This window comes from Clostridia bacterium (assembly GCA_034926675.1).
Taxonomy (GTDB): domain Bacteria; phylum Bacillota; class DTU025; order DTU025; family DTU025; genus JAYFQW01.
The window spans coordinates 1-57,671 of sequence record JAYFQW010000028.1; the positions used below are offsets into that span (position 1 = coordinate 1).

General features: G+C 58.2%; 55 protein-coding genes and 1 pseudogene (1 of these 56 running past the window's edge). 46 read left to right on the forward strand and 10 right to left on the reverse strand.

What is annotated here, in order from left to right; genetic code table 11:
* The 39 genes and pseudogenes from VB144_08245 to VB144_08435 form a co-directional block, all read left to right on the forward strand.
* Positions 1-205 (forward strand): flagellin (locus VB144_08245; GenBank protein MEA4883630.1); only part of this gene is annotated, 205 nt, incomplete at its 5' end.
* A 208-nt stretch (positions 206-413) separates the two neighbouring features.
* Positions 414-1,514, forward strand: a complete 1,101-nt coding sequence (locus VB144_08250; protein MEA4883631.1) for a flagellin — start codon at positions 414-416, stop codon at positions 1,512-1,514.
* Between the two features lie 122 nt (positions 1,515-1,636).
* Complete coding sequence (locus VB144_08255; GenBank protein MEA4883632.1) at positions 1,637-2,746, forward strand: flagellin; 1,110 nt, start codon at positions 1,637-1,639, stop codon at positions 2,744-2,746.
* 162 nt (positions 2,747-2,908) lie between these two features.
* A complete protein-coding gene (locus tag VB144_08260) occupies positions 2,909-3,739 on the forward strand; it encodes a flagellin (GenBank protein ID MEA4883633.1) in 831 nt (276 codons plus the stop codon).
* 135 nt (positions 3,740-3,874) lie between these two features.
* On the forward strand, positions 3,875-4,105 hold the full coding sequence (csrA, locus tag VB144_08265; GenBank protein MEA4883634.1) for a carbon storage regulator CsrA: 231 nt from the start codon (positions 3,875-3,877) through the stop codon (positions 4,103-4,105).
* Between the two features lie 138 nt (positions 4,106-4,243).
* A complete protein-coding gene (locus tag VB144_08270; protein ID MEA4883635.1) occupies positions 4,244-4,663 on the forward strand; it encodes a flagellar protein FlaG in 420 nt (139 codons plus the stop codon).
* 21 nt (positions 4,664-4,684) lie between these two features.
* On the forward strand, positions 4,685-7,144 hold the full coding sequence (gene fliD / locus VB144_08275; protein MEA4883636.1) for a flagellar filament capping protein FliD: 2,460 nt from the start codon (positions 4,685-4,687) through the stop codon (positions 7,142-7,144).
* Positions 7,145-7,177: 33 nt separating this feature from the next.
* Positions 7,178-7,651 (forward strand): flagellar export chaperone FliS, encoded by a 474-nt coding sequence (gene fliS / locus VB144_08280; GenBank protein ID MEA4883637.1) that lies wholly within the window; start codon positions 7,178-7,180, stop codon positions 7,649-7,651.
* Position 7,652: 1 nt separating this feature from the next.
* Entirely contained in the window at positions 7,653-8,162 is a 510-nt protein-coding gene (locus tag VB144_08285) for a flagellar protein FlgN (GenBank protein MEA4883638.1), read from the forward strand.
* A 372-nt stretch (positions 8,163-8,534) separates the two neighbouring features.
* Positions 8,535-10,232, forward strand: coding sequence for a sigma-54 dependent transcriptional regulator (locus VB144_08290; protein ID MEA4883639.1), 1,698 nt, complete (start codon positions 8,535-8,537; stop codon positions 10,230-10,232).
* A gap of 67 nt (positions 10,233-10,299) precedes the next feature.
* On the forward strand, positions 10,300-12,177 hold the full coding sequence (locus VB144_08295; GenBank protein MEA4883640.1) for an ATP-binding protein: 1,878 nt from the start codon (positions 10,300-10,302) through the stop codon (positions 12,175-12,177).
* A gap of 171 nt (positions 12,178-12,348) precedes the next feature.
* Positions 12,349-12,765 (forward strand): flagellar basal body rod protein FlgB, encoded by a 417-nt coding sequence (gene flgB, locus VB144_08300; GenBank protein MEA4883641.1) that lies wholly within the window; start codon positions 12,349-12,351, stop codon positions 12,763-12,765.
* 3 nt (positions 12,766-12,768) lie between these two features.
* Positions 12,769-13,164, forward strand: a complete 396-nt coding sequence (gene flgC, locus VB144_08305; protein MEA4883642.1) for a flagellar basal body rod protein FlgC — start codon at positions 12,769-12,771, stop codon at positions 13,162-13,164.
* Positions 13,165-13,197: 33 nt separating this feature from the next.
* Positions 13,198-13,533 (forward strand): flagellar hook-basal body complex protein FliE, encoded by a 336-nt coding sequence (fliE, locus tag VB144_08310; protein ID MEA4883643.1) that lies wholly within the window; start codon positions 13,198-13,200, stop codon positions 13,531-13,533.
* A 20-nt stretch (positions 13,534-13,553) separates the two neighbouring features.
* Positions 13,554-15,200: a flagellar basal-body MS-ring/collar protein FliF gene (gene fliF, locus VB144_08315; GenBank protein MEA4883644.1), complete on the forward strand. Its 1,647-nt coding sequence runs from the start codon at positions 13,554-13,556 to the stop codon at positions 15,198-15,200.
* A 20-nt stretch (positions 15,201-15,220) separates the two neighbouring features.
* On the forward strand, positions 15,221-16,234 hold the full coding sequence (gene fliG, locus VB144_08320) for a flagellar motor switch protein FliG (GenBank protein ID MEA4883645.1): 1,014 nt from the start codon (positions 15,221-15,223) through the stop codon (positions 16,232-16,234).
* Between the two features lies 1 nt (position 16,235).
* Positions 16,236-16,928, forward strand: a complete 693-nt coding sequence (locus VB144_08325; GenBank protein MEA4883646.1) for a FliH/SctL family protein — start codon at positions 16,236-16,238, stop codon at positions 16,926-16,928.
* Positions 16,918-18,261: a flagellar protein export ATPase FliI gene (gene fliI / locus VB144_08330; GenBank protein ID MEA4883647.1), complete on the forward strand. Its 1,344-nt coding sequence runs from the start codon at positions 16,918-16,920 to the stop codon at positions 18,259-18,261. Before VB144_08325 ends, fliI begins: the two co-directional genes overlap by 11 nt.
* 11 nt (positions 18,262-18,272) lie before the next feature.
* On the forward strand, positions 18,273-18,734 hold the full coding sequence (gene fliJ, locus VB144_08335) for a flagellar export protein FliJ (protein ID MEA4883648.1): 462 nt from the start codon (positions 18,273-18,275) through the stop codon (positions 18,732-18,734).
* A gap of 94 nt (positions 18,735-18,828) precedes the next feature.
* Positions 18,829-21,675, forward strand: a complete 2,847-nt coding sequence (locus VB144_08340) for a flagellar hook-length control protein FliK (protein ID MEA4883649.1) — start codon at positions 18,829-18,831, stop codon at positions 21,673-21,675.
* Positions 21,676-21,696: 21 nt separating this feature from the next.
* Entirely contained in the window at positions 21,697-22,101 is a 405-nt protein-coding gene (locus VB144_08345) for a flagellar hook capping FlgD N-terminal domain-containing protein (protein ID MEA4883650.1), read from the forward strand.
* Between the two features lie 11 nt (positions 22,102-22,112).
* Positions 22,113-22,514 carry a TIGR02530 family flagellar biosynthesis protein gene (locus VB144_08350; protein ID MEA4883651.1) on the forward strand — a complete coding sequence of 134 codons (402 nt, stop codon included), beginning with the start codon at positions 22,113-22,115 and terminating at the stop codon, positions 22,512-22,514.
* A 119-nt stretch (positions 22,515-22,633) separates the two neighbouring features.
* Positions 22,634-23,869: a flagellar hook protein FlgE gene (locus VB144_08355; protein ID MEA4883652.1), complete on the forward strand. Its 1,236-nt coding sequence runs from the start codon at positions 22,634-22,636 to the stop codon at positions 23,867-23,869.
* 110 nt (positions 23,870-23,979) lie between these two features.
* Positions 23,980-24,201: a flagellar FlbD family protein gene (locus VB144_08360; protein ID MEA4883653.1), complete on the forward strand. Its 222-nt coding sequence runs from the start codon at positions 23,980-23,982 to the stop codon at positions 24,199-24,201.
* 4 nt (positions 24,202-24,205) lie between these two features.
* A complete protein-coding gene (locus tag VB144_08365; GenBank protein ID MEA4883654.1) occupies positions 24,206-25,054 on the forward strand; it encodes a motility protein A in 849 nt (282 codons plus the stop codon).
* Positions 25,055-25,102: 48 nt separating this feature from the next.
* Entirely contained in the window at positions 25,103-25,849 is a 747-nt protein-coding gene (locus VB144_08370) for a flagellar motor protein MotB (GenBank protein ID MEA4883655.1), read from the forward strand.
* Positions 25,850-25,887: 38 nt separating this feature from the next.
* Positions 25,888-26,376: a flagellar basal body-associated FliL family protein gene (locus tag VB144_08375; GenBank protein MEA4883656.1), complete on the forward strand. Its 489-nt coding sequence runs from the start codon at positions 25,888-25,890 to the stop codon at positions 26,374-26,376.
* A 16-nt stretch (positions 26,377-26,392) separates the two neighbouring features.
* Positions 26,393-27,412 (forward strand): flagellar motor switch protein FliM, encoded by a 1,020-nt coding sequence (fliM, locus tag VB144_08380; GenBank protein ID MEA4883657.1) that lies wholly within the window; start codon positions 26,393-26,395, stop codon positions 27,410-27,412.
* A gap of 179 nt (positions 27,413-27,591) precedes the next feature.
* Positions 27,592-27,900: pseudogene (gene fliN / locus VB144_08385) on the forward strand (flagellar motor switch protein FliN).
* Between the two features lie 4 nt (positions 27,901-27,904).
* Positions 27,905-28,282, forward strand: a complete 378-nt coding sequence (locus VB144_08390; GenBank protein ID MEA4883658.1) for a flagellar biosynthetic protein FliO — start codon at positions 27,905-27,907, stop codon at positions 28,280-28,282.
* A gap of 83 nt (positions 28,283-28,365) precedes the next feature.
* Positions 28,366-29,067, forward strand: coding sequence for a flagellar type III secretion system pore protein FliP (gene fliP / locus VB144_08395; protein MEA4883659.1), 702 nt, complete (start codon positions 28,366-28,368; stop codon positions 29,065-29,067).
* A gap of 20 nt (positions 29,068-29,087) precedes the next feature.
* Positions 29,088-29,357 carry a flagellar biosynthesis protein FliQ gene (gene fliQ / locus VB144_08400; protein ID MEA4883660.1) on the forward strand — a complete coding sequence of 90 codons (270 nt, stop codon included), beginning with the start codon at positions 29,088-29,090 and terminating at the stop codon, positions 29,355-29,357.
* 12 nt (positions 29,358-29,369) lie between these two features.
* Positions 29,370-30,152, forward strand: coding sequence for a flagellar biosynthetic protein FliR (gene fliR, locus VB144_08405; GenBank protein MEA4883661.1), 783 nt, complete (start codon positions 29,370-29,372; stop codon positions 30,150-30,152).
* A 68-nt stretch (positions 30,153-30,220) separates the two neighbouring features.
* Entirely contained in the window at positions 30,221-31,378 is a 1,158-nt protein-coding gene (flhB, locus tag VB144_08410; protein ID MEA4883662.1) for a flagellar biosynthesis protein FlhB, read from the forward strand.
* On the forward strand, positions 31,366-33,486 hold the full coding sequence (gene flhA / locus VB144_08415; protein ID MEA4883663.1) for a flagellar biosynthesis protein FlhA: 2,121 nt from the start codon (positions 31,366-31,368) through the stop codon (positions 33,484-33,486). The genes flhB and flhA overlap by 13 nt, the downstream gene beginning before the upstream one ends.
* Positions 33,476-34,702: a flagellar biosynthesis protein FlhF gene (flhF, locus tag VB144_08420; protein MEA4883664.1), complete on the forward strand. Its 1,227-nt coding sequence runs from the start codon at positions 33,476-33,478 to the stop codon at positions 34,700-34,702. The genes flhA and flhF overlap by 11 nt, the downstream gene beginning before the upstream one ends.
* A gap of 53 nt (positions 34,703-34,755) precedes the next feature.
* Positions 34,756-35,667: a MinD/ParA family protein gene (locus VB144_08425; GenBank protein MEA4883665.1), complete on the forward strand. Its 912-nt coding sequence runs from the start codon at positions 34,756-34,758 to the stop codon at positions 35,665-35,667.
* 15 nt (positions 35,668-35,682) lie between these two features.
* Positions 35,683-36,360 (forward strand): PilZ domain-containing protein, encoded by a 678-nt coding sequence (locus VB144_08430; GenBank protein ID MEA4883666.1) that lies wholly within the window; start codon positions 35,683-35,685, stop codon positions 36,358-36,360.
* Positions 36,361-36,366: 6 nt separating this feature from the next.
* Entirely contained in the window at positions 36,367-37,140 is a 774-nt protein-coding gene (locus VB144_08435) for a FliA/WhiG family RNA polymerase sigma factor (protein ID MEA4883667.1), read from the forward strand.
* 79 nt (positions 37,141-37,219) lie between these two features.
* On the opposite strand, the gene VB144_08440 is transcribed toward VB144_08435, so the two are convergent.
* The 8 genes from VB144_08440 to VB144_08475 all read right to left on the reverse strand — a co-directional run bounded on the left by VB144_08440 (position 37,220) and on the right by VB144_08475 (position 46,949).
* A complete protein-coding gene (locus VB144_08440) occupies positions 37,220-38,128 on the reverse strand; it encodes a carbohydrate ABC transporter permease (protein ID MEA4883668.1) in 909 nt (302 codons plus the stop codon).
* Positions 38,129-38,187: 59 nt separating this feature from the next.
* Positions 38,188-39,120, reverse strand: a complete 933-nt coding sequence (locus VB144_08445) for a sugar ABC transporter permease (GenBank protein ID MEA4883669.1) — start codon at positions 39,118-39,120, stop codon at positions 38,188-38,190.
* An 81-nt stretch (positions 39,121-39,201) separates the two neighbouring features.
* Positions 39,202-40,464 carry an extracellular solute-binding protein gene (locus tag VB144_08450; GenBank protein ID MEA4883670.1) on the reverse strand — a complete coding sequence of 421 codons (1,263 nt, stop codon included), beginning with the start codon at positions 40,462-40,464 and terminating at the stop codon, positions 39,202-39,204.
* Between the two features lie 420 nt (positions 40,465-40,884).
* Positions 40,885-41,982, reverse strand: a complete 1,098-nt coding sequence (locus VB144_08455) for a uroporphyrinogen decarboxylase family protein (protein ID MEA4883671.1) — start codon at positions 41,980-41,982, stop codon at positions 40,885-40,887.
* Between the two features lie 204 nt (positions 41,983-42,186).
* Positions 42,187-43,395 carry a maltose ABC transporter substrate-binding protein gene (locus VB144_08460; protein MEA4883672.1) on the reverse strand — a complete coding sequence of 403 codons (1,209 nt, stop codon included), beginning with the start codon at positions 43,393-43,395 and terminating at the stop codon, positions 42,187-42,189.
* Positions 43,396-43,492: 97 nt separating this feature from the next.
* Complete coding sequence (locus tag VB144_08465; GenBank protein MEA4883673.1) at positions 43,493-44,365, reverse strand: sugar ABC transporter permease; 873 nt, start codon at positions 44,363-44,365, stop codon at positions 43,493-43,495.
* A 1-nt stretch (position 44,366) separates the two neighbouring features.
* Entirely contained in the window at positions 44,367-45,662 is a 1,296-nt protein-coding gene (locus VB144_08470; GenBank protein ID MEA4883674.1) for a sugar ABC transporter permease, read from the reverse strand.
* Between the two features lie 156 nt (positions 45,663-45,818).
* The gene (locus tag VB144_08475; GenBank protein ID MEA4883675.1) at positions 45,819-46,949 is read right to left on the reverse strand and encodes a uroporphyrinogen decarboxylase family protein; all 1,131 of its coding nucleotides are present in this window, start codon (positions 46,947-46,949) and stop codon (positions 45,819-45,821) included.
* Positions 46,950-47,296: 347 nt separating this feature from the next.
* Here VB144_08475 and VB144_08480 point away from each other — a divergent pair, with 347 nt between their 5' ends.
* The 7 genes from VB144_08480 to VB144_08510 all read left to right on the forward strand — a co-directional run bounded on the left by VB144_08480 (position 47,297) and on the right by VB144_08510 (position 56,222).
* The gene (locus VB144_08480) at positions 47,297-48,040 is read left to right on the forward strand and encodes an amidohydrolase family protein (GenBank protein ID MEA4883676.1); all 744 of its coding nucleotides are present in this window, start codon (positions 47,297-47,299) and stop codon (positions 48,038-48,040) included.
* Between the two features lie 795 nt (positions 48,041-48,835).
* On the forward strand, positions 48,836-50,686 hold the full coding sequence (locus VB144_08485) for a sigma 54-interacting transcriptional regulator (protein MEA4883677.1): 1,851 nt from the start codon (positions 48,836-48,838) through the stop codon (positions 50,684-50,686).
* A 342-nt stretch (positions 50,687-51,028) separates the two neighbouring features.
* Positions 51,029-52,420: a pyridoxal-phosphate dependent enzyme gene (locus VB144_08490; GenBank protein ID MEA4883678.1), complete on the forward strand. Its 1,392-nt coding sequence runs from the start codon at positions 51,029-51,031 to the stop codon at positions 52,418-52,420.
* A 28-nt stretch (positions 52,421-52,448) separates the two neighbouring features.
* The gene (locus tag VB144_08495) at positions 52,449-53,657 is read left to right on the forward strand and encodes a YgeY family selenium metabolism-linked hydrolase (GenBank protein MEA4883679.1); all 1,209 of its coding nucleotides are present in this window, start codon (positions 52,449-52,451) and stop codon (positions 53,655-53,657) included.
* A 40-nt stretch (positions 53,658-53,697) separates the two neighbouring features.
* The gene (locus tag VB144_08500; protein MEA4883680.1) at positions 53,698-54,684 is read left to right on the forward strand and encodes an ornithine carbamoyltransferase; all 987 of its coding nucleotides are present in this window, start codon (positions 53,698-53,700) and stop codon (positions 54,682-54,684) included.
* Positions 54,685-54,756: 72 nt separating this feature from the next.
* Positions 54,757-55,305 (forward strand): hypothetical protein, encoded by a 549-nt coding sequence (locus VB144_08505; protein ID MEA4883681.1) that lies wholly within the window; start codon positions 54,757-54,759, stop codon positions 55,303-55,305.
* Complete coding sequence (locus VB144_08510) at positions 55,305-56,222, forward strand: ABC transporter permease (GenBank protein MEA4883682.1); 918 nt, start codon at positions 55,305-55,307, stop codon at positions 56,220-56,222. Before VB144_08505 ends, VB144_08510 begins: the two co-directional genes overlap by 1 nt.
* Before the next feature lie 14 nt (positions 56,223-56,236).
* Here VB144_08510 and VB144_08515 read toward each other — a convergent pair whose 3' ends face one another.
* Entirely contained in the window at positions 56,237-56,983 is a 747-nt protein-coding gene (locus VB144_08515) for a vitamin B12 dependent-methionine synthase activation domain-containing protein (GenBank protein MEA4883683.1), read from the reverse strand.
* A gap of 15 nt (positions 56,984-56,998) precedes the next feature.
* A protein-coding gene (locus tag VB144_08520; GenBank protein MEA4883684.1) for an ASKHA domain-containing protein crosses the window boundary here: on the reverse strand, positions 56,999-57,671 show its end. It continues 1,313 nt past the right edge of the window; 673 of the gene's 1,986 nt are visible here — the last part of the coding sequence; the start codon falls outside the window, past its right edge; the stop codon is at positions 56,999-57,001.

Genomic DNA, 57,671 nt, shown 5'->3' on the forward strand with positions numbered 1-57,671 from the left:
GATCCAGAACAGGCTTGATCACACCATTGCCAACCTGGCCACATCGAGTGAGAACCTGACGGCGGCCGAGAGCCGCATCCGTGACGTCGACATCGCAGTGGAGATGATGAGCTTCACGAAGTACCAGATCCTGAGCCAGGCCTCCACCGCGATGCTCGCTCAGGCTAACCAGAAACCCCAGGCTGTGCTGCAACTGCTCAGGTAGTGTGCGAGTTGCGCGCAGAGGCCAGTCCGCAGGGCTAAGGCTCTTCCCGGTGTGACGCAGGCGGTCTGGTCGCTTCCAGCGGACTGGCGTTCCTCTAACTAATCCATGGCATCTGCCGATACTGTAACCAATGAACGGTTCAACCCAGGAAGCATAGAGCCGGCCCCCAAGGATGCGGGGCGCATGGGCACAAGGAGGTAGTACAGAAATGAGGATCAACCACAACCTCTCCGCGCTGAACGCGTGGAAGAACCTGGTCACCAATGACGACGGCCAGAACAAGACCCTGGAGAAGCTGTCGAGCGGACTGAGGATCGGCAGAGCGGCTGATGATGCAGCCGGGCTATCCATCTCGGAGAAGATGAGGGGCCAGATCAAAGGGCTGAACCAGGCATCGCGAAACGCCCAGGACGGGATATCGCTCCTGCAGACCGCTGAGGGCGCCCTCGGAGAGACCCATTCGATCCTTCAGAGGATGAGAGAGCTGGCGGTGCAGTCTGCATCCGACACCGTGACTGATAAGGACCGCGTGGAGATTCAGAAGGAAGTCGACGCGCTGGCGGTGGAGATCACTCGCATCGCCGATACCACGGAGTTCAACACTCAGAAGCTGCTGAACGGCGACTATTCTAGCAAGATAATCCATATCGGCGCGAACGCGTCTCAGAGCCTCACAGTGAACATCTCCGCGACGGCGTCCACCAACCTCTCAGTTGGAGGCGCGGTAGCCGCCCAGGATCTCTTTGATCACCAGGTCACAGGGTCGATGACGATGTCGATGACTGGGACTAGGAACCAGACTGACACGACCAGGATCAGAGTGACCGTGGATGGGACTGCAACCAACAAGACACTCGCAGAGTATGACGCATCCACCGGCACATGGACCGACAAAGAGACTGTGGCCGTGGGCAACAACTTTGCTGCCTGGGAGGGCGTCACCATCAGCACTCTGGCCCACACGGCCAATTCCGTGACCGAGTCCTACATCATGGGTTCGGCGAGCGGCATCCATGTGGAAAGCCAGTGGGGTGCAAACCAGTCGATTTCGGTCATCAACACCGCGATCAACACGGTATCGAGCGAGCGCTCCAAGCTCGGCGCGATCCAGAACAGGCTTGACCACACCATCGCTAACCTGGCCACATCGAGTGAGAACCTGACGGCTGCCGAGAGCCGCATCCGAGACGTCGACATCGCAGTCGAGATGATGAGCTTCACAAAGTATCAGATCCTGAGCCAGGCCTCCACTGCGATGCTCGCTCAGGCGAACCAGAAGCCCCAGGCCGTGCTGCAGCTGCTGAGATAGCTGGCAAGCAGCGTGTGAGCGGGTTTCCTTGATGCAACTGCGACGGCTAGGGGAATCCTGATTAATCGCAGAGCGATCCTCCCGCAAGGACGCGGGGGTAAGAACACAGGGAGGTAAATGCAATGAGGATCAACCACAACCTATCCGCGCTGAACGCGTGGAAGAACCTGGTCACGAATGACGATGGCCAGAACAAGACCCTGGAGAAGCTGTCGAGCGGGTTGAGGATTGGACGCGCGGCCGACGATGCAGCTGGGCTGTCCATCTCGGAGAAGATGAGGGGCCAGATCAAAGGGTTGAACCAGGCGTCCCGGAATGCCCAGGACGGCATCTCCCTCCTGCAGACGGCAGAAGGCGCCCTCGGCGAGACTCATTCCATCCTTCAGAGGATGAGAGAGCTGGCTGTGCAGTCCGCATCCGACACCGTGACGGATGCTGACAGAATCCAGATCCAAAAGGAAGTGGATGCACTCACAGTCGAGATCACCCGCATCGGCAACAACACCGAGTTCAACACGCAGACGCTGATGGACGGGAGCTTCTCGAACAAGGTGATCCACATCGGGGCGAACGAGGACCAGAAGCTTACCGTGGGCATCGCTGACATGCGAGCGGCCTCAGCGCAGCTCGCGGTGACCGGCGGCACCACGTTCGACAGCTTCTCCGGAACCCGCACTGCAGGCGTCGGGGCCATGAGCCTCTCTGGGAAGTACAACCATACTACCGACGCTGGCACTTTCACATTCGCCTTTGTGGCGAACGGTGGAAACGTGGATGTCACAGTCACTGATAGTGGTGGTGGGAACAGCTCAGCGCAGACGATTACTGCTGGGACTGGCAGCTTCGCCTGGAGGGGAGTCACGTTCTCCTTCTCAGGCGTATCAGCGGCATCCACTTTCAGTGCGGTGTCCATCGACAACGATTCCTTCGGCATCAACGTCTCCACGCAGAGCACCGCTAATGCTGCGATCACCACCATAAACACTGCGATCAACAATGTGTCCGGCGAGCGTTCCAAGCTTGGCGCGATCCAGAACAGGCTTGATCACACCATCGCCAACCTGGCCACGTCGAGCGAGAACCTGACAGCGGCCGAGTCGCGTATCCGCGACGTCGACATTGCCGTCGAGATGATGAGCTTCACTAAGTATCAGATCCTGAGCCAGGCCTCCACGGCAATGCTTGCGCAGGCGAACCAGAAGCCCCAGGCGGTGCTGCAGCTGCTCAGGTAACCCTGGTATCGACCGTGCGACCTGCCTGGTGCGATCCTAGTGAATCGACTGGGGGCGGGCCGGCCCCGTCCCCGCGCGAACAACTCACAGCGTGATCCGGATTTCCGGGGCTCAGCCCACCCGCACGGATGTGGGAACAAGGGCACAAGGAGGTAGCCGAAAATGAGAATCAACCACAACATCTCCGCGCTGAACGCATGGAAGAACCTGGTTACAAATGACGAGGGCCAGAACAAGACCTTAGAGAAGCTGTCGAGCGGTGTTAGGATCGGGCGGGCAGCCGACGACGCGGCGGGGCTATCCATCTCAGAGAAGATGCGCGGCCAGATCAAGGGGCTGAACCAGGCGTCAAGGAATGCTCAGGATGGCATCTCCCTCCTGCAGACGGCTGAAGGCGCTCTCGGAGAGACCCACTCAATCCTTCAGAGAATGAGGGAACTGGCGGTTCAGTCGGCTTCCGATACCGTGACAGATGCTGATCGGGGCGAGATCCAAAAGGAAGCCGATGCACTGAGAGTGGAGATCGACCGGATCTCGACTGACACTGAGTTCAACACACAGAAACTGCTCAATGGGACGTTCTCTGCGAAGATCGTTCATATCGGCGCGAACGCAGGCCAGAGCCTGTCGGTGACCATTTCCAATATGAACGCCACATCGCTCAGCGTCAATGGCGCCACTGCCACGGATGGCATCGACATGAACGACCAGGTTGCAGCTAACACCGCGATCACTACTATCAACACCGCGATCAACACCGTGTCCAGCGAGCGCTCGAAGCTCGGCGCAATTCAGAACAGGCTTGACCACACCATCGCGAACCTGGCCACGTCGAGTGAGAACCTGACAGCAGCCGAGTCGCGCATCCGCGACGTCGACATCGCAGTCGAGATGATGAGCTTCACCAAGTATCAGATTCTGAGCCAGGCCTCCACGGCAATGCTTGCACAGGCGAACCAGAAGCCACAGGCGGTTCTGCAATTGCTCAGGTAACAGGAACATCGTTTCATGCACATCACAGCGAGGGGCGGTCACAGGGCCGCCCCTCTGGCTGTGATTACTTTGGCAGGTCTTGAGAGTTGCATGTCGAATACTCGGTGAAGAGCGCGATCCACTGGAGGGATGCACATGCTCGTTCTCACACGGAAGGCGAAACAGAGCATCATGATTGGCGATGCGATTGAGATCACCATCGTAGAGGTCAAGGGAGATGCAGTGAAGATCGCTATCGACGCCCCGCGTGAGGTCCCGGTGCACCGGAAAGAGGTGTACGAGGAGATCCAACGGGAGAACAAAACCGCGTCATCGGTGTCACTTGAAGATGCTGCCGCCATCGACAGGCTGCTTGGTGGGAAGTAACCTGGCTGGGTTCGCCCAGCATGCGACCGTTGCAGCCGCGCGCCCGCGCGTCGCAGGGGATCTGCTGCCGGAAGCGCTGTGACCCTAATATCTGCGCCGGTATTGCCGATAACAATGCCAGGGAAGTCTTGCGGCCCTGTGCGGTTGGCAATATCGGCGTTTCGTCTTGCCAGGCCGGCATCGAGTCAGGCGGGACTCATCGGGTTAGGCATGGAGGCCGGCCCATACCGGGATGTCAGGGAGGTGGATAACGTGTGTCCTGAGAAAATCACAGGCATTGCTGCCATAGACTCTCAATCCACGCGTACCGGCTGGAACTGGGAGACAGTCAGGAACGTGAACGAGATCGGAACGCAGGTCAGGCGCGCCAACAACGCTCTGGCAGCCTTTGACGTGCAGGCGAAGTTCTCGGTTCACCAGGGTACCGGCCAGATCATGGTGAGGATCGAGAATACTGAAACAGGTGAGCTCATCAGAGAGATACCACCTGAGAAATTCCTTGACCTAATAGCGAAGATGCGTGAACTCACTGCAGGTGTGGTCGACAAGCACGCCTAATGCGGATGGAGGTGAGCGTCAATGACTGACCGAATGAGAATCTCGGGGCTCTCAACTGGCTACGATACGACAGCCGTCATCGACCAGCTGATGGCCATTGAGCGCAGGCCCGTGCTGCAAATGCAGCAGAAACAGAATAAGATCAAGTCCAGGGCGGACGCCTGGCGCGATATCGCCACGAGGCTTTCGGCCTTGAAGACTCGGGCGACGTCTCTCAAGTCGGCCGCGACGATAAACGCGAAATCCGCGTCCACCTCTAGCGCGTCGGTCGTGGCTGCTACTGCGTCGGCTGGCGCGGCCAACGGAGTTCACAAGGTGTGGGTGGATCGCATGGCGACGTCCACGAAGATCGTCGCCAATGGTCAGCTTGGGCGGGCGTTGGAAGTTGGCGCGAAGCTGGCTGAGGCAGGCTTCTCCACAGCCCCCACTGTCGGCGCGTTCACCGTTAGCGGCAAGGTGATACGGATAGACTCAGATACGGTCATGAGCGATGGAGTCGACAATGCCGGGTCGAACTCGATCCTTGGAAAGATCAACAACTCAGGCGCTGGCGCAATAGCATCCATGGAGAATAACCGCCTGGTCCTGAGATCTGCCTCAGGGCAGATCCGCCTGGGCAGCGGCGCCGATACTAGCAACTTCCTCACTGCTGCGAAGCTGCTTGGAGCTGGAAACAGTGCAATGGTTACGTCTGGCGTCGCCGAACATGCCACCGAGGTGGGCAAGATCGCTGCCGATGTTGCTTCTGGAGCTAAGATCACCTTCTCCTATCGGGGAAACTCGTACACCACTGACTCTGCCGACATTACCGGCGGGGCAGCGGGCGTGACCAGCGTGACTGATATGGCCTCCCAGATAGAGGCCGCGCTGAATAAGGCGATCGGCGCTGCGGGCTCAGTGAAGGTCTCGGCAAGCGATGGCCTTGGTGGAGGGGCGCAGGCAGGCGACGGCAGGTTCGTCATTACTGATTCCGCAACCGATGGAACACTTTCGTTCTCCCAGGTCACAGATGCGGGCCTCGGAAGCTTGCTGGAGTCGGGCGGCGCCACGAGCGGGGCCATGATGGCTAGCTTCGGAAACCTCGGCACTACCAAGACTACAGCGGCGCTCTCCAAGGCGCGCCTTGGCGTGGATCTCATGGATTCGGCGACAGGTGGAGTGGCAGAGGGTGACACCGAGGGCAAGCTCGCTGCGGCGCTCGAGGGAACTGAGACCGTCAAGTTCGTGTATCATGGGACAGAATACACAACCGCCGCGCTCGCTGCGGGCGACGATATGCAGGCAGTGGCCGCGGACCTTGAGGCCCGGATGAATGAGGCCGCTGGTCTCGAGGCTGGCACGATTCGGGTCAGGACTGCGGGCATCAACGGATCCAAGAACGACATGTTTGTGGTGACGGATACCGCAACTCCGGTCGGTTCGACATCGAATTCGATTACCATAGGGGATGCGCCGGGGGCCTTGAAGCTGGGCGCTGGCGACGGCGCGACGAACAAGGGAGTATTCCTAGTGAATGGCGTCGCGATCAAGTACGACAAGTACAGTGATGCAGTGAACGACATCCTGAACAGGATCAACTCCTCTACGGCGAACGTTGCGGCTGCCTACGACGCGCTGAATGATAGGATCTCTCTCACTGCCAAGTACACTGGGGAGATCGCCGTCGCCCTCGATGATGTGGGCGGCAACTTCCTTGGGGCGGCGAGGGTTCTCGGTGCAGAGCAGGATTACGGTGACAATGCGCTCTACAGAATCGACACTGTGAACGGCGGACAGCAGATGTCCTCTGCGTCCAACACGATATCGGGTGTGATCACCAACGTGAACCTCACACTCAAGGAGATCAGCAAGGACCCAGTCACGGTCACGGTATCGCAGAACGTGGACGCAGGTTACGGCGCGATCAAGTCGTTTGTCGACCAGTACAACTCGGTGATGGACATGATATCCACGCTGACCGCCTACGACAAGGATACCAGGACTGCAGGGGCTCTCCAGGGCAATAGCTCTGTTCGCGGCATACAGACAAGGCTGCGTCAGATGGTGTCAACGGCAGTTGACGGCCTGCCGGAAGGTGTGGACTCTCTTCTGGCGATCGGAATCTCCACTGGGGCGGTAGGCCAAGCGAATGGCAAGTCGAACGCACTCACTATCGATGACGCTAAGCTGAAACGTCTTCTCGAGACCGACTCCGATACAGTGGCGCAAGTGTTCAACTCCGCCAACGGCGGGATCTCCGGGCTGTTTGAGAAGTACGTGGATGAGCTTGTCAAGGGCGGCACTGGTCTGATATCGAAAACCCAGGGCCTCCTCAAGGATCAGACCAGAGACGTCGACAACCGCATCAAGGACATGGAGACCCGCCTTGCAAGGAAGCGGGAGAACCTCGTGAATCAGTTCACCCAGATGGAGAAGGTGCTCTCCTCTATGCAGCAGCAGCAGTCCTGGATGACATCACAATTCAACTCTATGGGGATATAGTGTGAGCATCGGCAGTTCGATGGCGGAAACGACATGACCAGAGGCGAGAGGCATTCATGGATCCAGGGGCCAGCAGGCCAAGAGAGACATGCGAGGGTGATGATTCGGATGATGGCGACTCCATACAACAGGTACCTTGAGACTCAGGTTCAGACGGCTCCGCCCGAGAACCTCGTCCTGATGCTATACGATGGCGCCATCAGGTTTGCTAACCAGGCCAAACTGGATCTAGCTGAGGGCAAGAGGGAGTCGGCGCACAAGAACCTCACCAGGGGCCAGGATATCCTGAGCGAACTCATGGGTTCACTCAACATGGATGCCGGCGATATCGCCGTGAACCTGTTCAAGCTATATGAGTACATGCAGTACAGGCTGGTTCAGGCGAACGTACAGAGGTCGATAGAGCCAATCGATGAGGTCGTGAGAATGCTCGGAGAGCTTCGCGAGACGTGGTTCGAGGCTATCCGTGATTACCGCGGCAAGATCGCGCGGGCGGGGGGGCAATGAGTTGACTTGTTCGACGCCAGATGTGGAACTGATAGAACGGATTCACTCGTTTCGCGAGGATGAGCTCGCACAATACACTGCAATGCTCAGGCTGTCGGGTGTGCAGCGAGAGTTGATCCAGGCTGGTGATACGGATGCTCTCGCTCGTGCTACTGAGGAGAAAGCTCGGGTCATTGCCCAGATAGATGCGATCAGCCGGAAGATAGCCGGGCTTCTGGGCCAGCTTGGGGCGGCGCGGGGGAGCGCGCACGACGTGCATCCCTGCTTGCACCCGGAGATGGGCGCGGCAGTTGCGTGTCAGCTGAACGTGAAGATTGCCAAGGTGATGGCGGAGATCCTCGTCGCTGAGCGGGAGAATCAGGCTATGCTGGAGAGGGCCATCAATGCTGTGCAGGAAGAGATCAAAGGGGTGGCCTCCGGCGGGAAGGCAGTCCGCGCCTACTGGGGGCGAGGCGCCGGAACGGCTGGCTTTGGATCTGGGGGCGCCACAGTGATCGATGAGAACCTGTAGTGGTCTCAGGGGGCAACGTAGCATGGTCGCCAGTACGGAATTCGTACAGGTTCGTCGGTCAACCAGTACGGAATTCGTACGACTCTGGGCCTAATTCGCCGCCAATCAGACTCCAGGGAGAGAACATCGGCCCAGATGATGTAAATTAGTCCCCCCAAATCTGCCTTTCAGCGCTCTTGTGCACGAATCCTCCGGTCTTCTGGGATCACACACCGGTTTTGCCTTCAGCGACGTACGGAATCCGTACAGGTGTCCCTTGTTCCCCGTACGAAATCCGTACTGGGTCTCTGGAAGTTGGATGTGCTGCAGGAATCCACATTTCATTGAAGAATTCCAACTAATATAGACAAGACTCGGATAGGGGACTGGCTGATGGCAGAAGAGACGAACCGCAGCGGTCCAGTTGCGGTGGGCCGCGTGCTGATTGTTGACGATGAGGTTAACATGCAGGTGGTTCTATCTGGCGCATTCGAGGATGCTGGACATGCAGTCCAGACGGCCTCAAACGGGACGGAAGCTACGGAACGATTGAGGGAATCCGATTTCGACCTGATAATCTTGGATCTCCGCCTTCCGGACATGTCGGGGATTGATGTGTTCAGAATCGCACGCGGGCTGCGCCCCGGGATTGTGGTGATCATGGTCACCGCTTACTCTTCAGTCGAGACTGCCATTCAAGCTCTCAAAATGGGCGCATATGATTACGTGATCAAGCCGTTCAACGTTGAAAAACTCCTGATGATGGCTGCGAATGCCATAGCAGGCCGGCATCATGCGGGCAAGCCAGATCGGAGCTTGGCATCGTCTGCAGTGGCAACGGCCGGGCATGAGGAGTTTGAAGGCGTTATCGGGGCATCTCCGCAGATGCGGAAGGTCATGGAGATGGTTCGGGACCTAGCGCCCACAAATGCTACAGTGCTGATATATGGTGAGAGCGGAACAGGAAAGGAACTGCTCGCCGACTACATACACAAGATGAGCCTTCGCGCGGGCCGTCCACTTGTCAAGGTGAACTGCGCCGCGATTCCGGAGTCGCTTCTCGAATCTGAGATGTTCGGCCATGAGAAGGGCGCCTTCACGCACGCGGTGTCGCGTCGATTCGGGCGGTTCGAGGTTGCGAACTCCGGCACGATATTCCTTGACGAGATAGGGGAGATGTCCCCTGCTATGCAGGCCAAGCTCCTCCGCGTCCTGCAGGAGAAGGAGTTCGAGCGAGTGGGCGGCACTGAGACAGTGAAAGTGGATGTCCGCGTGATCGCAGCCACCAATCGCAACCTCCGACAGGCCATTGCTGAGGGCGCTTTTCGCGAAGACCTGTACTACAGGCTTTCCGTAGTTCCGCTGTTCATGCCACCCCTCAGACAGCGAATGCAAGACATACCCATGCTGGTATCTCGGTTCATCGACAAGTACAATCGCGAATTCGGAAGGACCGCAAGAGGGCTGTCGCCAGAGGCCGCCCAGGCTGTTGCGGCTTACGCCTGGCCTGGCAACATCCGAGAGTTGGAGAATGCAATAGAGCGGGCAGTGCTCCTCTCCCGTGGCGACCTGCTCACCCCGGAGTACCTTCACCTGGGGCAAGATCCCGGTGACGCCATGTGCGGCCTGCGCACGATTGCATCCTCGGCGAATGGCGCAGGCGTTACGCCGGTTCAGGCTGGGCGGTCGATGGCCTCAGGCGTTCTCTTGCACTCTAGTTTGGCGTCAACCGCTGCCGGATCCGAATTCGTGGCAGCCAGCACCCGCTCCTCTGCAGTTGCGTCTGAATCCGGATTTGCGTCCGTGTCCTCATTTGCTCCTTCGCGGGCCTCTTGGCTCGCATACACACACGCATCCGCAGCCCCGCTCGCCCCTGGCTCGAATGGCCCAAACGAGCTCGCCGCTATCAGCCCGGGAGTCGAGTCGGAGGCAGCGTCTGCTGCTGGAGACGCGTTTTCGCTAGATGAGATGGAGCGGCGCCACATCAGGGCGGTGCTTGAGCAGACTGGCGAGAACAGGACGCAGGCTGCGAAGATACTCGGAATCACCAGGCGGACTCTTCTGAACAAGATCAACAAATATGGGCTCTGAGTGATACGATTCCACCGGTCTGTGCAGGTCAAATGGTCCATGCTATCAGGAGGTTTCGCAGGTGGCAATGAGGATGGGGCCCAGAGTATCGTTGGTTCCGGGTGTTGTTGCCTTGGCCACGAGCTTGATCGGCGCGACAGTGCAACTATGGTTCGTGCGCAACGTTGGATTGTGGGCAATTGTCGCCTACATTGGCTTGGCAGGCATCGAGATTGCGGCTATTGCACACTACATCGCTGTCGACCGCAGATACATCGTGAAGCAACAAGCAGTGGCAGAGCAGGCTCAGAGGCTTGAGATCGTCGCCAAAGAGCTTGTCGAGCACGAGGCGCTTATGAGGGACGACCTGGTGCGGGCTCAGCGTGATCTGAACGAGAGGATCGTGCGTCTATCTGGATTGCTTGAAGCTACCCGGCAGCTTGTGGCTACGCGCAACCTTCAGGACGCGCTGCAGCGCATTGTGGACATGACCCAAGCTATCGCGGGATCAGACGGCGCCATGCTTGAGTTGCGTGATGGAGAGCAGACGATCAGGTTGTCGTCAGGGTCATTCACCGAGGCTTCTGCTTCATTCGAACTCACTTCGAAAATCAGGTCGGCGGGCGTCGAGGTGGGCCGGCTTTCGGTGCAATTCGCCAACGTTGGGCATGGAGCTGCAGACACCACTCACGTCCTGTCGATCATATCGGCTTTCGCCGGAGTTGCAGTAGAGAATGCCCGCCTCTACCAGGATCTCCGCACCGCCAACAACTCGCTGGACCTATCTCGGAAATACGCGGAGAAGCTCGTTGAAGAGGTGCCAGTGGGCATTGTAGCCCTTGACCACGATTACCGCATTACAACCTGGAACAAGGCGCTTACTGGCATCTCGCAGATGCCGACCTCATCTGCCATGGGCAAGCATATCTCGGATCTCCTAGGCCCTCAAGCAGACGCGGTTGTACGCTCTCTTGCCAAGGATTCGGAGAAGTCGCAAAGTGCGGAGATGCGAACATGCACGGTTTCCCTTCCATCTGCAGGCACGTGCGGCTATCAGGGTGATCGCGGCGACGATCCTGACCTCGGTGAGCACATCCTTCGGCTTGTAGTGTCGTGCGTCCACTCTCTCGACGAAGACGGTGTGGGGATTGTGATCATGGCCGAGGACGTGACGGAGAAGGTTCGCCTTGGGGAGCAGCTCAGGTATGCAGAGAAAATGAAAGTGGTAGGAGAGTTCGCGGCAGGAATGGCCCACGAGATAAATAACCCAATCGGGATCATATCTGCCTGTGCTGAGGTCATGGGAAAGCGGCTTTCACGTATAGGCGCCGGCATGGAGCAGTTTGTGAAAACTGCGAAGATCATAGAGGACGAGGCAATCAGATGCTCATCCATTATCAAGAACCTGCTGGGGTTCGCGAGGCAGGCGGAGATGAACCCAGGCGAGGTGAGTATCCCCGAGCTTGCTCGAGAGACCGTTGATTTCCTCAGGGACCGGGCGGATGCAGCGAATGTGAATCTGACACTGGATGTGGCTGGCGACATCCCCATGGTCATTGCCGACAGGAACCAGATTGAGCAGGTTTTCCTGAACCTTGCCATGAATGCTATGGAGGCCATGAAGGAGGGAGGAAACCTCCGTGTGGCCGTTGTTGCCGATTCTGGGTCGGTGCGTATCTCATTCGCAGACACTGGACCTGGTGTGGACCAGCAGAGCATCAATAGGCTGTTTAGCCCGTTTTTCACCACCAAGCCCACTGGAACTGGGCTCGGACTGGCCCTATCCCACGGGATAGTCGAGAGGCACGGCGGCAGGATCGAAGTGGAGAACCTGCCTGATGCCGGTGCACTCTTCACTGTTGTTCTTTCACTCTCAACACAGGAATGGAACGGCGGGGGCGGGCTGGAAATCGAGAAACACTTGCATTCAGGTGAGCAAAATCTGCTCACCCCCATCAACCCCTGAAACCGTAAGCCCCGTCGAACCTAATCACTGCTCTCGCATGCAGCGGTTGTAGCTGAGCTGCGAGCAGTCCCCGACGAATCTCGCCGGGGTTTTGCTTTTTTCACGCAATGGCGCCGTTATTGCATCTAATCTCATACGGGTTTCTATTCCCTCGTATTGGGGGGCTGAAATGTGGGGATTTTCGATTCACGCACAATGAGAGTGCTCGAGTCTGCGCTGGATCTATCGTCGGCGCGCCATGCGATAATCGTCAACAACATCGCCAATGTGAACACCCCAGGCTACAAGGCTGCCGATATCGATTTCCAGAGCGCTTTTGCGCAGGCTCTGGCTGGGCATGCGCCCATAGAGGGTAGGCTCACCAGACCCGGGCACATTCCGATTCGCTCTGGCTCGGGCGATCCTGGGGAGGTGGCAACTACCCACGATGCTGAAGGGGTTACGATGAGACGCGATGGCAACAGTGTGGACATAGACGTGGAAATGGCGAGGCTCGCGGAGAATGCCACGATGTACAGCACCCTCTCCCAACTGGTATCCACCAAGTTCAGCATGATGAAGTATGTGATCAACGAAGGGAGGCGCTAACTCATGAGCCTGATGTCGAGCTTTCGGATCAGTGCATCAGGAATGGCCGCGGAGCGACTTCGCCTTGACGTGATATCGAGCAACCTTGCGAACATCAACACTACTCGCACTGCGGAAGGAGGTCCATATCGCAGGCTGATGGTGCAGTTTGAGGCGGCGCCGGGCAGCGCTGGCGTCCGGGCCGTGAACGTTGCGCAGGATGAATCGCCTCTCCCCTTGGTGTACGAGCCGGAGCATCCCGACGCCAACTCCGAAGGATACGTGGAGATGCCGAATGTGAACGCCGTGTCGGAGATGGTCGACATGATCACCGCTACTCGCGCCTATGAGGCTAACGTGGCGGCCTACAACGCGGCCAAGACCATGGCGGCGAAGGCGCTCGAGATCGGAAAGGTCTAGCAAGCAGCGCACGGCTGAGGGAGGTAACGCATGATGCCGGGAATCGGGTCACTAGGCGCCGTTGAGAGGGCGGTAAGCGGTGTAGCCGCCGGTGCTGGAACGGGAGCCGGAATCGAATCTGGCAGGCGAACTGGCCAAACCGACCTGGTCAGCACCTTCGGAAATGTGCTTGAACAGGCGCTTGATACTGTGAACGACATGCAGACAAGGGCCGACAGGCTCACGGAGAAACTCGCCACTGGCGAGGTGAGTGACATTCACCAGGTCATGATCGCAGTGGATCAGGTGAACATAGCGCTTCAGCTCACTATGCAGGTGAGAAACAAGGTCATCGAGTCGTATCAGGAGATCATGCGGATGCAGATCTGAAGGAATGCAGGTAAAGCAACATGACTCTTCCGCAGATTCCGCAGGGTGATAGAGCTCAAACCCAACGGAGCGCACGCCGTCCAAGCCTCAGCACGACGCAGAAAATCATCATCGGCGTCGTTTCGGGCGGTGTGCTCCTTGCACTCATTTTTCTCATCATGTCCAGCTCAAGCGCTGACTTCACAGTTCTCTATTCCAATCTGTCTCCTGAGGATGCCGGGCGCATTGTTGAGTATCTCAAGGAGTCGGGCGCCAAGTACAAGCTCACGTCGGGCGGCAAGACAGTGATGGTGTCTGCGAGCGGTGTATACGAGCTAAGGATGGAGCTTGCAGCCAAGGGTTACCCCCAGGGCTCCGGTTCTGGATTTGAGCTGTTCGATAAGACGAACTTTGGGGCGACGGAGTTTTCGCAGAAGGTGAATTACACCCGCGCCCTCCAGGGGGAGCTTGCACGGACCATTGGCTCGCTGAATCAGGTTGAACAGGCGAGAGTGCATATAGTGATCCCTGACGAGAGGCTTTTCGCAGAGCAACAGAAGCCAACTACGGCGTCGATTGTCCTCAAGATGAGGCCAGGCGCCTATATCCTCGATGCACAGGTAAGGGGAGTTGTCAATCTGGTCGCTGGCGCCGTTCAGGGGCTCAGCCCCGAGTTTATCACTGTGGTGGATACCGATGGGAATCTGCTATGGCGCGGAACTGGCTCTCTCGCAACTGCGACCGGATCAGGCGGTGTAGGCATAGGAAACAACGGAGCAATGACATCCGCTCAGCTCGAAGCGAAGATGGGCTTCGAGCAGGAGATGCAACGGCGCGTGGAAACGATGCTCGACCGTGTACTCGGAATCGGCAAGGCGGTCGTGCGAGTGTATGCCGACATAAGTTTCGACAGCACTCAGCGGGAAAGCGAGACCTATCAGCCTCTGGCAGGCGGACGAGGGGTCCCAGTGGCAGAGCAGATGACAGAGGAGAGACGCACGGGGGAGGCGCAGTCTGCCACTGGATATGCTGGGACCCCATCGAATGTGGAGAATTACCCCGTCATCACCCCTGTGGATGGCAGTGGCGGCTCAACATACACCAGAACCGATCGCACGGTGAACTATGAGGTCTCCAAGGTGACTGAGAAGGCAGTGATCGCTCCGGGGAAAGTGGAGCGCATCTCAGTGGCTGCGATGGTGGACGGCGTTGTCACTCAGGACCGAATGGAAGCTATTCGGCAGGTCGTGTCGGCTGCCGTTGGCCTCAAGTCAGAGCGAGGCGATCAGGTGACCGTCTCGGCGATGGAGTTCGCGAAAGCAGCGAGCGATGCCGATATGGCGGCTGCGGCAGATGAGATGGCAAAGGCAGATGGACAGGCATTCATAATGCGCCTTGTTCGGTCGATTACTCCCATAGTCCTCGGTTTTCTCCTACTGGTGTTCGGGCTGTCGATTCTGCGGATGTTCCGCAGCAAGCCCGAGGCTGTCAGAGAGCCCGTGGCGATCGGTCGCAAAGTTGGCGAAGTCATAGCGGATCAACCAGCGGCTGCAGTTTCGCCGCAGGCCGCGGCGGCCAGGGTTGAGGAGAAACGCAAGGCCGATACCAGGCAGACAGTAGAGACCCTCGCCAGAGCAAGGCCGGAGGATGTGGCCAGGATTCTCGAAACATGGATGTCGGAAGACTGACTGTCGGGGGGTAGGGAACGTTGAACGGCTCCAGCTTGTCGGCGAACGGGAGACGAAAGGCAGCAATAGTCCTGGTGTCGCTCGACTCCGAGACCGCCGCCGCAGTTCTCAAGCACATGAGAGATGACGAGATCGAACAGCTGACTCTGGAGATCGCTACACTCGGCAAGGTGACTTCAGTGCAGTCCGATTCCGCCCTGAGTGAATTCTACCAGCTCGCCCTGGCGCAGGAATACATAGCCCAGGGCGGCATCGACTACGCGAAGCAGATCCTGGAGAAGGCTCTCGGCGCGTCGAAAGCAATGGACATCATCGGTAGGCTCTCTGCCAACCTCAGGGTAACGCCGTTCGATTTCGTGAGGAACATAAACCCGGAGCAGCTCACGACTTTCATAGAAGGTGAGCACCCGCAAACCATCGCTCTCATCGTCGCACATCTGAGGCCAGACCAGGCAGCTATGGTGCTATCGGCGCTCTCAGCAGAACTGCAAGCAGATGTGGCATTGCGTGTCGCTCAGATGGAAGGCGCGCGGCCAGAGGTGATCAAGGAAGTCGAATCAGTCCTGGAGCGGAAGCTCACCACCTTTGGAACGCAGGAGTTCTCCGCCGCGGGTGGAGTGAAGTCACTTGTCGAGGTTCTCCAGAATGTGGACAGGGCAACCGAGAAGGTAATCCTCGAGAAGCTGGAGGAGGAGAATCCCGACATCGCAGAGCAGATCAAGAACCTGATGTTCGTGTTTGAAGATGTCGTGTACATTGACGACCGATACGTGCAGATGGTGATCAGGGAGGTTGATTCCAAAGACCTGGCGCTCGCTCTCAAGGTGGCCTCGGCTGAAGTCAAGGACAAGATCACCAAGAACATGTCGGAGCGCGCTGCAGCTATGCTCAAAGAGGAGCTCGAATACCTAGGCCCAGTGAGGCTACGCAATGTGGAAGAGGCTCAGACGAAGATCGTAGCCGTCATCAGGCGAATGGAAGAGGCAGGTCAGATCGTGGCCAGCCACGAGAAGGGGGACGAGGTCGTTGTGTAGCGTGATCAAGCGCGATTGGATCAGCGACAGCACTGAGGCCTCCAGCTTTGTCCTTTCCACTGATCGTCCTGAGGTCGTAGCTCTTTGCGTTGACTCAAACAGCCAAGATAGCGGCGCGGAGCTGATCGCGCAAGCCCGCGCAGAGGCAGACAGGATCATGACGGAGGCGAAGCGCAGGGCGCACAGTGTAGTCGATCAGGCAAGGACAGATGGGTTCCAGGCAGGGCTTGCGCAGGGCATGGAAGAGGTCAAGCGCAAGTATGAGGGCATCTTCACGCTGATGCAGGGTATTGCAGATCAGGTGACGGCAGAGGCCGACGCGCTAATCCGCGGAAGCGAGAAGGAGATCGTGAAGCTCGCTGTGGCCGTGGCAGAGAAGATCGTGAGACGGGCCGTGGATGCCAATCCGGGCATTATTCTTGAGATAGTGAGAGAGGCTGTTCGCAAGTGCAGCGGCGCGCGCGTGGTCGTGGTGCGGGTGTCGCCTGAGGATATGGAATCCGTGCTTGCTGTCCACGATGAGCTGATGAGAATGGCGCCTGACCTTAGGGGACTGAAGGTCGTGGAGGATCCTCGCATAGATCGGGGCGGATGCGTCGTGGAGATGGATGTCGGCTCGGTTGACGCCAGAATCGCCGAGCAGCTCAGGGGGATAGAGAGTGCGTTCGAGGAGGAGGCGGAACATGCGGTCTGATCAGGGGCCCGAAAACGCCGCGCGAGCCGTCGATTTCGAGAAGTACTACTCGCGTCTTGCAGCCATCGATACTATCAAGCAGAGCGGTCGGGTCGCTCAGGTCATCGGGCTTGTCATAGAGTCAAATGGCCCGCAGGCGCAGGTGGGAGAGATCTGCTACATCCACCCTCGGAACTCAGTGGCCCCGGTCACAGCGGAGGTTGTTGGGTTTCGCGAAGGCAGGCTTCTGCTAATGCCCCTCGGGGAGATGGCCGGGATCGAACCTGGAAGTGAGATAGTTGCTGGCGGGAAATCCCTCACGGTGCGTGTCGGCGATGGGCTTCTGGGAAGGGTCATCGACGGCCTTGGGAATCCCATCGATGGCCTCGGTCCAATCCACGGTGTGAGCGAGTACCCAGTGTCCAGCTCTCCGCCGAATCCATTGTCACGTCCGAGAATCTCGGAACCGCTTCCTCTGGGAGTCAGAGCAATCGATGGCCTCCTTACGTGCGGCTGCGGCCAGCGTATTGGCATCTTCGCCGGCAGTGGGGTGGGGAAGAGCACGATGCTTGGGATGATCGCCAGGAACACCAGGGCCGATGTGAACGTGATCGCGCTTGTGGGTGAGCGTGGCAGAGAGGTGCGAGAGTTCATCGAGGGAGATCTGGGAGATGAGGGCCTCGCTCGCTCGGTCGTGGTTGCCGCTACCTCTGATACGCCCGCGCTGGTAAGGCTGAAGGGCGCCATGGCCGCAACGGCCATAGCGGAGTACTTCCGCGACCGCGGGCTCAATGTGATGCTTATGATGGATTCGGTCACCCGGTTCGCCATGGCCCAGCGCGAAGTGGGGCTGGCCATCGGAGAGCCGCCAGCTACGAAGGGATACACCCCATCGGTATTCGCGCTTTTGCCGAAACTCCTAGAACGCTCAGGCACCAGCGAACGTGGGACCATAACTGGCCTCTACACGGTGCTCGTTGATGGCGATGACCTTACGGAGCCCATCGCAGACGCAGTCCGGAGCATTCTCGATGGGCATATCGTCCTCTCGAGGCAGCTTGCCGATAGGAACCACTACCCAGCGATTGACATTCTGAAGAGTGTCAGCAGGGTTATGGACAACATCGTATCCGAGGAGCACAAGCTATCGGCCAAGGGATTCCGCGATCTCCTCGCCACATACCGCGAATCAGAGGACCTGATCAACATCGGCGCCTATGTGCGCGGAACGAGCCCCAAGATCGACAGGGCCATCGAGGCGATCGATGGCTTCAACGAATACCTGCAGCAGGGTGTAGCGGAGCAGTCATCATTCGATGAAGCAGTTGCGGCGCTTAACGCCATCGCAAGCTAGGAGGGGTTGCTGTGGGTGGATTCAGCTTCAGACTGGAGCCCGTGCTCGAACACAAGCGGCGCCTGGAGGATCAGGCGAAGCAGGAGTTCGCTCGAGCGAAAGATGTGGAGCGCAGGGCCACCGAGGAACTCGACGGTCTGGAGAACGCGTACGGCGATGGCCAGGGGGATATGGTCTCTGTGATGCGCGATGTGATGGACCTCGACGAAGTGACCTCCTATCAACGGTACCTAACGAAACTCAGATCCGACATCGTCAACCAGACAGATCTGGTTACGCAGCTTCACACCACGTCAGAGGAGAAACGCTCAGATGCAGTGGATGGAATGAGGGCTCGAAAGGTTGTCGAGAAGCTGAAAGATAGGCAGTATGCTCAGTACGTGGTGGAGGAGAAGAGGGTCGAGCAGAAGCAGACCGACGAGTTCGCTACGACCAGGTACAGGCCCGTCGGGGTGGACAGGAAGCCAAGATAGGGCCGCTGCCATGAAGCAAGGGGCTTCGCGGGGGTGATGAGGGGCATATGAGAGCAGTCCGATCCAAGCGTGTGCGAAAGGAGGTGAAAAAGCAATGAACACCATACAGTCAACAGCAATGATACAGACAGCGATGACCATGACAGGGGTCACAGCAGGGGTTCCTGAAACTGCGGGGCCGGTTCCGATGCCGAGCGTTGCGTCATCTGCAGGCGTCCTCCCTGAGCAGGGTGGTTCATCTGTTCCTGAAGAGTCCTTCCTTCTGATTCTGCAGGAGGCCGTGTCGCGGACCGTGAGTCCTGACCAGCAGTCGGATACACAGGTGCAGACACAACCGGTGGTCTGGCCCGGACCGATTGCCATAGCGCGGAATGCGCCCGACGCAGAGGCACAAGGCACGCCGGAGCCAGCTAGTGAAGGTGCAGTCAGTGACGCGATCTCTGAGGATGGTGATGATGAGGCTGCGGAAAGCGATTCCGAAAACGAGCTGGCAGCGATTATGGCTGCAGCGCGGTGGGCCGCGGCAGGCGGCGCTTATCCGGCCGTGACCATGATGAATGGGAATGGCGCTGGCCGTCTGGACTGTGAGTCTCTCGGCACTGTGGAGAACGCGGGATCCGCCGCGGGCGTTGACCGAGTTGACGCCCATTCCACATCGGTCCGGCCCTCATCTATGGATTCGATTCCTCAGCAGGGGGCTTTTGCGCACACAGAACCGGCGGCTCAGCTTGGTGGAGCGCAGCGGATGAGCGGCGAGTCCTCATCAGGTGGGGTCGATGCAATTCGGGACGATGCGGGAACGGGCGAAATGAGCGAGGTGCGAACAGATAACGTCCATATGGCTTGCAGGGAGGCTGGCGCTGCCCGCGTGATGGGCTTCAGAGCATCGAAGGAAGACTCGATGGCGGTCGGCTATGCCAACTCAAATGCGAGCCCGCGCGCTCAGGGCGCGAACCTCAATACACCCCCTGTGCGGCACATCGATCCGTTCACCGATGGTGTTGAACCTCTGGAGATCCACATGAGGAGAGCGCCATCGAACGTATCCGAGGCGATTCCCGCAAAAGCCGGCGCGAGGCCAGGACGTCAGGGTTGCCAGGCCACAACGGTTCCGGCAGAGGCGAGTATGGGAGACGTCGCGGGTGCGGACGGTTCGCATGGTCTACAGGGATACGAACCGCGCCGTGTTGAGCCCGGTCATGCTGCGGTTCAATCCGCAATGGAAGCGCCGAGAGATGTTCGTTTGAAGCAGACCATGAGCAGACGGGCAGAATCGGTCGACGCCAGGCCTAACGGAGCCAGAGCGGATGCAGATGGGCCAACGGGGAAGCTGGTCTTGACCGCGAGCAATCCACTGCAGAATGCGCGAGACGCTTACGCAGAGCTAGCGTCGTCGACAGACTCGGTGACTTCGCCTCATGTGGATGCCGCACTTACGGCCCTGGGCGAACTGACGCCTGTGTATGCAGATGGTCAACTGCCTGAGGATCCGACCGGTGAGCGGTGGTATGGCGGCGAAACCGCATCAGCGGCCCAGGGGCTCGAGGGTGAGCCGATAACTGCTTCAGAATCAGTGCAGTCAAGGCCTCATCCTGGTGGCCTGCAGCGTGAAGCTGTTGCGAAGCTTCTGCCGATGCCAGTGCTCGCGCGGAGAACTCAGCTCAGTGACACTCAACCACGAACCCGCATGATCGCTGATTTGCGCCGTGTTGAGCCCGGTCGTGCTGCGGTTCAATCCGCAATGGAAGCGCCGAGGGATGATGTTGAGGTGGACTCAACTGCGGCTCTTCCGCGAGCTGAGAACAGTGGAATTCCGGGGGATGCTCGTTCATTCAGCCTGAGGCAGACCATGAGCAAACGAGCAGAAGCGGACCAAGGCGAAAGTAAAGGCATGTTGCGGACAGCGCCAATAGAGGCTGCGTCCGCGCCGAAGCCCGCTGGCGTAGTCGACCCTGAGCGCACCGACGGCACGGGGAAGCCGGTTTCGATCGCGAGCAATCCTCTGCAGAATCCTCGAGACGCTTATGCTAGGCTCGCGATGGCAGCGGCTGATATGCCACAGAAGCTGGCCACAGCAACAGGGGGATCTGTCATGAATGCGGACGTGGATCGCTTCAGCTCCGCGGATGGCGGCGAAAGGGCGGACAACATCGGCAAGGCTGATCAGATCGGGCCGGTATCGTTCCACAGGGAGAACCATACGGCGAACTCGAGGGAGCGCTCTGGCGGCCAGACCGAGGGATTCGGGGGGCATTCCTCTGGTTTCCGCTCGGCGGCGCCTCATGGCGCTCCAGTGAAGCGCGCGGAAACAGGATCCGAGCGGGCTGCGGTTCCCGCAGCGTTCGCCGATGCAGTCGCGACTGGCAGCCCGTCTGTTGGAACTGCAGGAACACCCGGCGTTGAGGCGAGCAGCACTGCCGGCGCTCGCGGCGAGAGGCTATCCCCAGAGGTTGGAGAGTCGGTGATGACCCAGATCTCAGCACACCTGCGTGCCAGGGCGAGTCGCGGAAGCGGGGAGTTTCGGGCGAAGCTCGTTCCTGAGAACCTTGGCGATGTGGAGATCAGAATCAGAGTAATCGGCGATTCGTGCACGGCCACTATCAAGGTGCAGAATCCAGAGGTCGAAAGATACGTCAGCGAACACGGAGCAGATCTCAAGGCAAGCCTTGCTGAGCATGGCATGGACCTCGGAGGGCTCGCGGTATCAGTGGGGTTCGGCTTCGCGTCAGGAAGAGACGACGGCAATGCAGCGAGGGACTACGCAGGCGCGTTCTACGGCAATGGTGAGCGGCGCGAGTCGGGAGCTAGTGCGTGGGCTGGTGCGGGCCATGATGCTCCACACCGGCGAGGAGAGAATCCGCGGCGGCAGCAGTCTGCTCCGTGGAGCGCGAAAGGCGCGACCACGTGGTCAAGGTACGGGAGAATCGACTACCTGGCGTGATGAAAGAAGGGAGGGATGAGGTTGTACACTGCCAGAGCGGCGGGCGCCGGCGTATACAGAGGATCCGATGCAGCAACCCCGAGGAAGACTCTTGGAAAGGATGAGTTCCTCAAGATCCTAATAGCCCAGATGAAGAATATGGACATCGGCGAAGGCCAAACAAACGAGCAGTTCGTGGCGCAAATGGCCCAGTTCTCCACCCTGGAGGAGCTGCAAAACCTGAACGCAGGGCTTCGCGAACTAGCCGGGGCGCAGGTAATCGCGCAGGCGGGGGCCCTTATCGGCAAGAGCATTGAGGCCATGCCCCCTGGATACGAGGTTGCCATCAAGGGGAAGGTCGAGGCTGTTCAGGTGATTGGCGGGGCGCCCTACCTTAAGGTTGGCGATTTGAAGATCAATATCAGCCATGTAACGAAGATCTCGTAGGGGTGGGGGTCGTGACGACAGACAGGATTGACAGACCAAACCAGACAGGGAGGCCGGTAGGTCCATCGCCGGTCAGGCCTGGAACGATCCAACAGCACCCGATGCCAGCTACTGGAGGCGCTACGTTCCGTGAGATCCTCGCTGAACGCCTTCAGGTCGATGGAGTGAAGTTCTCAGCTCATGCGCAGGCGCGCCTTGCTGCGAGGAACATCGACCTTGGCCGGGAGGACTTGGACCGGATCACGGGTGCGGTGAACAGGGCAGCTGCGAAAGGATCGAGGGAATCGCTGATCCTCATGGACGACAAAGCATTCGTGGTGAGTATCAGAAATCGGACAGTCATAACTGCCGTGGATGGGGATAGCCTCAAGGAGAACGTGTTTACGAACATAGACAGTGCAGTGATAGTCTAGAAGCTCAGCTCTTCGGAACCTAGATACTCAAAGGGCCGGACCTCTGTGAGGAAGCCCTAGGCCGCCTGCTACTTGGGCGGCCAGCGCAAACCAGAAGCAGAAACGGAGGTCGAGACGAAATGATGCGTTCAATGTTCGCGGGCGTTTCTGGAACTCGCGCTCATCAGGTGCGAATGGACGTGATCGGGAACAACATCGCCAACGTGAACACCGTCGGTTTCAAGTATGGAAGGGCGACTTTTCAGGACATGCTTTCGCAGACTCTCAGAGGCGCGAGCAGCCCGAAGGGGAAGAGGGGCGGAATCGACCCGATGCAAGTGGGTATGGGCGTGTCCCTGCGATCCGTCGATATAGTGTTCACCCCGGGGAACCTGGAGTCGACCGGGAAACTCACTGACATGGCGATTCAGGGGAACGGGTTCTTCGTGGTTCGCGATGCCTCTGATGCCCTTCTGTTCACGAGGGATGGGGCGTTCAAGATCGATGCCTTCGGGCAGCTCACTCATCCGGCGACAGGCTACCAAGTCCAGGGATGGATGGCCGATGCCTCTGGGAAAGTCGATTCAAAAGGCGAGCCTGAGGCCATCTCGATACCTCTAGGAACAAGCATGAACGCAACTGCAACATCTGAGGTTGGATTCGTGGGCAACCTCGATGCAGGCGCCGCGACTGCTGCCTCGTCGGATGCGGCGATTCCGGTGTACGATTCCCTAGGGGAGCAGCACACTGTGAGGGTCAGCTTTACGAAGACAGCGAATCCAAGGGAATGGACATGGAACGCCACCTTCGACGGCGGCGCCGGATCGGTCGGGAGTGGGACGATTACGTTCAAGAATGACGGCAAATTCGACTCTGTCACACCTACACCTTCCACCGTGTCTGTTGCGAGCCTTCCCAACGGGGCAAAGGCTCTATCTATCGACATGGACTTCAGTGCGCTCAGCCAGTACGGGCAGGCTTCATCTGTGAGCTGGAGCCATCAGAACGGGTTCCCAGCCGGCTCGCTGGAGACCTTCAACATCGACGACCGTGGGATCATCACGGGCGTGTACTCAAATGGGCAGTATGATGTGATCGCTCAGATGGCTCTGGCATCGTTTGCAAACTCAGAAGGCCTGATGCGTGCGGCCGGAAACATGTTTGTGCAGACGACGAACTCTGGAACTGCTCAGGTGGGCGAGGCCGCCATGGGTGGCCGCGGCTCGATACTTGGCACTACTCTGGAGATGTCCAACGTCGACTTGGCCAGGGAGTTCACGGACATGATCGTTACCCAGAGGGGATTCCAGGCAAACTCCAGGGTGATCACGTCAGCTGATGAGATGCTTCAAGAGCTTCTGTCGCTCAAACGGTAACCACGTGTAGCGGGCATCTGGGATTTCTCGCAGGGAGGGACGGGGCTTCCCCTCGCCGGGTGCGACGCTCGCGCCCCTCCCCACGAGGTCTGCGCAGGGGGGATTAAGTGGTGATAAGTGTAACCAAACTGAACGGTTCGCCGATATTCATTAATGCGGAACTGATAGAGTCGATTGCCGCCACTCCTGATACGGTGATCACGCTTACTACGGGAACAAAGCTGATCGTATCGGAGCCGGTTGATCGGCTAATCGACGACATCATCCACTACCACCGCCTTATCAACCGGCGCGCGGTAATCGTCCGGAACTGGGCGGATAGATCGAGGTAGAACTATGGACATTTCGACCATCATCGGATTCGTGTCAGGGACGTTCTTCATAATATGGGCGATCATGCAGAGCAAGGTTGGGCTCGGGCCGTTCTGGGATTTCCCCTCGGTTCTGATCACAATCGGGGGCTCGGCGGCCGCCGTCATGATCTGCTTTCCGCTGTCCGCACTTAAGGAACTCCCCAAGATGATGATGATCGCTTTCAAGCCGGGCACTTACAATCCACGCAGTGTAATAGAGAAGATAGTGGAACTCGCTGAGAAGGCCAGGCGCGAGGGCCTTCTCGCACTCGAGGATAGTATCGCCGGCGCCGACGACCTGTTCCTGAAGAGAGGAATACAGCTTATAGTCGATGGCACAGACCCCGAACTGGTCCGCGACATTCTGGAGACTGATCTGAACTACATTGAGGACAGGCACAAGTCGGGCAAGAGCATATTCGATGCCATTACGGCCTATGCGCCCGCCTATGGCATGATAGGAACGCTCATAGGCCTGGTGCAGATGCTGCGATCCCTTGACGATCCAAGCCAAATCGGGCCCGCCATGGCCGTAGCCTTGGTGACCACATTCTACGGTGCGATTGTCGCCAACTTCATCAGCGGTCCAGTCGGCGCCAAGCTTGCGATAAGAAACTCCGAGGAAATCCAGTTCCGTGAGATGATGTTGGAGGGCATTCTCTCCATCCAATCGGGCGAGAACCCCAGAATCGTGGAGGAGAAACTGATGGGATTCCTCGCTCCTCGCGAGCGCACGATGGCGGCCAAGGAAGCGGAGACGCGCCGTGGCGGCCGGGGGCAGGCGGCTGGAACCGTGGCTGAAGAGACTGGCGGAGGCGTGACTGGTCGATGAACGGGCGCTAGGAGGCGAGCTAGGAGGTGAGCTAGGAGGTGAGGATGGATGGGCAGACACAAGAAGGAAGATCCGCCGAGCGCCGGCGCTCCCCTATGGGTTACGACGTATGGGGACATGATGTCATTGCTTCTTACGTTCTTCATCCTGCTGTACTCATTCTCTGTTCTGGATCTCCAGCGTTTCAGGCAGGCGATGATATCGCTTCAGCGGGCGTTCGGCGTCCTGCCGGGGGGAACTGCAGTGCTTGACCCTGGATCGATCCCCATTCAGCCAGAGCCGCCTCCGCCGGAGGCCATGGATGAGTACGTTGACGATGGGGGCGGACAGGAGACAATGGACGAGCTGGGTCTTCTGCAGGTGGAGCTCACCCAGTACCTGGCCGTACAGGGGCTTGCCGGCAGGGTAAAGGTGGAGATGACGAAACGGGGCCTCCTAATCCGTTTCACCGACACTGTTCTGTTCGACTTGGGCCGGGCGGAATTGCGTTCCGATTCGAGGAAGCTTCTCAAAGACATGGCGCAGTTCATAGCGCCCATCAAGAATGCTGTGATCGTTGAGGGCCACACCGACAACCTACGTCTTCGCCCGGAGGCTCAGTTCGCTACCAACTGGGAGCTTTCCACTGCACGTGCAACTACGGTCGTGCGGTACTTCGTAGAGGGCCTGAGCATGAAACCTGGTCGATTCTCTGCGGCTGGCTACGGCGAGTATCATCCGATCATGCCGAACGACATTGATGCCAATCGTGCCCTGAACAGGCGCGTTGACCTAGTGATAATCGCATCCGAATGACTTGGCCGCTGCAGAAGCGGATCATGGAGGAGAAGGGTATGGCCAAAGGAGGGCCGGGCAAGGCAAGCAAGACATTGGTCACTGTGATTACGGTACTGGTGCTGCTCATTGCAGCGGGAACTGTCGGCTACGTCATAGTCCGTGGCAAACCGGCGAAGGGAGATCCAGGATCCAACGGGGCTTCGAACAAAGCCGGATCTAACACAGACTCGGTCGAGGCGGAACTAGGACCCATGTACGCGTTTGAGACCTTCATCGTGAATGTGGCAGAGGCGATGAACCGCAGGTACCTCAAGTGCGCCCTCACCATGGAGCTGGATAATGCCGCTGGCACGGCCGAGGCAGTGGCGAGAGTCGCACTACTGCGCGATGCGGTGATCGATATCCTGTCGGCGAAGACCATGGCGGAACTGGAGCCTGGGCCTGCAAGGGACGAGCTCAGGCGGGCGCTGGCGAAGAAGCTCGATTCCGTGATGACAGAATCCCGCGTTCGGCGGGTGTTCTTTAGCGAGTTTGTCGTGCAATGAGCAGGAGTTGTTGTATGTGACTGAAGTACTGACCCAGGAGGAGATCAATGCTCTCCTCACTCAGTTCTCGAAAACTGATGAGGCGGTCGAACCGAGGGAGGGCGCCATCGATGGCAAGACGTACCGGGTGTACGACTTCAAGCGCCCCAACAGATTCTCCCGGGATCAGCTCAGAACTATACACATGTTGCATGAGACGTTTGCCCGGTATTTCGCCACAACACTCTCTGCACACCTGCGCACGCCGGTGAAGGTTACCCTCACCGACGTGCAGCAGCGCATATACGACGAGTACATGTCGTCGATGAGAGCGCCTGCCGTTCTCTACGTGTTCACGCCAGAACCCCTGGACGGACAGGCTGTGATGGAATTCAACCCGTACATCGTCTTCATCATGATCGACAGGCTCATGGGCGGACCAGGGCGAGTGAGAGGCAAGATCCGGGAACTCACGGAGATCGAGGAGAACCTGGTCAGAGCCATAGTTCTTCGGTCAATGGATGACCTGAGGGAGGCCTGGGACCCCATGCTCAGGTTTGACCCGCATATCGACAGATACGAATCCAACCCGCAATTCGCGCAGATCGTATCGCCCAATGACACTGTGGTTCTCATGACATTCGATGTCAAAGTGGGAGATGCTTCAGGATCGATGAGCATCTGCATGCCCCACTCCACACTCCAGCCTGTTCTTCAGAAACTCAATGCCCAGCAGTGGTACCAGAAGGGCGGCAAGATAAGCTCTGAAAAGTCCACTAGTGCGATAGCCGCTGGGCTCGATAATGTGAAGGTCCCGGTTATCGCCGTGCTCGGCAAGGCTTCAGTGCCCATGCGTGAGATGCTCGATTTGCAGGTTGGAGATCTGATACGTCTCGATGAGCGTTCATCGGGGAACCTCACGGTGATCGTGGGGCAGACTCCGAAGTTCATCGGAATACCGGGGCTTGTTGGCAAGAGTTGCGCAGTTCAGGTCATCGATAGGGCGGGAGACCAAGTGAAAGGAAGCATTCAAACGGAGAGGCGGGAGTCGCAATGAACGGCATGGAGAAGACAGACGCCGCGTGGGCTGACACTGAGACCGGGGACGACGATATTCCCACTTTCGACCTCACGCCAGAGACGCCAGAGACCAACGAGGCCAAGGCGCCGCTGGTCTCTAGGTCCGCGGGTCCAAAGGCATCCGCGCCTGAAACGCCTCCACCTGCTCCCGCGCCTGAGGTGCGCCCGGTGCAGTTCATGCCGTTCGACGACCTCCGCTCCGGCAGGGGAAACAGCAATATCGATCTGCTCATGGACGTGCCCTTGCCTGTAGTGGTTGAACTAGGACGAACCAGCATGCTGGTGAAGGAGATCCTGTCGCTTGGCCCAGGGTCCATCATCGAGCTAGACAAGGCTGCAGGGGAGAACGTGGATATTCTCGTGAATGGAAGGCTCATAGCCAAGGGCGAGGTCGTGGTGATCGAGGAGAACTTCGGAGTCAGGATCGTGGAGTTCGTAACCACACCAGAGAAAGCTGTGCAGTGAGGACATGCAGGAGAGTACTGGGCAACTGCTGCTTCGGACCGGGGGCGCTCTGGTCGTAGTCATCGGACTCATCTACTTCACGGCCTACCTGGGCAGACGTGCGCAGGCTGCCGGGCTGATCAGGGGGTCGGCACGGAGAAGGCGCATCATGGTGGTGGATACGGCGCGAATCGGGCCTGATGCATATCTCCACCTGGTCGAGGTGGACGGGAGGACGGTCCTGGTGGCAGTGAACCGTGGGTGTGTGGCCTTTGCGCCTGGAGATCACAGCGCCGGGAAGGATTCCTGCGCCTGCCCCGCCGGCGCCGGAGGAATTGGCATGGGCGCTTCAAAACATTCGGATTCCTCTGATGTCGCAGACGGCGGGGTGAGGGCTGAATGAAGGCCAGAGTACGTGGAATTAAATTCTGCCTCACGGGGTTGTCCATTGCGGGAATGGCGTTTGCCATTACCCTGATCATTTCCATGGCGGCTGAGTGTGCGCCTCTTCGGATACCCGGGATGAGCCTCGCCATCGATACCGCCGACAATCCGAAGGAGGTCGCGGGCGCCCTTCAGATACTGGCGCTTCTGACTGTGTTGACGCTCGTGCCTTCCATACTGTTGATGATGACTTCATTCACGCGGATCGCCATAGTGCTGTCGTTCGTTCGATCTTCCATGGGGACTCAGCAGGTCCCCCCGAACCAGGTGCTCATCGGCTTAGCCCTTTTCATCACCTTGTTCGTGATGATGCCAGTGTTCGACCAGATGAACCGGGAGGCGCTACAGCCGTATATGGCGGGGAAGCTCAAGCAGGAGGAGGCGCTGGCCAAGGCCGCAGGCCCGATCCGCACCTTCATGCTGAAGCAGACTCGCGAGAAGGATCTTGCGCTGTTCGTGGATCTGGCAGGGCTAAAGCAGCCCAACAAGCCAGATGACCTTCCCCTTCACGTGGTGATTCCGGCATTCATGATCAGCGAACTCAAGACGGCTTTCCAGATGGGATTCGTAATCTTCATACCATTTCTTGTCGTCGATATGCTGGTGTCCAGCATCCTGATGTCCATGGGTATGATGATGCTGCCGCCCGTGCTGATATCCCTCCCATTCAAGGTGCTCCTGTTTGTGCTTGTGGATGGATGGGCGCTCGTCGTTAAGTCCCTTGTCGAGAGCTTCGTGCGGTAAGGAGATAGGGAGGCAGGCGTATGAACGAGGCTACGGTAACATCAATAGCTGTTCAGGCACTCGCCGTGGCGTTCAAGGTGAGCGCGCCAGTGCTCCTCACTGCACTTGTCGTTGGCATAGTGGTGTCGGTTCTCCAGGCTGCCACGCAGATCCAGGAGATGACCCTAACGTTTGTCCCGAAGGTGCTTGCTATCGCTGCGGTCATGCTTCTTGCTGGTCCATGGATAATGAGGACCATGGTGGGATTCACGAGGGACTTGTTCGGCATGATGACGACTTTGGCTAAGTAGGTGGCGGGTTCGATGCACGGGGCGACTATCGGCCTTTCTGAACGGGATTTTCTCATATTCCTGCTGGTGCTTGTGAGGATGACCGGCCTCTTCGTCATCGCCCCTGTGTTCGGCCATGCCAGCCTGCCGCGGCAGGTCAAGGTGGGCTTGGCAGTCGCAAGCGCCATCTTCGTGTTTCCTTCGGTGTTGGGGTCGAATTCCCAGGCGCCAGGCGATACTGCTGAGCTAGCCCTTATGGTCGGACGCGAACTACTGGTGGGGACCGTGATCGGATATATCGCACTCCTCATATTCGCCGCGACTCAGATGGCAGGTGAGCTCGTAGATACGCAGATCGGATTCGGGCTTGCGAACATAGTGGACCCATCATTCGGAGGGCAGGTCACTGTCATCGGCCAGTACCAGTTCCTGATCGCGACGATGCTCTACCTGACTGTGAACGGACATCACATTCTAGTGGGCGCGATCGTGAGGAGCTACGGCGCAGTGCCCTTGGGAAGCGCGAGTATTGGCCCGGAACTCCTGACTCTTATCATTGCGAAGTTCTCGGAACTGCTCAAGATCGCAGCGAGAATGGCGATCCCGGCAGTGGCATGCCTGATAATCACCGAGATTGCCCTTGGCGTGCTGGCGCGGTCTGTCCCCCAGATGAACGTGCTGATGGTGGGGTTTCCCCTCAAGATCATCGTCGGTTTCGTCGTCATGGGGTTGGCGGCGCCGGCTATCTGTGGGTACATGCAGGGGGTGTTCGGGAGACTTCCGGAATCCCTCAGCGCGGTACTGAGATCGTTCTGACAGCGCAGTGCCAGGTTGTTTTCTGAGCATGCAGAAGCTCCGGATATCAGCGAGGGATGTGAGGGCGTTTGGCGGGAGAAGACAGGACAGAGCAAGCAACACCACGAAGGCGCGAAGAGTCGCGCAAGAAGGGGCAGGTGGCCAGGAGCGCAGAGCTATCCGCCGCCCTCAACTTCATTGTGTGCCTGTATGTGCTGCAGTCCTCCTTCTCGTTCGCCAGCCGGACCCTTGCGAGCTTCATGTCGGCCAGTATGTCGGGGCTTGCCATGGCGGACCTATCCGATGCTGCAAGCCTATCGATTCTGGGCAATGCGCTCATTACAGTCCTGATGGCCGCCGCGCCAATCGTGCTTGCGGCCATGATCACCGGGGTTGCGGCGAGTGTGGCTCAAGTAGGCCTCCTGCTCACTCCGCAGGCATTCACCCCGCAGCTTTCCAGGATCGATCCCTTGGCCGGATTCGGGCGCATGTTCTCCAAGCGGGCCGTGGTGGAGATGCTCAAAGCCGTGGCAAAGGCGATCGTGATCGGCTACTTCGGTTACACGGGGCTCAGGGCTAGGATGCCTGATCTGGTCATGGCGGCGTCGATGGATCTGGGTGAGGGGTTGGCGACCGCAGGCAACACAGCCATGTATGTTGGAACCCACATGGCCATCCCACTGCTCACCCTTGGAGCTATCGACTATGCATATCAGAAGATCGAACTGGAGCGAAACCTTCGGATGACCAAACAGGAGCTCAAGGAGGAACTTCGGCAGCAGGAAGGCGACCCGCTCATTCGCTCCAGGATCAGGCAGCGCCAGAGGCAGATAGCGACCCGCAGGATGATGCAGGACGTGAAGACCGCGGACGTGGTCGTGACTAACCCGACCCACTATGCGGTGGCAGTGAAGTACGATCAGGAGAAGATGAACGCACCGCGGGTGGTTGCCAAAGGCCAGCGGCTGATCGCGCTGAGAATTCGTGAGATTGCGCAGGAAGCTGGAGTGCCGATTGTGGAGAATCCTCCAGTCGCACAGGCTCTGTACCATTCAGTGGAGATCGGACGGGAGGTCCCCCCAGAGCTATACCGGGCGGTTGCCGAGATCCTGGCCTTCGTTTTCAAGCTTGCCAAGGAGAGAGGGGCCTCAGCCGGAGGCGCCAATGCGCGTTCGAATCCGCAGGGCGACACTCAGGTCAGCGGAAGTGGGGATGGAGAGGAGGGGAGCAACGGATGGCTGATCTAGGGCAGGGCGAAAACGCAGGCGCAGGAACTGGGGCTGGAACGAACGCACTGTCGGCGTTGCTCCAGTATCTCAAGGGCGGCGATATCGCCATGGCGGCCATCGTCATGGCCACGGTCATGATGATGGTTGTCCCGATTCCATCGATTATCCTCGATATTCTACTTGCGCTGAACCTCGCGTTCTCGCTTGCGATACTTCTTGTGACAATGTACATCACTGAACCCCTTGAGTTCTCTGTCTTTCCATCGCTGCTTCTCATCGTGACCCTCTTTCGGCTGTCTTTGAACGTCTCAGCCACCAAACTGATACTGCTCAAGGGCAACGCGGGTTCGGTTATCGAGGCATTCGGAAACTTCGTGGTGGGGGGCAACTACATAGTCGGGCTCGTCATATTCCTCATCCTCGTTATCATCCAGTTTGTGGTGATTACCAACGGCGCGGGGCGCGTGGCTGAAGTGGCCGCAAGGTTCACTCTAGATGCGATGCCGGGCAAACAGATGAGCATCGACGCGGATCTGAATGCAGGCATGATCACTGAGGATCAGGCGCGACGGCGTCGCCTCAAAATCCAGCAGGAAGCGGATTTCTACGGCGCGATGGATGGCTCCAGCAAGTTCGTGCGGGGTGACGCCATTGCGGGAATCATCATCATCGCAATCAACATTGTGGGAGGAATCCTCATCGGCATCGTGCAACTTGGGATTCCCGCAATGGAGGCCTTTGAGCGGTTTGCCCTGCTTACAGTGGGAGACGGACTCGTGAACCAGATACCGGCCCTACTGATCTCGACTGCCACTGGCATCGTAGTGACGAGAGCGGCATCCGAATCAGACCTAGGCCACGACTTCCAGGCTCAGATGCTTGCGCAGCCCAAGGCCGTGGGGATTGCGGCTGTGCTCTTGTTCGCAATTGGATTGGTTCCCGGCCTTCCCAAGGTCCCATTCCTTCTGCTGGGCGGCACGGCTGCGTGGTACGCCTACGGCCTGGCCAAGAAGGCCAAGGAGAAGGAGGAGGGGCCTCCAGATGAGGGCGTTCCTGTGAGGCCGACCTCCGATGAAGGAGAGGATGTGATGGCGCTCCTGCGGGTGGAGACAATGGAACTCAACTTCGGGTACGCTCTCATTCCTCTGGTCGATGTGGACCAGGGAGGCGACCTGAAGGATCGAGTTGCTGCAGTCAGGCGGCAGATCGCGCTGGAACTCGGCATTCTGGTGCCGTCGGTGCGTATCCGTGATGGTGTGCAGGCTAGGCCCAACGAGTACATTGTGAAGATCAAAGGGGTGGAAGTGGCGAGGGGAGAGGTCATCCCCGACTGCTTCATGGCGATGAACCCCGGCACTGCAACTGGGGACATCGACGGCAGCCCAACCAGGGAACCCGCCTTTGGCCTCCCGGCAGTCTGGGTTGCCGGCGCTCGAAGGTCGGAGGCCGAGATGATGGGCTACACTGTGGTGGATCCTGCCTCGGTGATCGCAACGCACCTGTCGGAGATCATTAAGGCCCATGCCCCTGAGCTCCTATCCAGGCAGGATACCCGGAACCTTGTGGATAACGTGAAGAAGACCTCGCCAGCCGTGGTGGAGGAACTGATTCCCGCGCAGATGAGCGTGGGCGAAGTGCAGCGAGTCCTTCAAAACCTGGTGAGGGAGAGGATATCCATTCGAGACCTCACTACTATACTGGAGGCCTTGGGTGATGCCTCAGGCGCCTACAAGGATGTGGACGCTCTTACGGAGTACGTCAGATCCAGGCTGGGCCGATCAATCTGCGCGCAGTACGCGGGGCCGGATGGAATGTCGGTGCTTACGATAGAGCCATCACTGGAGCAGCAGCTTCTTGAGTCCCTCGACATAACCGAGCATGGCGCCTATCTGGCGCCTGAGCCAAAGGTGTACAGGGCTTTGATGTCGAGCCTGGCCTCTGAGAGCGAACGGATGGCTGCTTCAGGGCTACAGCCCATGGTGCTAACGGCGAGCAACCTCAGGCCGCATTTCCGCCGCCTGATCGAGAGGGCCGCTCCTGCAGTGGTCGTCCTTTCCTACACTGAAGTGGTGCCGGAAGTAAGGGTAAATGCAGTCGGGATGGTGAGTTTGGGCAATGCGGGCTAAACGATACGAAGGTGCAACGATGAAAGAGGTCCTCTCCCAGGTGCGGCGGGACCTCGGGCCAGAGGCCGTGATCCTGGAAGCGCGGCAGTGTCGTGGGCATGGGCTCGCGGCTCTGCTGAGTCTGCTCCGCATACGCCCTGTGTGCAGGTTCGAAGTACTAGCTGCAGCGGATGGCGATCCGGAGCCCTGCGAAATGGAGTTCGGGGCAGCCCTTGAGCGCGCGGAATCCCGCGGCGCTGCTCCAACTAACCAGCCAGGCCAGATCGGGCAGACTGGCACAGTGGACGGAGCGGGCGCAATGGGTTCACCACGCTCGAACGGCGGCATCAGGACGCCTGGTGTGCCCAGTGGAGGCAGTCTGCGGGCTACTCTTTCAGTGTTGGCCAGGGAATCGGCTGCAAGAGGACGGGCCGCGGCGCTGTCGCCAGAGATGGCAGATCTCTACGCGCTTCTGCTTGATGAAGACGTATCAGAGGAGACTGCATTTCGCCTAGTTAGCAGGCTTGGCCTGGAATCCCCCGGCGTTCCTCCGCCCGGCATTGAACTCAGGCAATGGGCAGCCCACGCTGTCTCGGCGATGACGCCGGTCTCCGGACCGATGCAGCTGATTAGGGGCAGGCGGAAGGTAGTCGGATTCATCGGCCCCACGGGGGTGGGCAAGACGACCACCATAGCGAAGCTAGCTGCCAACTTCGTTCTCGTGGAAAAGGCGCGGGTTGCACTCATCACTGCTGACACATATCGGATCGCCGCGATTGAGCAGGTTCGAACGTACGCGGATATCATAGGAGTTCCGTGCGAGGTGGCGTACTCGGCGAAGGATATGGGGGATGCGCTAGCGAAACATGCGGATAAGGAAGTAGTCCTTATCGACACCGCTGGGAGGAGCCCGAACAATCCGACACGAATGTATGAACTGCGAGGCATGATGGATGCTGCGCTTCCCGAAGAGACCCATCTGGTTCTTTCCGCGACCACACGAAGGCAGGACCTAGATAATCTCGTCGAGCGTTTCTCAGGTGTGGGGTTCGATAAGGTCATCCTCACCAAGCTCGATGAGAGCACGAACATCGGAGCGGTGTTCAATGTGGCCGCCAAATCTGGAAAGCCGTTCTCATATCTCACGACCGGACAAGGTGTGCCTGAGGATATCGAGGCCGCGACCCACTCTGTTCTGGCGCAGATGCTATCAGACAGGTGGCGAACGAGGCAGTGAGCACGGATAGTGGATTCCCGACGCATGGAAGCGGATGTGGGAGGGTTGACAACATGTCTGATCAAGCTGCAGAGCTCAGGGGAATGGCACAGGAGGTCGGTGATGTCCGGACGCGCCAGCAGCGGACCAAGAAGAGCGCGGACGACTCGGTGAGAGTAGTGGCCGTTACCTCAGGGAAGGGCGGCGTTGGCAAGACGAACTTCGTGGTGAATCTGGCGATGGCCCTGGCCGACATGGGCATGCGAGTCAGCATACTCGATGCCGACCTCGGGCTTGCCAACGTGGATGTGCTTCTAGGGCTGCCTGTAAGGCACAATCTGCATCATGTGCTCAATGGCACGTTGTCGCTCGAAGATATCGTCGTCAGAGGTCCGCGGGATATCGAGCTCATTCCTGGAGCATCTGGGCTGCGCGAGATCGCGGATATGGACGACGCCTCCCGGGCCAATCTCATCGGTGCGCTCGCCAGAGCGGTCCGCGGGCGCGACATTCTGATTGTGGACACGGGCGCCGGGATGTCGAAGAATGTCATGGACTTCGTGCTCTCGGCGCAGGAGACCATCGTGATGACTGCGCCGGAGCCAACAGCAATGGCGGACGCCTATGCTATGATAAAGGTGATCTCCAGGGAAAACCCCAGCGCGGCAGTGCGGGTTGTGGTCAACATGTGCGCTAGCCGCGATGAAGCCAAGAATGTCGTTGAGCAGCTCGCTCTCCTGGCCAGCCGCTTCCTCAGCTTCACCTTCGAGCCGTTGGGATACATACCCATCGATTCCTGTGTGGCCAAGGCTGTGAAGCAGCGCCAGCCCTTTGTCCTGGCATATCCCTACTGCCCTGCGTCCGGGGCTATGCTTTCGATAAGCCGGAAGTTCCGCGGAATGGACCGGCCCGATGCGCATGAACCGGGGATCACCCCGTTCATCAAGAGGTTTCTAGGTATGACGGCTCCGGACTATCTGCTTTGAGAGAGTGGTTTAGAAATGCGGGCGCCAAACCTCCGCACAGATTCGCGCATACGGATCAGGGCCAGGGATCTCGATGGCTCGCCGAAGTTCGCCACTAAGGTGGAGAGTCCATCTGATCGTGGCCTTTGGATCTATGCGCCGTATACCGACGATTACCAATCGATGCTGCGCGTTGGGGATGCAGTGGAGATTGTCTGCTCGAGTCGAGGGGCTGTATACTACTTCAATTCCACGATCATCGGCGAGATGGATGATCAGGTCAAGCTCCTAGAGATATCCGCGCCGCAGTTCGTGAAGAGAGAGCAGCGGCGGGACCACGTGCGAGTTCCTCTGTACATCAGGGCCAACTATGCTGTAGAATCTCCAGATCGCCAGCCCAGTCTGGAGTGGCGTGCAGCAGTCACGATTGATCTGTCTGGAGGCGGCGTGTGCCTGTTCATTCAGGGCACAGACAAGAGGCTGGCGCCTGGCGTATTGCTACGAATCGTACTGCCCATTAGGCCGAGTTCCGCATCACTGCAGCTGCGAGCCAGGATTGTGAGAGTTCAGTCGCCGGACCTTTCGACTGCCCAGCCGGGTGTGTGTGTGGCGGCCGAGTTCATTGACCTGAACGAGGGCCAGCGGGGAGATATCATCAGATATGTCTTCGACAGGCAGAGGGCGCTCATACGACAGTCTGTCGAACCGGAGTGAAGTCATATGGAGGACATCTCAGTGCTATGGGCTCAGTATCGTGAGTCGGGAAGCCAGGCAGTGCGGGAAACGCTCATCCTGAACTACATGGGCCTGGTGAAGTTCATAGTGAGCCGCATGCCCCAGGCGTCAATCCCAGGGGTCGACTACGATGACCTCATGGGATATGGTGTTCTTGGGCTCATGGACGCGGTTGAACGCTATGATCTGAAACGGGGAGTGAAGTTCGAGACATACGCAATGACCCGCATAAGAGGGGCCATTATCGACCATCTGAGGAACATGGACTGGGTGCCACGGTCAGTGAGGCAGCGCGCCAGGGAGATTGAGAAGGCCATGTGGAAGCTGGAAACGCAGCTTGATAGGCCTGCCACCGATGATGACATAGCTGCCGAGCTGAGAGTCGATGTGGCCACCCTGGAGAAATGGATGTGGGAGATAAGCAAGGCGTCGTACTTGTCGCTCGACGAACTCATTGCGGTGGATGAGGAGAGCAATGCAGCGACGTTACTGGACTTCGTGAGCGACATCGGAAGCCCAGATCCGGAGATGGTGCTGGAAATCGAAGAGCTGAAGAACGCTCTGATCGACGCCATCGATTCCCTTCCCGAGCGCGAGCGGATGGTGATTGCGATGTACTACTATGAGGAGATGACCGTCAAGGAGATAGCACAGGTCATGAGGGTCTCGGAATCGAGAGTGTCCCAGCTTCATACGAAGGCCATGATGCGCCTTCGGGCTAAGGTCGATCAGGGCAGGCAGGTCAGTGTGGAAAGATGAACAAGGCCTGTTTGAGCCGTATGGGCTCGTGCGCTGCACCTGCCCGAATCTGCCTGGCGTCCGGTCTTCAGTTCCGCGCCTATCGGTCTACTCCGTCCCTGCCTGCGGTCTCACTCCTGCTCCCGCCTCCCGCAATTCCCCGAATGTAATGCTTCTGCAGCAAGAGGAACAGAGCCACCGGAGGAAGACTTCCAACGGCTGCTGACGCGAACAGGTACGCCCAGTGAGCCTCGTCAGCCGTGATCTGCATTGCTATCGCAGTCTGCACCACCCTGTACTTGCTGGAGAATGCCGCGACAAGAGGCCAGAACAGGGAGTTCCATTGAAACATGAACAGCATGACTACTACAGTAGCCGCTGCAGGTATGGACATTGGCATCACGATGCGCCAAAATGTGCAGAACCAGGACGCGCCATCGACGCGCGCTGCTTCGATGATCTCAGAAGGTATCTCCTCATAGAACTGCTTGAACAGGAATATAGCCAGACCGTTTCCCACAGCGGGCAGCACCAAAGCTGCGCGGGTGTTCAGGAATCCCATTCTGCTTACAACGAGGTGGAGCGGGATCACTATTGCATCGAAGGGCGCGATGAACGCGACGAGAACCGCGAGAAACACCAGACTCCTGCCTGGAAACTCGAACTTGGCCAGGGCGAACCCTGCCATGGAGTTGACTACCACTCCGAGTGCGACGGCAGCGCCAGATACCAGCGCGCTGTTCGCGATCGCCCTGCCGAAATCCAGCTTGCTGAAGATGCCCATGATGTTCGAGAGCGTAGGACTGGAAGGGACGAACGTGCGCCACGTAAGTGGGGAGGCGTATTGATAGAGCGAACTTGCCGGGCGGAGGGCAGACGCAACCACCCACCATACCGGCAGGATGTATACCATGGCGAGAAGCAGGAAAAGCCCCTCCCGGGCAATGGTTCCTGCCAGGCGAACGGCGATACTGCGGTTCATGTTGGCATGGCTCGGGATTCCGCTCAAGTGCGCAGCCCCTCTACTGGACATAGTTCGCGGAGTTCAATGGTTGGCATGGCCGCCTGCTAGTACTCGTGTTTCGGTCGGGTAAGCCGCAGCTCGGCCAGTGAAAGAAGTAGCACCGCGGCGAGAACCAACGATGATATCGCCGTTGCCCTCCCCATGTCAAGACCTATGAAGGCGCTCTTGTATGATTCATACACAAGGACGTTGGTGGATCGGATCGGCCCGCCCTTCGTAAGGATGAACACCGGAGCGAAGGTAAGGAAATTGAACGCAGTGTTCGACACAAGCACGAAAGAGACGGTGCGTGCAAGCAGCGGAATGGTGATATGCCATGCCTGTTTGCTCTTGGAGGCCCCATCAAGTGCTGCCGCTTCGTACGCCTCCCTTGGGATTCCCTGCATCCCGGCGAGGAAGAACATCATCCAATAGCCGGAATTCCGCCACACTGCAATGGCGATCAAGCACGCCAATGCTTGCCGTGGCGAGTTAAGAAACGGCTGAGGAGGAAGCCCGATTGCCCGGAGCAGGCTATTTACGAGTCCGTAGTAGGGATCGAGCATCAACCCCCAGACCACTGCCACCACCGACATGGATATCGCGGACGGAAGGAAGCACGCAGTGCGCAAAAGCGAACGCCGTCTATCGCTGCCCTTGAGAAGGAAGGCGAGCCCCAGTGCGACTGCGACGGTGACCGGGCTCGCCAGGGCGGAGTAGGCGAGAGTGACCCTTGCTGATCCCCAGAAAACCGGATCTGAGGTGAACAGATGCCTGTAGTTGGAAAAACCAACGAAAGCGCGGGTTGGACCTCCCGCAGCAGCGCCGACGCCGGCGTTGATACTGGCGCCGATCGCCTCGCTGGCAGCTGTCGGAGGGGTCGCCAATCCCATAAGGCTTTCGCCTACGGATACTGCAGCGGGCAAAACCCGAAACAGCCCCAGCAGAATCAGGGCTGGGGCCAAGAACACTATTGCAGCGCGCGGTTCACGGAACACGAGATCACTCCAAGTTCGAGGCGGCAGGGCGGCTCTCCCGGCGACTCGACGAGCCGCCCGCGCACGGATTGGGCTACCGGACTACCGGTATTTCGCGAGGTCTCTATCGATCTGGCGCGCGGCGCTCTCGAGAGTAGAGGCAGGGTCGGCGCCGAACTGTATCGCATTGAATGCATCCTTCAGAATCGACTCATACTGGAGATACCCGGGGGTAACAGGGCGCGGCGACGCAGTGGTGTCCATCTCGTGTAGAAGCACCTGCCACATCGGGTTCTTGAACACATCTGGGAGAGCAGCATACACATCGCGCCTTGCGGGAGCATTTCCGAACAGCTTGGTCCAGGCGATGGATGCATCCCGACCGGTTATGAACTTCAGGAACCTCACGGCGGCATCCCGGTTGGCGGTCCTAGAGCCTATTCCAACGTTCCATCCACCTGTGGGTGTGACGGCGCGCCCTCCTGCAAAGTACGGGTGGGGTGCGAGTCCAAACTCCCAATCCTTGAACGCCGCCAACCTCGAGATGTTCCACTCAGCCCCCAGCATCATCGCAGCCTTTCCGCAGCCGAAGTACTCTCTGGCTACTGGCGCCTCAAGCAGGCCCTTCGGACTCACCTTCCACTCGTTGAACAGCTTTGAGTAGAACGTGGCAGCCTCAATGAACGCAGGCGAGGTGATGTAGCCCTCAGATACGGCGCCGTCGGCCGAGAGAGCGCGGGCTCCGCGTGACTCTGCAAGGGGGAGTATCTGGTACGGCCTGTCGGATTGCTCGAGGATTAGGCCCCACGTATCAGGCTGGCCGTCGTGGTTCTCATCGATGGTCAGCTTGCGGGCGAGCTCGGCTGCCTGCTCCCAGGTGAGACGCTCCCCGGGGTTCTCCGACGGCAGCGCCACGCCATACTTACGGAAAATCGTCTTGTTGAAGTAGAGGCCAACAGAGGATGTAGCGTAGGGCGCGGCGTAGAGCCTGCCATTCCATCGGCATGCGGCCACCGACGAAGGAAACCACGCTGCCAGTTCAGTTTCGGTGAACACATCATCCAATGGAAGGAGATAGCCTCTCGTTGCATATGATGCAGTTAAGGGCCCGTCCACTATGAACACATCGGGGGCATGCCCTGACGCGAGCCTGACTTCGAGGGTCTGGAAGAGTTGATTGAATGGAACGAGCTGAATGTCCACGGGAATGTCGGGATATGCTTTCCGAAACCCCTCGATCTGTGCATCGACTAAGTTCTTCGGCCAGCCCATCCACACGACCTCAAGGGTGGTTGCCCCCAGGACAGGTAATGAGATCAATGCCAGCGCGGCGATGACGACGGAGAGCGCGATCGCCCTTTTCATGGGTACTAAGCCTCACTTTTCGAGTTGCACAGTCTGATGCCAGTTTATATGAGACCGTTGCATGGTGCAAATCCGATCGCCTCTGATTTGAAGAAGGCGCCCAATGGAAAGGAGGGAGCTCCTGCCCCCTCCGAATACGGAGTGCTTTCCAATCTAGATGGGGAAGAACCAACAGAAGAGCCACCAGACCAGTATGATGGCAATATCGACGATGATGAGCCACCACCACCACCAGAATGGCCAGAAGATACCCTTCTTCTCAACCTCCGCCATTGCCCGTTAACCCCCTCTTCCATAAGCGATGGGTCCGGTTCATATTATGAAGGTTGGAGGCAGGGTGAACGGTGCCAATGGCACACCCGGTTGGCGAAGCGCGCACGACGCCAGGCCCTGTTGCGACGGGGTGGAAGCGGCGTCGGCCTATCCGCGCCACCGCGCTCCCTCGTCCATCATGATCAGGTAGTTCTCCACAGGCACATAGTTCGCTATTGAGTTCCCGGATCCCAGCGCCCAGCGACCGGCAACGCAGTGCTCTATGATCTCTCGGACATACTCTCGGAGTTCCGCCTCTCCCATCCGGCATAGCTTATCCACGTCTACACCGCCTAGGGCAGCGACGCGATTGCCGTGTCGCGCCACGAAATCCGCCACTGGGATGATTTCGTCCTGAAATGAGTGAATAGCGTCAACGCCCACATCATCAATGAGGTCATCCATGATGGCCGACAGATTCCCGCAAGAGTGCAGCCAGTACATCTGGCCATGCTCATGAGCCAGGGCTGCGTACCGCTTGTGCCATGGGAACACGAGTTTACGAAGACGATCCGGGGAGATGAAGGTGGACGTCTTAAAGCCCATGTCATCGCCTTGAAAGAAGCCCGCGACGTTATCAAGGGTGCACGCGTTGCGGTAGAACGAGAGGAGCGCCTCTCCGGTCCGGCTGAACACAGCCTCCACCAAGGCTGGATCCTCATACAGCAGGATGCTCATCCCCTCGAACCCGAGTAGATACTCGGAGGCAATCTCGAACACGCCGCTCGATGGGCAGACGAGCATCTTCATGCCATCTGGGAGGTTCTTCGACACGAACTCATAGGCGGAGTAGTCGACCTGATTCATCTTCGCCCATGGGTATGACTGGAACTCATCCCATGAGGCGATCTCTCCGGAACTCTCCTCAACCCAACCACGCTCACCCCGGGAAAGGTCCGCTGTATCAACAGTGGCCCGGTGCTTGGCGCGGGGCACGTGAAGTCCGTCGCCGACCCGAATGTAGTCATAGCCCATGCGGCGCCAGAATGCGATTTGCTGCTTCCAGTAGCCCTCGAAACTGTACTCCGGTGATGTGATCGGTTTCTCACCGAGGCAGCTCTGCAGCACTTCAGCAACGATCTCTCTGTCTGCGAAAAGCTCGGCGTAGTGAACACGGGCAGCCTTGCGTGTGCCCTCAAGCACCTGCCTGAACTCGGCGAAATCGGGCCTGGGATCATCGAACGGGACGAGCAGCTTTCCTGCCATGGTAGGTCCCTCCCTGTGTGAGTGGTATAGCTGAGCCTCAGCCCCGGGGTTCGCCGCATTGCCGGGCGGGGTGCGCCAGGTAGTCCGGGGCGGGCGATCAGGTTCGGTTCGTGGCGGTTCCAGATGCGGTTCCAGATATGGATAAGGCCCGCCTCAGGGGGTGGGCCTCATCCCTGTCTGACTGCATCTCAGACAGTCAGCGTGTCACTTCAGCTCGGCGTTTGCCTCTTTGATCAGCGTCACTGCATCTGCGAGCGCGCGGTCAGGGCTATTCTGGTTGCGAAGAACAATGTCGATGGCATTGTTCATCGGCACCCACACTGCGTTCATCTCCGGGATATCGGGCAGGATGCATCCATAGTCGGCTTGCGCGCCGAATCCGACGACCTCAGGGCTATTCTTGGCCTCCGGAGTATCGAGGACATCAAGCCGCGGGGGAATGCCCTCGGCGTTCCGGAAAGACCTCAGCATCGCATCCCTGGAAGTCAAGTAGGCTATGAGCTTGACCGCGTCGGCCTTGTTCTTGCTGTATGAGCTCACATGCCACCACTTGAGGCTCACGAACGGCGAGGGATACTTTCCATTGTCCAGTTTCGGCAGGGGCGCGACTCCGTAGTCGATTCCGGCCTGCTTCACATTAGTGATGATCCACGGACCATCGACGATGGCGGCTGCCTTGCCCTCAGTGAACTTGGCAGGAGCAGCCACGTAGTCGGTTCCAACCGGGATCAGACCCTCATCGCGGAATACCTTGAGCAACTTCAATGCCTTCACTGATCCGGCATTCGCGAGTCCGATGTTCTTCGCGTCCCAGCCGTTGGCAGTCGGAGTGAACACGTATCCGCCATAGGCATTCATGAATGGATAAGCGTAGTAGAAGTTCTCCATCGGCCACAACACGCCGAACATGCCCTTCTTCAAGAGCTCCTTCGACCTGGAGATCATCTCATCCATTGTGGCTGGCGGCGTCGGCCAGATCTTCTTGTTGTAGATCAGCCCGATTGTCGAGATGTCGTAAGGAACTCCGTAGAGCTTGCCGTCAACAGTCGCTCCATCTAGGCCCACCTTCATGAACTTGGAGGCATCGATCGAAGTGCGGTCTATGGGCGACAACATGCCGGTAACGGTGAGTATTCCGAGCTTGCCTGAGAGTGAGCAGAACACGTCCGGCCCTTTACCCATGGGGCCGGCGAGGGCGATTCTGTCGGCGGTTTCCAGAACGCCTACTGACTCAATGCTCACAGACCTTCCACTGGTCTTCGTCCACTCGTCTGCTATCGCTCTTATGGTGGCTACCTTCTGAGGTTCACACCAAACCACGATCGGATCCGCTGCTACTGCATACACAGCGCTCAGCGAAAGAAGCAGCAGCCCGACTGCGAGAACGCACAGAACTCGAGTCCATGATTTCACGTGAGATTCCCTCCTCCATGTGGATTCGCATGACATAAACGGCTGACAGATCGCCGGGCCTGCAAGGCCCGCACATATGCACCTCCTCAGACGATGATCACTTAATGGCGCCCTGGGTCATGCCTGACACAATGTACTGCTCAGCTGACAGGAACACGATGACAATTGGAATTGCGGTAAGCACCGACACTGCGGAGAAAGAGGCCCACTGCGTCGAGAACTGAGACGAGGTGAGGCTCCTCATGCCGAGTACTGAGGTCCACTTGGCGGTGGAGGTTATGATCACCTGCGCCATGATGTACTCCGAATAGGGCCCGAGGAAATTCACCAAACCGACTACGTACAGTATCGGCTTTGCCAAAGGAAGGAGTATTCTTACGAACGCCTGAAACCTAGTGGCGCCGTCGATCATGGCCGACTCCTCAATCTCCTTGGGCAATGAATCGAAGTACCCCTTGAGAAGCCACACCGAGAAGGGGATCGCACCTCCCACATACACGATTATCAGCCCCAGGTAGGTATCGATTAGGCCTGCCCATCCAAGGAGAGTGTAGAGCGCCACAATCGCCATGAAACTGGGGAACATCTGCATAATCATCGATGCTATCAGCCCTTGCCTACGCCCTGGAAATCTCATTCTTGAGAAAGCATAGGCCGCTGGTGTTGTTACAGCGAGCGCTGCAAGGGCTGTGAGTACGGAAACCTTGACCGTATTCATGATCCAGCGCGGGAAATTCACGTCGGGATCGGTGAGTACCGTCTTGTAGTTGTCGAGTGTTACTGTATCAGGAATGAGAGAAGAGCCCACGAGGCCAGTGGAAGCCTTGAATGAGCACGATGCCACCCAGAGAAGTGGATAGAGAACCAAGACGCAGGCGACTGCCAGCACAAGGTAGAGAAGCACCAGCTCAAGCATGTTGCCTGCTTTTTTACGGTAGCTTGTGCGCTCGGATCTGCAAACGTTCGCCATCTCACTGCTCCTCCTGTTTGAGCTGTTTGAGGACTCCCGACAGCTTGAAGTTGGTCATGCTCATGATCACAACGAATGCGAAGACGAGCAGCGCGAGAGAGGATGCGTACGCCCACTGCAGTTGCCGGAAACCAACGTTGTACACCCATGTCATGAGGATGTCAGTCGCGCCTGCTCCCCTACTTCCGGGCACCGGTGGGCCGCCGCTTGTGAGCAGGTAGATGATTCCGAAGTTGTTAAAGTTGCCTGCGAACATCAGGACCGCCACAGGTGCGATGACTGACATCACGAGTGGGAAGGTGATGCGGGAGAATGAGTCCCACCTAGATGCGCCGTCGACCCTTGCGGCCTCATACACCTCATTCGGCACACTCTGAAGCGCTGCCGAAATCACCGACATGTTGAATGGGAAAGCGATCCACACGTGCGTGAGGAGTACGCTCACTCTTGCCCAGAAGTTGTCCTGGAACCAGGATATCGGGGAAAGCCCGATTGACTTCAGTAGTCCATTGATGGGGCCGAAGCTTGTGTTGAAGAGGCCGAAAAACACCATGATCGTCACTGCTGAGGGGATCGCCCATGGCAGCATAAGGATGGTTCGGAACATGCGGCGAAGCCGAATCTGCCTATTCTGCAGAGTGAGGGCCAGAACCAGCCCAACAAGAAATGCAAAGACCGTGCCCAATGCGGCGTACGCGAGGTTCCATGCGAGCACCGTATCGAGTTGGCCCCTCCATGAGGAGCCCGACTGGAGCAACTTCCTGAAGTTGGAGAAGCCTACCCAGTCGAATCTGCCGGCGGGTGGGCAATGGTACAAGTTGTAGTTGGTGAAGGCCAGCGCAACGTTGAATAGCAGTGGGATGAGTATTACGAAGGCTGTAAGAGCCATAGCTGGCGCGATGTAGAAGTAGGGTGCGGCGGATCTCAGGAAAGCGTGCCAGTCGCTTCCGGCGCTGACCTCTTCTGGCAGGCGTCCACATAGGCGCACAAACTGCGCGGTCTTGACGGCATCGGCGACGTTTGCTGCGTGGAACCACGCGTATGCTCCTACTGCCAGCGCCGAAAGGATGCCAACTAGAAGGATGTGGCGTGAATCAACGAACCTGCCGACGGGGTTCAGAGTCACCAGGCCGTAGAGAGGATCCCTGAGCGTCGTGATGGCGAGCACCAGGAAGATTGCCTCGATACACATGAATGCCAGAGCCTTCCGCCGCTGCCCATTGTAGACCTGCCCTGCACCGGCGATCAGGGCTGAGAGGACTCCGGCGACTTTTGGATTGGGGTTCCGTGCCTTCACATCCAGTCCCTCCGTTGTGCCTCGTATTTGCCGTCCATACTCCCGCCCGACGTCGCTCTGCTCAGATCAGCCAAGCAATGCCATGCGGGCTGGACCGACATGGGATCTGTGTCCCATCTGTGTTCCGTACGTGTCACACGTATCTGACTGTCCCCGTTACCTCGAATACTTGCGCTCCTGGGCCCTGAATACGCTCACTGCCTCCGTGGCCTCGTCCGCCGTGTCGGTCACCACGGAGAATACCAGTCGCACATGTTTCGATAGGCCGTAGTAGTCGGATATCTCGGCTGCAGAGGCATCGACCGCGATCACAGGCTTGTCGGGCGATCTGCCAAAGAGGTCTGGATGCTTTTCTATGAGGTTGCTGAGAATCTGCACTGGACGAGTCTGGTTCGGGTCCGCAACGATCTGTATCTGCCGCAAATGCTTAAGCTTCAGGAATTCAGGCATCACGTGGGGGCCGGCAGAGTGGCAGTGGACCTCGCCGATTCCGAAAGCATCAAATGCACGCTGAGTGTATGGAGCGCCGAACTCCCGATAGTGGGCGGGGGAACAGAGGCTAGATATGTCTTCCGACACAGCTATCCTGTTTGGAGCGCAGTGCCATGCTGAAAGCTCATGTGCGAACTGGGGAGCGAATATCTCCCTTATCTGAGCCGACGCGAACCAGATGGTCGCATCCGTAGCAAGTTTCATGAGGCGGTGGACGAATTCCGGGTCTTCGTAGAAATCCATGTAGATGGCCTCGCCCCGAAGCGCCCAGGCCAGGTCGAGGGGTGAGTAGTAGCCGCGCCCCAGAGGTATCCTGTATGGAGCGATCTTCTCCAGGGTGTAGCGGGTAGCGGCGTTGAGGCGAACGAACCAGCGGTTAGCGGGGTCCAGGCTGAGGCGGGCAAGGTCGGATTTCTCCGTGATCACAGGTTTAGCCCAGCTAGTGTCGTCGCCAAACTCGATATCCCCGGCTACGAATGCGCTGAACTCCCCGATTCCCATGTAGGGAACAACCGATGGAATCCAGTCGTCGTCGATTCCGCGGCGGATATCCATTAGCTCCGCCTGATACGAAAGGTAGTCGTCGAGATATGAAGAAATCCCTTCCTCAAAATCGTACTGATTGAGAGAAGGGCCCTTGAGAGTGAGAACAGACGGGAATGTGTAGATGAGTGCGCTGGGAATGCTGGGTGAATCCGACGCCCCGGAGGTTGAGGGAATCCCACTGAAGAAGGCACGGACTCTCGACATGCAAGATTCCAGCTCGGGTCTGTAGTTCGAAATGTCACAAAACATCCTAGCACCTCATTGGCTGCCCAACCGGGCCGTCATTGCGCATACATAGTAGTCAACCCATCAACCACTATATTAGACTGGGAACTAGTGTATGTCAACACACACTGCGTGCGCATGGTCCCGCGCACATAGGCCGCGCGCGTAGGCCGCACACATAGGCCGCACGCATGGTGACGCACGCATAGGCCGCGCGCATGGTGACGCGCACATGGCGCCGAGTGCGTGGCGACGAGCGTACGGCGGGGTTTGAGGCGATGAGTTTGAGGCGATGAGTTTGCGGCGATGAGACGGTTGAGTCGGGGCGCTGTTGACAGTAGTTTACGAGTAGAGAGGGGAGACTGGCGCTAGTGAAGGTGTGTGACAGTCATGTCCATGTGGGGGAGTTCTACGACCGAGTGAACCGTTCGGTCCAGCACTATACGCCTCGTGAACTGGTTTCCCAGATGGCGGCAGCTGGGGTTGACTTGGCTATCGTGTCGCACATCGGCGCCATCGCCGAGCCCATCGAGGCGAACCGCGAAATGACGCGGATTGCAGCCGAATATCCACAACTTGCGCCGCTTGTTTGGGTGAGCCCCGATGTTATGTCGCCAGATGATGTATTGGACCTGCTTGATCTGGGCTTCAAGGGGCTGAAGTTCCATCCCACGGCTGGCCAATACCGGGCAGACTCTCCTGCGCTGAATCCCTACCTGGATTTGTGCCTAAACACGCGCACTGCGGCTCTGTTCCATAGTGCTTCCGATGAGTACAGCGCTCCGGCGTTCTTCGATGCTGTAGCCTTGGCACACCCGTGCGTTCCGATCGTGCTTGCACATATGAACCTAATGGGACCTGCAGGAGAGGCGATTGAGGCGGCCGAGGCCCATCCGAATCTGTACCTCGATACAAGCTGGGCTGCGCCTGAGGACATCCTAGAGGCCATATCGCGGCTGGGCGCTGGCCGTGTGCTCTGGGGCACTGATGCTCCGCTGGGAGGGGCATCCCACTATGCGCAGGATCGGGGTCGCCCAATCATCGAACAGCGCCTCACGCAGGCAGAACGAGAGGCGGTTCTGTGGGGGAATGCCGAGAGGCTGTTCAGGCTGTAGATCATGGGTTCCGCCATCTCGCGGCCCATGTTCAGCACCCTTGGGCGTTCAGTTGCTCGGTTTTCGCTGCAGCCCTGAGCTCGTTAGGTACTCTGTACCTGAGGCATTGCCTTGGCATCGTGGAAGGCAACGTCTCGCACGCCGCTTACAGCCGCTGATGCGGCTCCGTGGTTCTCAAGCTTCCGGTCCCGCAGGCTGTCAATGTCGGCCAAACCAGCATTGTCGCGCGCTCAATGCCACTCAATTGGACATTGACGGTCCGACTTCCGCGGTCGAGGTTCGCGCAGATTCCATGACGCGCGCGGGCGATTTCCGAAAACGCGTCTAGCTGCAAGTAAGCCGCGCCACAGTGTGCCATGATCCCGCCCTCTCGCGCGCAGTGTCGCCAATCTCGCCGGAACGCACGTTTGGAGGATCTCAATGCTGGTTTCATCGACATCGCGGGCTTCTCAATGTCGATTCCATCGACATTGAGCTCGTCTCACTGCTGGATTCCTCGACATTATCGCTCCAGTGCTCGGTCGCCCCTCGTCAGGCGGCGCGGGGATGCAGCCGGGGACCATCACGCTGCTTGCAGAGCCCACGGTCGAACCAGGGCTCCTGCAGCTCATGGCAGATCTGCGCCGCTGTAGGGACCAGCTATGCAAGCGGGAGCAATCGGCATGCTCTGGGTGCATATCGCTTTGAGAAGGAATGAAGCATCAAGTGGAGAAATCGGCACTACAGTACTGATACGCGAAGGATGCAGCATGTTGACGCAATCGATCACATATGTGCTCGGTGGGGGTGTGTGGGATGTCCGCCAATAGGCGTACTGGGGACGCCCAAGAGCAAGCGCCTGAACTCGCTGGCCTTGCAGAAGATGCGCAGAAGGCATGCGATGCCATAGCGGCCGTAGTAGGTCTGGAAGTGGAAATTGTCGACAAGAACCTGCTTCGGATAGCTGGAACTGGCAAGTACCGTCTCCGCGTAGGGCATTCACTCGAACACGAAGGCGCAGTGTATCGGCAAGTCCTCAGAACTGGTCAGGGCACAATTGTAACCAGGCCCGGTCTGGAACCCATTTGTGGCCTGTGTTCCAAGTACGGTAGTTGCGACGAGAAGGCGGAGCTTTCTGCACCGATAGCCGTTGAAGGCGATATTGTAGGCGTCATCGGGCTGGTCTGCTTCGACCAATCCCAGCGCGCCAGGCTGCTGGACAGGCTTGAGTGTCACAAGAACTTCATCGAACATATGGCCGGTCTGCTTGCAAGCAAGATTCGAGAGCACGCTCTGTTGGAACAGGAGCGGCGCGCTGCTCAAGAGGTCGCTGCGCTGCTCGATCGGATGGCCGACCCGGTGCTGGCTGTAGATCAGAATGGAAGGCTGGTCCATTACAACGTCCCGGCAGGCCGGCTTCTGAATATCCCTGATGGCGATGGCTTCAGTGCTGCCCAGCGGGAGAAACGCATGGTCTGCAGCACTGAGGAACTGGGGTTCTTGGAAAGCACTCTCAGAACCAAGGAAGGGTTCGAGGAGAAGGAGATGTTTCTCAGTTTCGGGGGAGTCGAGAAACCCTATCTCGTATCCGCTACGCCGTTGGCATCGGGAGGGCTTATCTACGGTGCTATGGCGGTGATCCGTCCGCTGGGAGAACTCCACCGCTGGGCCTACAACTTGACGAATGCCGTGAAGGTATTCACGCTCAACGACATCATCGGGGAGAGCCCTGCGATCCAGCTCATCAAGGAGAAGGCGCTCAAGGTGGCGGGAGGCAAGTCCAACATCCTGATAACAGGAGAAAGCGGCGCCGGGAAGGAGCTGCTCGCAAGGGGAATACACAATGCGAGCGGCCGTGCTGACCGGCCGTTTGTCGCGGTGAACTGCGCCGCGATTCCAGATACTCTCCTCGAGAGCGAGCTTTTCGGGTACGAAGAAGGAGCATTCACAGGCGCGAGAAAAGGCGGCAAACCTGGAAAGTTCGAACTCGCCGACGGGGGGACGATCTTTCTCGATGAAATAGGCGAGATGCCCATCCATCTCCAGGCGAAGCTGCTCAGAGTGCTCGAAGGCTGGGAAGTGGAGCGTGTTGGAGGCACTCGGTCAAGGCCCATCGATGTGCGACTCATGGCCGCCAGCAATCAGGACCTCGAAGGGAAGATCGCTTGCAGAGAGTTTCGCGAGGACCTGTATTTCCGTTTGAACGTAATACCTTTGCAGGTCCCGCCGCTGCGCGACAGAGAAGGAGACACTCCGCTCTTGGCACGCTACTTCATCCGAAAGCATGCCGCCTTGCTCAACAAGAAGATCGAGGGGATGGAACCCAGCGTGGCTAGGTTGTTCGAGAGCTACTGGTGGCCCGGCAATGTCCGCGAGCTTGAGAACACAATCGAGCATGCCGCCAACATCGAGAGTACATCCATCATTCATGAACGGAGTTTGCCAGAGACGATTCGCACCAGGGCATCGAGCGTCTCGAGGAAGTTGCGCGGCCATGCGGGCATTGACGACATGGAGGCGCGCCTGATAGAAAAAACCCTGGGGCGATACGGGTACAGCTACCGTGGCAAGCAACAGGCGGCGCGCGAACTGGGAATCGGCATTGCCACCCTTTATCGGAAAATGGCTCGCTATGGCATCCCGGGAGTCCATGCCGCAAAACGATAGCAGCGCCTATCAATGTGATGGGTTTCATTATCAGTGGTTCTTTCGCAACAATGCCGCCAGCATATCGCGCATTTGACGCACTTTGACTCTACCCTCGCAGGCAGATATTACTATCAACATGATAGGCGGCGTTCCTTGACGTCAGAAGCCTCGCTATTTCGACAGTGATAACTGCCCAGCTAAACGCGGGTGTTGTCGAACTTGTGGTCTAGATGTGGCATGGCGTGGAAATTGCATGTCTTATCAGATCGAATGCACAGGCGCGATGTAACAACATGGATGGCAGGCGTATCGTGAGTGGCGCTTTGAGGAAGCCTGCCAAGCCTTATAGGAGGAAGTTGCATGTCTCGGAGGATGGTATGGGGACCGACATTCGAGGAGATGCTGCATCCCGACAAGATCGACCCTCAGATCCGGAAGCAGGCTCTCGCAGCAAGGGAGAGCGATCCGCTCAACGAGATCAACCTGTACAATATCACCTGGAAGCGGCCGGATGGGAAGCCGTGTTACGTTGTCATTCCCAAAAAACTGACCGGAGTAGATGCCAACATCATAGCTCTGTACGGTCGGGACTTCCCCACGGGTTCACACAAGGTGGGGGCAACGTACACGGTTACGGTCGAAAAACAGCTCAATGGGGAGATCACTCCAGGTGAGCACACAGTGGTGTTCCCGTCCACAGGCAATTACGGAATAGGCGGCGCCTGGGTGGGGCCCCGCATGGGCTACGACTCCTTGGTGATTCTTCCTGAACTGATGAGCGCGGAGCGTTTCCAGAAGATCGAAGGATACGGGGCAAGGTACATCAAGACAACGGGCTGTGAATCCAGCGTGAAAGAGATATACGATAAGTGCTGGGAGCTTAAGCGCCAACCCGAGATACGGGTGCTCAACCAGTTCGAAGTGATGGGCAACTACAGATTCCACTACTACGTCACGGGCAATACCGCAGTTGAACTTGTTGCCGATCTCGCAAAGCGCGGAATAGGCAACGGCAGGTGCGCGGCGTTCGTCTCGGCGATGGGCTCTGGAGGCACCATAGCCGCAGGCGATAGGCTGAAAGAGGTCTTCCCCGAACATCGCATAGTCGGCCTTGAGCCGATTCAGTGCCCGACCCTTTTCAACAACGGATACGGCGACCACGACATCCAAGGCATTGGCGACAAGCACGCCACATGGATTCACAACGTTATGAACATGGATTGCCTCATGTGCATCGATGATATGGAGAGCAAGTGGGGCCTGCAACTGCTGACAGATCCTGTGGGCATGGAGTATCTGGCGCAGAATGCAGGAATCCCAGAAGAGACTGTACGCGAGATGTCCACCTTGTTTGGCATCTCAGGTGTATGCAACGTTCTGGGCGCGATCAAGACAGCTAAGCACTACAGGATGACCAGCAGCGAAAACGTGGTCACTGTGCTTACCGACACCATAGATCGTTACCATTCGGTGATGAGCGCATTGGATGACAAATTCGGCAAGATGGATGCAGGCAAGGCAGAAGCCCGCTTGTCAGGCATCTTCCGGAGCGCCAAGCTTGACTACATTCAAGAGGGAACTGTTAACAATCGCGATAGATGGTTCAACCTCAAGTACTACACCTGGGTTGAGCAACAGGGCAAGACAGTTGCTGAGCTGAACGCGCAGAGAAGCCAGGCCTGGTGGGCTGAAGAGCGGAGTAAAGTCCTTGATATCAACGACCGCCTTTGCCAAGCGCGAAAGCGGTCATGAGAGCGGTGATGAGAGAGGAGTGATCACGATTAGCTTCCCTTTCGAGAAAGCATTGGATCAAGCAGAAGGATACCGAAAGCAGATCTCCGGATTCCTGCGCGACATGGTCGCGATACCAGGTGAAAGCTGTCAGGAGAAGGCAGTGATCCAGCGGATCGGAGAGGAAATGGAGGCCGTAGGTTTCGACAAGATCGAGATCGATCCTATGGGCAACATCCTCGGACGCATTGGAACTGGCAAGACCCTGATAGCGATGGACGCACACGTTGACACCGTTGGCATTGGAGACCCAAGCCTCTGGGAAGTCGATCCGTACAAGGGATACGAGGACGAGAACATCATCATGGGCAGAGGCGCCAGCGATCAGAGGGGCGGCATGGCCTCGATGGTGTATGCCGGCAAGATAATCAAGGATCTGGGCCTTGAGGGCGACTATACTTTCCTGGTGACCGGAACCGTTCAGGAAGAGGACTGCGATGGCCTCTGTTGGCAATACCTCATCCACGATGGCGGAATTCGGCCCGACTTCGCCGTGATTACCGAGCCGACATCACTGAACATCTACCGTGGGCAGCGTGGACGTATGGAGATAAAGGTGACGACTAAGGGCATAAGCTGCCACGGATCCGCTCCTGAGCGGGGCGACAACGCGATCTACAAGATCGCCCCCATCCTTCAGGAACTGCGTGCCCTAAACGAGAACCTTCATGTAGATTCGTTCCTGGGCAAAGGGAGCCTGACCGTATCCGAGGTCTTCTTCAGCTCGCCTTCCAGGTGCGCAGTTGCTGACGGGTGCTGGATCTCCGTCGACCGCCGGTTAACAGACGGGGAGACGTGGGAAATGGCTCTCGAGCAGATAAGGAATCTTCCGGCAGTTAAGGAAGGAAAGGCCGAGGTGTCGATGTACGGGTACGACCAGCCGTCATATACAGGTCTGGTGTATCCCACAGAGTGCTTCTTCCCGACCTGGGTCCTTCCCGGCGACCACATGGTCTGTGAGACGCTAGTCGATGCCTACCGTGGTCTATTCCAGAAGGATCCCCTCGTGGACAAATGGACATTTTCCACCAATGCAGTGTCCATCATGGGGCGATACGATATCCCTTGTATAGGATTCGGCCCCGGGCACGAGGATCAGGCCCATGCTCCCAACGAGAGGACCTGGAAGGACGAACTGGTGAAAGCGACTGCCATGTACGCGATGATTCCCTTGCTCTATACCTCGAAAACCGCCTGACGATCCAGGCAGAAGAACTGTGTATGGAGGAATTTGAGCAATGCAGACGATTTTCAGGGGAAAACACTTCATCACCTTGGAGGAATGGTCGCTTGAGGAGATCGATACGCTTCTGGATGTGTCGTATGAGCTGAAGCGCGATTTTGCCATGGACAGGCCCACAGATTACCTGCCGCGCAAGACCGTGTTCCTCATGTTCTTTGAGCAGTCTACGCGCACTCGAAACTCAATGGAAGCCGGCATTACGCAGTTGGGCGGACATGCCCACTTCCTCGATGCCAGCAACATGCAGATCGCGCACGGCGAAGTCGCCAAGGATACGGCAGTCATCCTCTCGAGAATGGGCCACGCCATAGCCTGCAGGAACTGCTTCTGGAAGCAGGGGAATACGTATCTTCGCGACATGGCGAAGGCTTCGACAGTCCCCATCATCAGCATGCAGGACGATCTGTATCACCCACTTCAGGCCATTGCAGACCTGATGGCGATCCAGGAGAAGAAGGGCAGGAACACCAGGAACCTTAAAGTCTCCGTGATATGGGCGTACGCCACAACCCACAAGAAGCCCATCTCCGTTCCTGTGAGCCAGGTCCTTCTCTTCCCGAGATACGGAATCGATGTCACGCTTGCCTATCCAGAGGGATACGATCTGCCCGACTGGGTAATCGAGAAGGCCAGGAAGAACGCTGGCGCCCACGGCGGATCCTTCAGGATAACTCATGACCAGGAAGAAGCCTATCGAGATGCCGACGTCGTATTCCCCAAGAACTGGGGCAGCTGGGTGACCAACGAGAGCACGGCAGTGGTTGACTCGCTTCTCGAAGCGAACAAGGGCTGGAAGTGCACCAGCGCCCGGATGGCGCTGACGGCGAAGGATTCACTATACATGCACGCCCTGCCTGCCGACCGCCTCAACGAAGTAGAGGACGCCGTGATCGACGGGCCTCACTCAGCCATCTACGATGAGGCAGAGAACAGGCTTCACACAGCAAAGGCCGTCATGGCGCTTACCATGGGGGGAAGATAGCGAGAGGAGGGGTAGCGGCAAGCACACTACAGAGCATTCAGGTAAGGTGCAAGCTTCGTAGGTCAAGCTTATGTGATACCGGAGTCGGCATGGATCCAGTCCCTGATGCCGGGGACCCGTTTCCACTGGGGGTTTTTCGTGGCTCTGGCGGCGGCCCTGCTGGCGTATGTGATTCTCTGGCGGACCAGCCTTGGCTTCAAAATCCGGGCTGTGGGCATGAACCGGAGCGCTGCCCGGTATGCGGGAATCGACGAGAAGAAGATATTCGTGATCGTCTTCCTGATCAGCGGAGCGTTTGCCGGCCTGGCCGGGTTCATGGAGGTCAATGGCATCCAGCACATGGCCGTCCAGGGGTTCAACCCGGTGCTGGGCTCGGAGGGGATAGGGATAGCCATCCTGGGCAACGCTCACCCTCTAGGAATTGTGCTCTCCGGCCTGCTGTTCGGGGCGCTCAAGGTGGGTGGAAACCTGCTGACGCAGACGACCACCATTCCATCTAGCATCATCGGGATCATGGAAGGCTTCGTGATGCTCTTTGTGGTTCTGTCGTACTTCGTCCAAAAGAAGATCATCCTGGCCCAGCGCAAGAGAGACCTGGTGAAAGGGGAGGAGAGCGTATGATGATCACTGGCCTTCTGGCAAGAGCACTGCAGATGAGCACTCCCCTGTTTCTGGGATCCCTGGCTGAGGTCTTCGTTGAGCGGACCGGCGTGATGAATATGGCCATCGAAGGGATCTTCCTGATGGGCGCCTGGGGAGGCTTCGTCGGGGCGTATCTGACAAAGAGCCTGTTCTGGGGCTTGATAATGGCCATGACGGTCGGCGTCGCGGTAGGCGCGGTATACGCCTACATTACGGTGAGACTGAAACAGCACCAGATCGTGACGGGCGTGGCGCTCAATATCCTGTCGGCGGGAATCAGTGTCTACCTGTACAGGGTGCTCTTCGGAGTGCCTCTGATCCCCCTGACGGTCGACTCGCTCAGGAGGATGCCCATTCCGTTGCTTTCCCGGATCCCGATCATCGGTCCGGCGCTGTTCAACCAGAATATCCTGACCTACCTGGCCCTGGCCCTGATGCCCATAGGATACTGGATCCTGTTCAGAACCCGTCTTGGGCTTGTTGTCCGTTCGACCGGGGCTAACCCGGAGGCGGTGGACGCCGCGGGAACAAACGTTGAAAGGACGCAGTTCCTGGCTGTTCTCGCTTCGAGTGCCCTGGACGGCCTGGCCGGGGCGTTCTACTCAATCGGGTTCCTTGGTATGTTCTCAGACGACATCATTGGCGGTCGAGGGTGGATCGCGTTCGCAATCTGCTTCCTCGGCAACTGGAATCCTATTGGCGCTCTGATCGGAGGACTCATATTCGGACTGGCAGACAGTCTGGCAGTGCTGCTGCAGACCTCTGGCATCAGGATCGTGCCCAACGAGCTTCTGATCGCACTGCCGTATATACTGACTATCATCGCTACGATAACCAGGAAGCAGTTCAACGTGCCCGCGTATCTGGGAGTCCCGTACGTGAAGGAACGGAGCTAGGAACGAAGCAGGCGCTAAGCTAAGGCTTGACCGGGCGGACATGCTGCTTGAGTCCTCCGCGAGATGGTTTCGCACTTCTCTCTATGGACGCACACATCGCACATGCTATAGGCTCTGAGCCTTTCTGGGAGCGTCGGGCCCATGGGAAACATGACTGACACCGACTTGAGCGGGCTCATCATGAACGAGGAGGACAGTGTGACTCCGATTCTGCGGGCGTCGAGCAGCGAGAACAGCACTGCCTGGGACTCTATGGGGATGGCATGGCACCCAGGCGCGAGCCTGGGGCCTATGTCAACCTGGAGGCGTTCCGCTTCCGCGCGTCTGGCGCAGACCGCTCGGAACTCGCCTGTCATGCGACGAAGGAGAATAGTGCCCATCGTGTCGAGGACGACTGCGGCGAGGGGGTCGCCCGAGGCGAACACCTCCTGCACTCTGTGCTCCAGGTTCGGGCCTATGGTTCCGATGCCGATGGCTAAGTGTGTTGCCCCTTGAAGCAATGGGCCTGAACATGAGATGTCGAAGCCCCCTGCTAGGCTTATCGAGTCACGCGTGATGGCGGTAATCCTGCTGACCGTTGAGATGAGCATGGGCGTTGCGAGCCCTGCGGAGATTGCGACGTTGGCCTCTTCGATGGATTGGAGCACTGATTGAAGCGCAGCGCCGGATGACTCGCCGCCGATGGCGGCGAGCACCTCTTCAGGCGGAATAGCAGTAGCCTGCATATGTATGATTCGGCAGTCAGCGTATGGCTCTATCATTGTTGTGACAGCCTTTCATAGTGGAACGTGGGACTGGGCTTCAAAGGTCATGCAGTCGGTGAAGACTTCCATGAACCTAGGATCCGCGCTTAACTCGATGTGCTCGATTACGCGCGCAAGGCGGAGCGCCTCGCGGTAGAAGACGCTGTTCGCGACTGCTAGTGCCGCTCCTTCCCCTGCCGCGTTTCCGATCGACTCGATCCTGGCGCGTTGAGCGGCCGGCAGAAGGCCTATGGCCACTGCAGCCCGGTTATCCAGGTATGTGCCGAAGGCGCCTGCGAGGACTACTCGCTCAAGATCGCCCGCTCCAATTCCCGCCTGCGCAAGCAGGATCTCTGCGCCTGCCCTGATTGCTCCCTTTGCGAGCTGCAGCTCCCGAACATCGCGCTGGGTGAGGGCCACCTCGGGTGTGCTCTCCTTCGCTAGCTTCAGGATGAATCGAGCGCCGCCGGGTCCGTCTACGAGCCGCTTGTCGCCAGCGCCCTGGGCGTAGGCGCCATTGCCCAGGATCAAACCTGCTTCGCGCAGTGCAGCCACCAGGCTCACTAACCCCGATCCGCACACCCCGATTGGTTCTCCGCCGCCGATCACGTGCAGCTCAATGCCTGCGTCCGTCTGCAGATGCGGCAGATGCCTGTCTGAAGTGCGCGGCTTGCGCAGCCCAGCCCAGTCGATGGCCCCATCGGAG

What these genes read in the sequence shown, in the direction of transcription:
- fliF (MEA4883644.1), top strand. Translation starts at nt 13,554, where the DNA reads ATGACTCTTCCGCAGATTCCGCAGGGTGATAGAGCTCAAACCCAACGG.
- VB144_08390 (MEA4883658.1), top strand. Translation starts at nt 27,905, where the DNA reads ATGCAGGAGAGTACTGGGCAACTGCTGCTTCGGACCGGGGGCGCTCTG.
- fliI (MEA4883647.1), top strand. Translation starts at nt 16,918, where the DNA reads ATGCGGTCTGATCAGGGGCCCGAAAACGCCGCGCGAGCCGTCGATTTC.
- fliD (MEA4883636.1), top strand. Translation starts at nt 4,685, where the DNA reads ATGACTGACCGAATGAGAATCTCGGGGCTCTCAACTGGCTACGATACG.
- VB144_08340 (MEA4883649.1), top strand. Translation starts at nt 18,829, where the DNA reads ATGAACACCATACAGTCAACAGCAATGATACAGACAGCGATGACCATG.
- fliR (MEA4883661.1), top strand. Translation starts at nt 29,370, where the DNA reads ATGCACGGGGCGACTATCGGCCTTTCTGAACGGGATTTTCTCATATTC.
- VB144_08370 (MEA4883655.1), top strand. Translation starts at nt 25,103, where the DNA reads ATGGGCAGACACAAGAAGGAAGATCCGCCGAGCGCCGGCGCTCCCCTA.
- VB144_08260 (MEA4883633.1), top strand. Translation starts at nt 2,909, where the DNA reads ATGAGAATCAACCACAACATCTCCGCGCTGAACGCATGGAAGAACCTG.
- fliQ (MEA4883660.1), top strand. Translation starts at nt 29,088, where the DNA reads ATGAACGAGGCTACGGTAACATCAATAGCTGTTCAGGCACTCGCCGTG.
- VB144_08515 (MEA4883683.1), bottom strand. Translation starts at nt 56,983, where the DNA reads ATGATAGAGCCATACGCTGACTGCCGAATCATACATATGCAGGCTACT.
- VB144_08490 (MEA4883678.1), top strand. Translation starts at nt 51,029, where the DNA reads ATGTCTCGGAGGATGGTATGGGGACCGACATTCGAGGAGATGCTGCAT.
- flgC (MEA4883642.1), top strand. Translation starts at nt 12,769, where the DNA reads ATGAGCCTGATGTCGAGCTTTCGGATCAGTGCATCAGGAATGGCCGCG.
- VB144_08510 (MEA4883682.1), top strand. Translation starts at nt 55,305, where the DNA reads ATGATCACTGGCCTTCTGGCAAGAGCACTGCAGATGAGCACTCCCCTG.
- VB144_08250 (MEA4883631.1), top strand. Translation starts at nt 414, where the DNA reads ATGAGGATCAACCACAACCTCTCCGCGCTGAACGCGTGGAAGAACCTG.
- VB144_08295 (MEA4883640.1), top strand. Translation starts at nt 10,300, where the DNA reads ATGAGGATGGGGCCCAGAGTATCGTTGGTTCCGGGTGTTGTTGCCTTG.
- VB144_08485 (MEA4883677.1), top strand. Translation starts at nt 48,836, where the DNA reads ATGTCCGCCAATAGGCGTACTGGGGACGCCCAAGAGCAAGCGCCTGAA.
- VB144_08475 (MEA4883675.1), bottom strand. Translation starts at nt 46,949, where the DNA reads ATGTTTTGTGACATTTCGAACTACAGACCCGAGCTGGAATCTTGCATG.
- fliP (MEA4883659.1), top strand. Translation starts at nt 28,366, where the DNA reads ATGGCGGCTGAGTGTGCGCCTCTTCGGATACCCGGGATGAGCCTCGCC.
- fliE (MEA4883643.1), top strand. Translation starts at nt 13,198, where the DNA reads ATGCCGGGAATCGGGTCACTAGGCGCCGTTGAGAGGGCGGTAAGCGGT.
- VB144_08455 (MEA4883671.1), bottom strand. Translation starts at nt 41,982, where the DNA reads ATGGCAGGAAAGCTGCTCGTCCCGTTCGATGATCCCAGGCCCGATTTC.
- fliS (MEA4883637.1), top strand. Translation starts at nt 7,178, where the DNA reads ATGACCAGAGGCGAGAGGCATTCATGGATCCAGGGGCCAGCAGGCCAA.
- VB144_08435 (MEA4883667.1), top strand. Translation starts at nt 36,367, where the DNA reads ATGGAGGACATCTCAGTGCTATGGGCTCAGTATCGTGAGTCGGGAAGC.
- csrA (MEA4883634.1), top strand. Translation starts at nt 3,875, where the DNA reads ATGCTCGTTCTCACACGGAAGGCGAAACAGAGCATCATGATTGGCGAT.
- VB144_08450 (MEA4883670.1), bottom strand. Translation starts at nt 40,464, where the DNA reads ATGAAAAGGGCGATCGCGCTCTCCGTCGTCATCGCCGCGCTGGCATTG.
- flhA (MEA4883663.1), top strand. Translation starts at nt 31,366, where the DNA reads ATGGCTGATCTAGGGCAGGGCGAAAACGCAGGCGCAGGAACTGGGGCT.
- VB144_08500 (MEA4883680.1), top strand. Translation starts at nt 53,698, where the DNA reads ATGCAGACGATTTTCAGGGGAAAACACTTCATCACCTTGGAGGAATGG.
- VB144_08255 (MEA4883632.1), top strand. Translation starts at nt 1,637, where the DNA reads ATGAGGATCAACCACAACCTATCCGCGCTGAACGCGTGGAAGAACCTG.
- VB144_08430 (MEA4883666.1), top strand. Translation starts at nt 35,683, where the DNA reads ATGCGGGCGCCAAACCTCCGCACAGATTCGCGCATACGGATCAGGGCC.
- VB144_08355 (MEA4883652.1), top strand. Translation starts at nt 22,634, where the DNA reads ATGATGCGTTCAATGTTCGCGGGCGTTTCTGGAACTCGCGCTCATCAG.
- VB144_08290 (MEA4883639.1), top strand. Translation starts at nt 8,535, where the DNA reads ATGGCAGAAGAGACGAACCGCAGCGGTCCAGTTGCGGTGGGCCGCGTG.
- VB144_08375 (MEA4883656.1), top strand. Translation starts at nt 25,888, where the DNA reads ATGGCCAAAGGAGGGCCGGGCAAGGCAAGCAAGACATTGGTCACTGTG.
- VB144_08365 (MEA4883654.1), top strand. Translation starts at nt 24,206, where the DNA reads ATGGACATTTCGACCATCATCGGATTCGTGTCAGGGACGTTCTTCATA.
- flhF (MEA4883664.1), top strand. Translation starts at nt 33,476, where the DNA reads ATGCGGGCTAAACGATACGAAGGTGCAACGATGAAAGAGGTCCTCTCC.
- VB144_08425 (MEA4883665.1), top strand. Translation starts at nt 34,756, where the DNA reads ATGTCTGATCAAGCTGCAGAGCTCAGGGGAATGGCACAGGAGGTCGGT.
- VB144_08465 (MEA4883673.1), bottom strand. Translation starts at nt 44,365, where the DNA reads ATGGCGAACGTTTGCAGATCCGAGCGCACAAGCTACCGTAAAAAAGCA.